Annotated in this window: 37 protein-coding genes, 1 rRNA gene and 1 other annotated feature; of the genes, 37 read left to right on the forward strand and 1 reads right to left on the reverse strand. The window is 43.7% G+C overall.

Annotated elements, in window-relative coordinates; genetic code table 11:
* Nucleotides 1–5: 5 nt before the first annotated feature.
* The 33 genes from rrf (at nt 6) to pbp4 (ending at nt 38,356) form a co-directional block, all read left to right on the forward strand.
* A 5S ribosomal RNA gene (rrf, locus tag HPK16_RS15010) occupies nt 6–121 on the forward strand.
* Nucleotides 122–266: 145 nt separating this feature from the next.
* Nucleotides 267–725 carry a CtsR family transcriptional regulator gene (locus HPK16_RS15015; RefSeq protein ID WP_036094421.1) on the forward strand — a complete coding sequence of 153 codons (459 nt, stop codon included), beginning with the start codon at nt 267–269 and terminating at the stop codon, nt 723–725.
* A gap of 10 nt (nt 726–735) precedes the next feature.
* Nucleotides 736–1,245, forward strand: a complete 510-nt coding sequence (locus HPK16_RS15020; protein ID WP_181677728.1) for a UvrB/UvrC motif-containing protein — start codon at nt 736–738, stop codon at nt 1,243–1,245.
* On the forward strand, nt 1,235–2,263 hold the full coding sequence (locus tag HPK16_RS15025; RefSeq protein WP_181677729.1) for a protein arginine kinase: 1,029 nt from the start codon (nt 1,235–1,237) through the stop codon (nt 2,261–2,263). The genes HPK16_RS15020 and HPK16_RS15025 overlap by 11 nt, the downstream gene beginning before the upstream one ends.
* A 27-nt stretch (nt 2,264–2,290) precedes the next feature.
* A complete protein-coding gene (locus tag HPK16_RS15030; RefSeq protein WP_181677730.1) occupies nt 2,291–4,810 on the forward strand; it encodes an ATP-dependent Clp protease ATP-binding subunit in 2,520 nt (839 codons plus the stop codon).
* A 307-nt stretch (nt 4,811–5,117) separates the two neighbouring features.
* Nucleotides 5,118–6,122 carry an aldo/keto reductase gene (locus tag HPK16_RS15035; protein WP_181677731.1) on the forward strand — a complete coding sequence of 335 codons (1,005 nt, stop codon included), beginning with the start codon at nt 5,118–5,120 and terminating at the stop codon, nt 6,120–6,122.
* Between the two features lie 109 nt (nt 6,123–6,231).
* On the forward strand, nt 6,232–8,832 hold the full coding sequence (gene ppsA / locus HPK16_RS15040; RefSeq protein WP_181677732.1) for a phosphoenolpyruvate synthase: 2,601 nt from the start codon (nt 6,232–6,234) through the stop codon (nt 8,830–8,832).
* Between the two features lie 145 nt (nt 8,833–8,977).
* Nucleotides 8,978–10,351: a DNA repair protein RadA gene (radA, locus tag HPK16_RS15045; protein ID WP_181677733.1), complete on the forward strand. Its 1,374-nt coding sequence runs from the start codon at nt 8,978–8,980 to the stop codon at nt 10,349–10,351.
* A gap of 120 nt (nt 10,352–10,471) precedes the next feature.
* Nucleotides 10,472–11,545 (forward strand): PIN/TRAM domain-containing protein, encoded by a 1,074-nt coding sequence (locus HPK16_RS15050; protein WP_181677734.1) that lies wholly within the window; start codon nt 10,472–10,474, stop codon nt 11,543–11,545.
* A gap of 24 nt (nt 11,546–11,569) precedes the next feature.
* Nucleotides 11,570–12,265, forward strand: a complete 696-nt coding sequence (ispD, locus tag HPK16_RS15055) for a 2-C-methyl-D-erythritol 4-phosphate cytidylyltransferase (RefSeq protein ID WP_181677735.1) — start codon at nt 11,570–11,572, stop codon at nt 12,263–12,265.
* On the forward strand, nt 12,262–12,735 hold the full coding sequence (gene ispF, locus HPK16_RS15060) for a 2-C-methyl-D-erythritol 2,4-cyclodiphosphate synthase (protein WP_036060199.1): 474 nt from the start codon (nt 12,262–12,264) through the stop codon (nt 12,733–12,735). The genes ispD and ispF overlap by 4 nt, the downstream gene beginning before the upstream one ends.
* A gap of 13 nt (nt 12,736–12,748) precedes the next feature.
* Nucleotides 12,749–14,221 carry a glutamate--tRNA ligase gene (gene gltX, locus HPK16_RS15065; RefSeq protein WP_181677736.1) on the forward strand — a complete coding sequence of 491 codons (1,473 nt, stop codon included), beginning with the start codon at nt 12,749–12,751 and terminating at the stop codon, nt 14,219–14,221.
* Nucleotides 14,222–14,339: 118 nt separating this feature from the next.
* A complete protein-coding gene (locus HPK16_RS15070; RefSeq protein WP_343064821.1) occupies nt 14,340–14,822 on the forward strand; it encodes a GNAT family N-acetyltransferase in 483 nt (160 codons plus the stop codon).
* 118 nt (nt 14,823–14,940) lie between these two features.
* Entirely contained in the window at nt 14,941–16,065 is a 1,125-nt protein-coding gene (locus HPK16_RS15075; protein ID WP_181677737.1) for a Fic family protein, read from the forward strand.
* A gap of 568 nt (nt 16,066–16,633) precedes the next feature.
* Nucleotides 16,634–17,266, forward strand: coding sequence for a serine O-acetyltransferase (gene cysE / locus HPK16_RS15080; RefSeq protein WP_181677738.1), 633 nt, complete (start codon nt 16,634–16,636; stop codon nt 17,264–17,266).
* Nucleotides 17,263–18,681 carry a cysteine--tRNA ligase gene (gene cysS, locus HPK16_RS15085; protein WP_181677739.1) on the forward strand — a complete coding sequence of 473 codons (1,419 nt, stop codon included), beginning with the start codon at nt 17,263–17,265 and terminating at the stop codon, nt 18,679–18,681. The genes cysE and cysS overlap by 4 nt, the downstream gene beginning before the upstream one ends.
* Nucleotides 18,682–18,684: 3 nt before the next feature.
* A complete protein-coding gene (locus HPK16_RS15090) occupies nt 18,685–19,083 on the forward strand; it encodes a Mini-ribonuclease 3 (RefSeq protein ID WP_181677740.1) in 399 nt (132 codons plus the stop codon).
* 15 nt (nt 19,084–19,098) lie between these two features.
* On the forward strand, nt 19,099–19,848 hold the full coding sequence (gene rlmB, locus HPK16_RS15095; RefSeq protein ID WP_181677741.1) for a 23S rRNA (guanosine(2251)-2'-O)-methyltransferase RlmB: 750 nt from the start codon (nt 19,099–19,101) through the stop codon (nt 19,846–19,848).
* A gap of 2 nt (nt 19,849–19,850) precedes the next feature.
* Nucleotides 19,851–20,363 carry an NYN domain-containing protein gene (locus HPK16_RS15100; protein WP_181677742.1) on the forward strand — a complete coding sequence of 171 codons (513 nt, stop codon included), beginning with the start codon at nt 19,851–19,853 and terminating at the stop codon, nt 20,361–20,363.
* A gap of 86 nt (nt 20,364–20,449) precedes the next feature.
* On the forward strand, nt 20,450–21,070 hold the full coding sequence (locus HPK16_RS15105) for an RNA polymerase factor sigma-70 (protein ID WP_255309571.1): 621 nt from the start codon (nt 20,450–20,452) through the stop codon (nt 21,068–21,070).
* A gap of 155 nt (nt 21,071–21,225) precedes the next feature.
* A complete protein-coding gene (rpmG, locus tag HPK16_RS15110; protein WP_077912489.1) occupies nt 21,226–21,375 on the forward strand; it encodes a 50S ribosomal protein L33 in 150 nt (49 codons plus the stop codon).
* 20 nt (nt 21,376–21,395) lie between these two features.
* Nucleotides 21,396–21,575, forward strand: coding sequence for a preprotein translocase subunit SecE (secE, locus tag HPK16_RS15115; protein ID WP_036071365.1), 180 nt, complete (start codon nt 21,396–21,398; stop codon nt 21,573–21,575).
* A gap of 235 nt (nt 21,576–21,810) precedes the next feature.
* On the forward strand, nt 21,811–22,344 hold the full coding sequence (nusG, locus tag HPK16_RS15120) for a transcription termination/antitermination protein NusG (RefSeq protein ID WP_036094394.1): 534 nt from the start codon (nt 21,811–21,813) through the stop codon (nt 22,342–22,344).
* A gap of 174 nt (nt 22,345–22,518) precedes the next feature.
* A complete protein-coding gene (locus tag HPK16_RS15125; protein ID WP_181677743.1) occupies nt 22,519–23,007 on the forward strand; it encodes an Imm63 family immunity protein in 489 nt (162 codons plus the stop codon).
* Nucleotides 23,008–23,145: 138 nt separating this feature from the next.
* The gene (gene rplK, locus HPK16_RS15130; RefSeq protein WP_036060221.1) at nt 23,146–23,571 is read left to right on the forward strand and encodes a 50S ribosomal protein L11; all 426 of its coding nucleotides are present in this window, start codon (nt 23,146–23,148) and stop codon (nt 23,569–23,571) included.
* A 175-nt stretch (nt 23,572–23,746) separates the two neighbouring features.
* Nucleotides 23,747–24,436 (forward strand): 50S ribosomal protein L1, encoded by a 690-nt coding sequence (rplA, locus tag HPK16_RS15135; protein WP_181677744.1) that lies wholly within the window; start codon nt 23,747–23,749, stop codon nt 24,434–24,436.
* A 61-nt stretch (nt 24,437–24,497) separates the two neighbouring features.
* Nucleotides 24,498–24,642 (forward strand) — a sequence feature (ribosomal protein L10 leader region).
* A gap of 48 nt (nt 24,643–24,690) precedes the next feature.
* Complete coding sequence (gene rplJ, locus HPK16_RS15140; protein ID WP_181677745.1) at nt 24,691–25,191, forward strand: 50S ribosomal protein L10; 501 nt, start codon at nt 24,691–24,693, stop codon at nt 25,189–25,191.
* Nucleotides 25,192–25,270: 79 nt separating this feature from the next.
* Nucleotides 25,271–25,639 (forward strand): 50S ribosomal protein L7/L12, encoded by a 369-nt coding sequence (gene rplL, locus HPK16_RS15145; protein WP_036088149.1) that lies wholly within the window; start codon nt 25,271–25,273, stop codon nt 25,637–25,639.
* Between the two features lie 315 nt (nt 25,640–25,954).
* Nucleotides 25,955–26,563 carry a class I SAM-dependent methyltransferase gene (locus HPK16_RS15150; protein WP_181677746.1) on the forward strand — a complete coding sequence of 203 codons (609 nt, stop codon included), beginning with the start codon at nt 25,955–25,957 and terminating at the stop codon, nt 26,561–26,563.
* Nucleotides 26,564–26,829: 266 nt separating this feature from the next.
* Nucleotides 26,830–30,387, forward strand: coding sequence for a DNA-directed RNA polymerase subunit beta (gene rpoB / locus HPK16_RS15155; protein ID WP_036094384.1), 3,558 nt, complete (start codon nt 26,830–26,832; stop codon nt 30,385–30,387).
* Nucleotides 30,388–30,690: 303 nt separating this feature from the next.
* Nucleotides 30,691–34,308 carry a DNA-directed RNA polymerase subunit beta' gene (gene rpoC / locus HPK16_RS15160; protein ID WP_281368053.1) on the forward strand — a complete coding sequence of 1,206 codons (3,618 nt, stop codon included), beginning with the start codon at nt 30,691–30,693 and terminating at the stop codon, nt 34,306–34,308.
* A 970-nt stretch (nt 34,309–35,278) separates the two neighbouring features.
* Complete coding sequence (locus HPK16_RS15165) at nt 35,279–36,265, forward strand: aromatic acid exporter family protein (protein ID WP_181677747.1); 987 nt, start codon at nt 35,279–35,281, stop codon at nt 36,263–36,265.
* 60 nt (nt 36,266–36,325) lie between these two features.
* Nucleotides 36,326–38,356, forward strand: a complete 2,031-nt coding sequence (gene pbp4 / locus HPK16_RS15170; RefSeq protein WP_343064822.1) for a penicillin-binding protein PBP4(5) — start codon at nt 36,326–36,328, stop codon at nt 38,354–38,356.
* Between the two features lie 53 nt (nt 38,357–38,409).
* Here pbp4 and HPK16_RS15175 read toward each other — a convergent pair whose 3' ends face one another.
* The gene (locus HPK16_RS15175; RefSeq protein ID WP_181677748.1) at nt 38,410–39,108 is read right to left on the reverse strand and encodes a cyclic nucleotide-binding domain-containing protein; all 699 of its coding nucleotides are present in this window, start codon (nt 39,106–39,108) and stop codon (nt 38,410–38,412) included.
* 382 nt (nt 39,109–39,490) lie between these two features.
* Here HPK16_RS15175 and HPK16_RS15180 point away from each other — a divergent pair, with 382 nt between their 5' ends.
* The 4 genes from HPK16_RS15180 to HPK16_RS15195 form a co-directional block, all read left to right on the forward strand.
* Nucleotides 39,491–40,156, forward strand: a complete 666-nt coding sequence (locus HPK16_RS15180) for a Crp/Fnr family transcriptional regulator (protein WP_181677749.1) — start codon at nt 39,491–39,493, stop codon at nt 40,154–40,156.
* A gap of 170 nt (nt 40,157–40,326) precedes the next feature.
* Complete coding sequence (locus tag HPK16_RS15185) at nt 40,327–40,989, forward strand: Crp/Fnr family transcriptional regulator (protein WP_181677750.1); 663 nt, start codon at nt 40,327–40,329, stop codon at nt 40,987–40,989.
* A gap of 100 nt (nt 40,990–41,089) precedes the next feature.
* Nucleotides 41,090–45,910, forward strand: coding sequence for an immunoglobulin-like domain-containing protein (locus HPK16_RS15190; protein ID WP_181677751.1), 4,821 nt, complete (start codon nt 41,090–41,092; stop codon nt 45,908–45,910).
* A gap of 120 nt (nt 45,911–46,030) precedes the next feature.
* Nucleotides 46,031–46,427: PIN domain-containing protein (locus tag HPK16_RS15195; RefSeq protein WP_181677752.1), on the forward strand; the 397-nt coding region annotated here is incomplete at its 3' end.

Here is a 46,427-nt window from a genome sequence, read left to right on the forward strand (position 1 = left end):
CATTGTCTGGTGGTTACGGCGAAGAGGTCACACCCGTTCCCATCCCGAACACGGAAGTTAAGCTTTTCAGCGCCGATGGTAGTAGGGGGCTTCCCCCTGTGAGAGTAGGTCGTCGCCGGGCAATGTACATATTTTAAAACACTAAACGAGATGATGTTTGGTGTTTTATTTTTTTAAGAGCTAATTCTTTGCAATTGGGCTCTTTTTTTTAGTATAATTAAAGTCAAAAATAGTCAAAGTCAGTGTAGTGAAAGGAGTGCATCCTTATGAAGAATATATCGGATATTATTGAGGCTTATTTGAAGCAGGTTCTGGAGGCTAGTGAGGCTGTTGAGATTAAGCGAAGCGAGATGGCGGATCAGTTTCAGTGTGTGCCGTCCCAGATTAATTATGTGATTAATACGCGCTTTACGATGGAACGTGGATACTTGGTTGAGAGTAAGCGTGGCGGTGGCGGCTATATTAGGATTATTAAGGTCAAGATGAATGATAAATTGCAGTTGTTGGATGCCATTATTGTGATGGTGCATGAGAAGAAGGTGTCGCAGAATTTTGCGGAAGATGTTTTGCTCAGATTGCTTGAGGAAGAGGTCGTTTCGAAACGGGAGGCGCGCTTGATGCTGGCGGCGATGGATCGGAATGTGATTGCCTTGCCTTTACCTGAGCGTGATATTATTCGAAGTCGGATGCTTGAGGCGATGCTTGAGGCGTTGAAATACGAGTAGGAGGCGTTTTATGATTTGTCAGAGTTGCGGTGAAAATGAGGCGAATATTGAAATTAGGCATGAGTTTAATGGCCAGACTTTCTCGGTATTTTTGTGTAAGGGGTGTGCGGAGGCGCAGAGTATGGCTTATATGGAGGAACAGGTTGCTGAGAATAGTGTGGACTTTTTGAGTTTGTTGCAGAGGACGCCGGAAAAAGATGTGGAGATGCTGGAGTGTGAGTATTGTGGGATGTCTTTGCAGGCGGTGATGGATTCATCTAAATTGGGTTGTGAGCATTGTTATGATAAGTTTGCTGATAATGTGATGCAGATGGTGGAGCGGGCTCAGAATGGAAATAAGGGGCACGTTGGAAAGGTTCCGCTGGCTGAGAAGGAAGTTTTGGCGGTGGAGGAGCAGTTGCGAGTATTGCAGGACCGGATTGTGCTTTTGGTGGCTGAGGAGGCTTTTGAGGAGGCGGCGGTTGTTCGGGATCAGATTAGGGCTTTGAAAGAGGATGGAGCTGGTTTGGATGAGGAATGAGAATTTGTTTGAACCTGTGCTTAGTTCTTGGTTGATGAAGGATGGGCCGGAGAGTGATGTTGTGATTAGTTCGCGGGTGAGATTGGCTCGGAACTTTAAGGACTGGAACTTTTCTGGTGCGGGATTGGAGTTGCTAGAGCGGGTTCATGAGGTGTTTGGTGATGATGAGTTTCCGCTTCTTGAGATGGGGGATTTGTCGTTATTGCAACGCGGGATGTTGGTGGAACGGCACTTGATTAGTCCTGAGATGATGCGCCGGCATGAGTTTGGTGCGGTGATGATTAGCGGGGATGAAAAGGCGAGTGTGATGTTTAATGAGGAGGATCATATTCGGATTCAATGTTTGGCGCCGGGCTTGCAGTTGGAGCAGGTGTTAGATGAGGCTTTTAAGTTGGATGATGCGTTTGAGAGGAAGATGCCGTATGCTTTTGATAAGCGGTTGGGGTATTTGACGACGTGTGTGACGAATGTTGGGACGGGTCTTAGGGCTTCTGTGATGGTACATTTGCCGGGATTGGTTGCAACAAAACAGTTACAAAAAACGATAGAAGCGATTAGAAGGTACGGTTTTGTGGTAAGAGGAATGTATGGGGAGGGAAGTCGGCCTGCGAGCAATATTTTTCAAATCTCAAATCAGGTGACATTGGGGAAGACGGAGCTTGAGATTGTGCAGGATTTGTCGGATGTGATGGAGCAGGTAATTATGCAGGAGCGGGTTTGCCGAACCAAATTGAAACAAAAATTCCATATTGTGATGGAGGACAGAATTTTCAGAGCGTATGGGATGTTGAAACATAGTCGGATATTGGCGCAGAAAGAGGCTGCGGACGCTATTTCTGATTTGCGGCTGGGTGTGCAGATGGGATATGTTGAGCATATACCTAGTCAAAAGGTCAATGAACTGATATTATTTTCGCAACCAGCTTTTTTACGAAAGTTTGCGCAGCGGGATATGAATGAATTGGAAGAAAAAGTGATTCGGGCTGCGGCTATCCGAGAAATTTTGGATACATACTAGCTACGAAAATTGGAGGAGGAAACTACCATGATGTTTGGGAGATTTACACAGAGAGCTCAAAAGGTATTGGCTTTGTCACAGGAAGAGGCTATGAGATTGAAGCATAGCAATTTGGGAACGGAACATATTTTGTTGGGATTGGTTCGTGAGGGTGAGGGTATCGCTGCGAAGGCGTTATATGAGCTTGGAATTAGTTCGGACAAGGTGCAAAAGGAAGTAGAGACTTTGATCGGTGAGGGTGAAACTGCTGTTCAAACGATTCAATATACGCCACGTGCGAAAAAAGTAATTGAGTTATCGATGGATGAGGCGCGTAAGCTTGGCCATACGTATGTTGGGACGGAGCATATCTTGCTTGGCCTGATTCGTGAGGGTGAGGGAATTGCGGCTCGTGTGCTTGGAAATCTTGGTGTGAGCTTGAATAAGGCGCGTCAGCAGGTATTACAATTGCTTGGTGGCGGGGACGGGGCGGCTTCTGGTCGTTCGACGAATACACAAGCGACGCCGACTTTGGATAGCTTGGCGAGGGACTTGACGGTGATTGCGCGGGAAGAGAATTTGGACCCTGTGATTGGGCGTTCGAAGGAGATTCAACGTGTGATTGAGGTGCTTAGTCGCCGGACGAAGAATAATCCGGTTTTGATTGGGGAGCCTGGTGTTGGTAAAACGGCGATTGCGGAAGGTTTGGCGCAACAAATTGTGCATAATGAGGTGCCGGAAACGTTGCGTGGAAAACGTGTGATGACGCTCGATATGGGGACGGTTGTTGCTGGAACGAAATACCGTGGTGAATTTGAGGATCGCTTGAAAAAAGTGATGGATGAGATTCGCCAAGCTGGGAATGTTATTTTGTTTATTGATGAATTGCATACATTGATTGGTGCTGGTGGCGCGGAAGGTGCGATTGACGCGTCTAACATTTTGAAACCTTCGCTTGCTCGTGGTGAGTTGCAATGTATTGGTGCGACAACGCTTGATGAGTACCGGAAGTATATTGAAAAGGATGCTGCGCTTGAAAGACGTTTCCAACCGATTCGTGTGGAGGAGCCAACTGTGGATGAGTCGATTCAAATTTTGCGTGGGCTTCGGGATCGTTATGAGGCGCATCACCGGGTTGCGATTACGGATGCTGCGGTTGAGGCTGCGGTTAGATTGTCGGATCGGTATATTTCGGATCGGTTCTTGCCGGATAAAGCGATTGACGTGATTGATGAGGCGGGTTCGAAGGTACGTTTGAAGGCTTATACGACGCCTGCAAATGTGAAGGAAATGGAATCGAACTTGGCGGAATTGAAGAAAGAGAAGGATGCGGCGGTTCAAGGTCAAGAGTTTGAGAAGGCGGCTTCATTGCGTGATAAGGAACAGCGCTTAAGACGTGAGTTGACGGAGAAGAAGAAGGACTGGCATGCGAAACAAGGTCAGGATAATAGTGAAGTGACGGAAGAGATTGTTGCTGAGGTTGTGGCGAGTTGGACGGGGATTCCGGTTACGAAACTGGGTGAGACCGAGACGGATAAATTGCTGAATATGGAGTCGCTTCTTCATAAGCGTGTGATTGGACAAGAGGAAGCTGTTAAGGCGGTTTCTCTGGCTGTAAGACGTGCGCGTGCGGGACTTAAGGATCCGAAGCGTCCGATTGGCTCGTTTATCTTCTTGGGACCTACTGGTGTTGGTAAAACGGAATTGGCGCGTGCGGTTGCTGAATCGATGTTTGGTGACGAGGAAGCGATGATTCGGATTGACATGTCTGAGTATATGGAGAAATTCTCGACGGCGCGTCTTGTGGGGGCTCCTCCAGGCTATGTTGGTTATGAAGAGGGCGGCCAGTTGACGGAGAAAATTCGCCAAAAACCTTATTCGGTTTTACTTTTAGATGAGATTGAAAAAGCGCATCCGGATGTGTTTAATATGTTGCTGCAAGTGCTAGATGACGGGCGTTTGACGGATTCTAAAGGTCGCGTTGTTGATTTCCGAAATACGGTTATTATTATGACGTCGAATATCGGTGCGCAAGAGTTGAAGGATGATAAATCGGTTGGCTTCAACGTTTCTGATATGACGAAGGATCATAAGGCGATGCAACACCGGATGCTTCAAGAGTTGAAAAAGGCGTTCCGTCCTGAGTTTATTAACCGGATTGATGAATCGATTGTTTTCCATTCGCTAAATGAGAAGGAATTGAAAGAAATCGTGACGTTGCTTACGGAACAGTTGACGAAGCGTCTTGGCGAACGTAATATACATGTGACTTTGACGGAGAGTGCGAAGGCTAAAATTGCGAAGGATGGTTATGATCCGGAGTATGGTGCGCGTCCGCTGAAACGGGCGATCCAGAAAAATGTGGAGGATCGTTTGTCGGAAGAGTTGTTGCGTGGAACGGTTAAGGTTGGCGATACGGTCGTTATTGGGACTAAAGCTGGCGAATTAACGGTTACGGTGAAGGAGAAGAAGAAAGCTCCTGCAGCTAAGAAGAAAACGACGACAACGAAGGAAAAAACGAAGGCGAAACCTAAAGCGAAGACGGCTAAGCCTGCTAAATCGGAGTAATTGAAATTTTGAAAAGTGATTAGAATATAACTTGAAGTAAGGTGAAATCTTTTGATTATCCTATGGTTAGGCTGAGAATTTTGCTTTACGCAAATCGAGCGAAAGCGTTTGTATTCAGAAAGCTTGGTGGAAGCCGGAAGCGGAGTGTACGATTGTACATGAGAACCGGAAGTCCGCCAAGCTTTTTGAATGCGAGCGCTTGTCGCCGGTTTATTCGGGGTATGCTCTAGTCTTTTTGCTTGTGTTGGAGTGGGGTTTAAGGTTTATACTGAATGGTATGATATAACTTTTTAGGAGGAGAGTATAGATGGAATATATGAAATTTGGGAATACGGGTATGGATGTTTCGCGGATTTGTTTGGGTGCGATGGGATTTGGAAATCCGGAAAAATGGGTGCATAAGTGGGTTTTAGATGATGAGGGTAGTCGTCCAGTAATTAAGAAAGCGCTTGATTTAGGGATTAATTTTTTTGATACGGCGAATATTTATTCTTTGGGCGAGAGTGAGCGGGTTCTTGGAAAGGCTTTGAAGGATTATGCGAAGCGGGATGATATTGTGCTGGCAACGAAGGTTCACGGGGATATGCGTCCTGGGCAACCAAATAGTGGTGGGCTTTCGCGCAAGGCGATTTTGACGGAGATTGATCATAGTTTGGAGCGGTTGGGGACGGATTATGTGGATTTGTATATTATTCATCGTTGGGATTATGATACGCCGATTGAGGAGACGATGGAGGCGCTGCATGATGTGGTGAAGTCTGGGAAGGTGCGGTATATTGGGGCGAGTGCGATGTATGCGTGGCAATTCCAGAAGGCGCAGCGTGTGGCGGAGCGTAATGGTTGGACGAAATTCGTTTCGATGCAGAATCATTATAATATGATTTATCGGGAGGAGGAGCGTGAGATGGTGCCGTTTTGTCGGGATGAAAAAATTGCATTGACGCCGTATAGTCCGCTTGCTTCTGGTCGTTTGACGCGTGATTGGTCGGAAACGAGTCTGCGTTCGGAGACGGATCAGGTGCAACATTCAAAATATGATGGCATGATGGAGGCGGATCGCGTGATTGTGGAGCGGTTGGCGGAGGTTGCGGTGAATCATGGTGTGACGCGTGATAAGATTGCGCTTGCTTGGTTGTTGAATAAGGATCAAGTGGTGTCGCCGATTATTGGGGCGCAGAAGGAGAGTCATTTGGAGAGTGCGGTTGCAGCGCTTGATGTGGAGTTGACGCTTGCTGAGATGCGTTATTTGGAAGAATTGTATGTACCGCATCCTGTAGTTGGGCTGATTCCAGACCCGAAAAGTGTTTTGTAATCTTTCCTTAATTTAATTATAGCATGAAAAAAAGTAATAATATAGACTGTTTATTCCTAAAAATTACTGCTAGAATGAAGCGTATAGTAATGGCGAGGAGAGATGTGTGATGGGTGATTTGGTTCTCGGTTTTCAGGAGATAGAGGATACGCAGCTATTTTTGGTTGGTGGAAAAGGGTTGAATCTGAGTAAGTTAGCAAAAATGGAAGGGATACGTGTGCCGAAGGGTTTTTGTGTGACGACGGTGGGATATCAACGGGTTATCGAGCAGAATGATGGGTATCAGGCTTTGCTTAAGCGGCTGGATTTTTTAGGCGTGGAGGATCGGGACCAGGTTACTGAGATCAGTGAGCAGATTCGGGAGTTAATTATGGGGTTGGAGATTCCTTGTGATTTGGTGCAGGCTGTGACGGATTACATTTCTAAATTTGGTGCGGAACATGCGTATGCGGTTCGTTCTAGTGCGACGGCGGAGGATTTGCCTTCTGCTTCTTTTGCGGGACAGCAGGATACGTATTTGAATGTTGTTGGTGTGGACGCGATTTTGCGACATATTAGTAGGTGTTGGGCGTCTTTATTTACGGAGCGTGCGGTGATTTATCGGATGCAAAATGGGTTTGATCATCGTCAGGTTTATTTGTCGGTGGTTGTTCAAAGAATGGTTTTTCCTGAGGCTTCGGGGATTTTGTTTACGGCGGATCCGATTACGTCTAACCGAAAAGTGCTTTCTATTGATGCGAGTTTTGGCTTGGGTGAGGCGCTTGTTTCTGGGTTGGTGTCGGCGGATTCTTATCGGGTGCGAGATGGTGAAGTTGTTGAGAAGGTGATCGCGACGAAGAAACTGGCGATTTATGGGCTGGAGTCTGGCGGGACCAAAACGCAGGGAGTTGATGTGGCGCAGCAACGGATGCAGACGTTGACGGAGGCGCAAATTTTGGAATTGGCGCGGATTGGACGGCTGGTTGAGGCTTATTTTGGACGGCCGCAGGATATAGAGTGGTGTTTGGTCGATGGCGCATTTTATATTGTGCAGAGTCGTGCGATTACGACGCTTTATCCGATTCCAGAGGCGGGAGATCAGGGGAATCATGTGTACATGTCTGTTGGGCATCAGCAAATGATGACGGATGCGATGAAGCCGCTGGGTTCGGATTTTTATTTGATGACGACGCCGGCGCCGATGCGTGTTGCTGGTGGGCGACTGTTTGTTGATATTTCGGGGATGTTGGGGACTTCGGCTGGGCGCGATAATTTAGTGAATAATTTGGGTCAGTCGGATCCTTTGATGAAAGATGCATTTGAGACGATTATAGCGCGTGATTTTATTGAGGCTGTGCCGGGCGATGAGCGTGCGCCTAGTGTGGATGCTACGCCTTCTGATGTGTTTGAGGCGCGGGTTGAAAATGACCCGGAGATTCCTGCGGCGTTGATGCGGGATAGCCAGACCTCGATTGCGGAGTCGGCGCGTGAAATGGAGACGAAATCTGGATTGGATGTCTTTGATTTTATTGTGGCGGATTTTCAGATTTTGAAAAAGTATTTGATGGATCCGCGGAGCAGTGCGGTTTTTATGACGGCGATGGATGCTTCGGCTTGGCTGAATGAAAAAATGGAAGCGTGGCTAGGTGAGAAGAATGTTGCGGATATGATTTCTCAGTCGGTGCCGAACAATATTACTTCGGAAATGGGATTGGAATTGTTGGATGTTGCGGACCTGATTCGGCCTTATCCGGAGATTATTGCGTATTTGCGAGATGTGACGGAGGATGATTTTTTGTCTGAGTTGGGTCGGTTTGATGGCGGGAAAGAAGCTGTGGCAGGGATTCAGGATTATCTTCGCAAGTATGGGATGCGTTGTGCGGGTGAGATTGATGTGACGAAAGTGCGTTGGATGGAGAAACCGGCGACTTTGATTCCGATGATTTTGAGTAATATTAAGAATTTCGAGGCTGGCGCGAGTGCGGAGAAGTTTGAGCAAGGTCGACGCGAGGCTTTGGGGAAAGAGCAGGAAGTTTTAGAGCGGTTGCGGTCTTTGGTTGATGGTGATCGGAAGGCGGATGAAACGGAGCGTGTGATTGGGCTGATTCGGAATTTTATCGGTTACCGCGAGTATCCGAAATATGCGATGATTAATCGTTACTTTATTTATAAGCAGGGGTTGATGCGCGAGGCACAGAAGTTAGTGGAATTGGGCGTTCTTCGGGAAAAAGAGGATGCGTTTTATCTGCATTTTGAGGAGTTTCGTGATGTGGTTGCGACGGGGAACGTGGATTATCAGGTTATTGAGGAGCGGAAGGATGCGCATGCGTTGTATGAAAAATTGACGCCGCCGCGGATTATTACGTCGGATGGGGAGATTATTTCGGGTAGTTATACGCGTGAGGATATTCCGGATGAGGCGATTGTTGGCTTGCCTGTTTCAGCGGGAACAGTTGAGGGGCGCGCGCGGGTTATTTTGGATATGGCGGATGCGGATTTGGAGGCTGGCGATATTTTGGTGACGGCTTTCACGGATCCGAGTTGGACGCCGCTTTTTGTATCGATAAAGGGCTTGGTGACGGAAGTTGGCGGAGTGATGACGCATGGTGCGGTGATTGCGCGTGAGTATGGATTGCCGGCGGTTGTTGGTGTGGAAGGGGCTACGAAGCTGATTCGAGATGGGCAACGGATTCGTGTTCATGGAACGGAAGGTTATATAGAAATTTTGTGAAAATTGGAGGGCGTGATTGCCTTCTTTTTTTGCGTGAAAAAGGGAGAATCAGGCTTGAAAACGGAATTTTGATGTTGGGTGATTTTTGTGGTGGGAAGTGTGGTAAAATAGGGACAGATATGAAAATTGGAAGGTGATTTTTAGCATGGCGAAAGCGAAGCGTAGTGTGAAATTTATGTGTCAGGAATGTGGATATGAGTCGCCGAAATGGATGGGGAAATGCCCGAATTGTGGGGCGTGGAATCAGATGGTGGAGATGCTTGAGCCGACGAAAAAGGGGCGGTCATCGTTTACGCATACGGATGAAGCGGCTGCGGCTGTGCCGATTACGAAAATTACGAGCGATAATGAGCCGCGTTTTTTGACGCAGATGCCGGAGCTTAATCGGGTACTTGGCGGCGGGGTTGTGCAGGGCTCGATGGTGCTTGTCGGTGGAGATCCGGGAATCGGGAAATCGACGTTGTTGTTGCAGGTTTCGGCGCAACTGACGACGACGGGGAAACGGGTGCTTTATATTTCTGGTGAGGAATCGGTGAAACAGACGAAGTTGCGGGCGGAACGGTTGCTTGTGACGGGGGACAATTTGTATGTGTATGCGGAGACGAACTTGGAGGCGATTCAGCAGACGATTCAGCATGTGAAGCCGGATTTCGTGATTATTGATTCGATTCAGACGGTGTATCATCCGGATGTGACGAGTGCGGCGGGAAGTGTGTCACAGGTTCGGGAATGTACGGCGGAGTTGATGCGGATCGCGAAGGGCGGCAATATCGCGGTATTTATCGTGGGGCATGTGACGAAGGAAGGCGCGATTGCTGGGCCTCGGATGCTCGAACATATGGTGGATACGGTGCTTTATTTTGAAGGGGAGCGCCATCATGCGTACCGAATTTTGCGGGCTGTGAAGAACCGGTTTGGATCAACGAATGAGATCGGGATTTTTGAAATGCGCGATATTGGGTTAGTGGAAGTCGCGAATCCGTCGGAGGTTTTCTTGGAGGAACGGCTGGACGGGGCTTCGGGCTCGACGGTGGTTGTTTCAATGGAAGGAACGCGGCCGATTTTGGTGGAGATTCAGGCTTTGATTTCGCCAACGATGTTCGGGAATGCGAAACGGATGGCGACGGGTATGGATCACAATAAGGTGTCGCTGATTATGGCGGTGCTTGAGAAGCGGGTCGGATTGTTGTTGCAGAATCAGGATGCTTATTTGAAGGCGGCTGGTGGTGTGAAACTGGATGAGCCGGCGATTGATTTGGCGGTCGCGGTGAGTATTGCGTCGAGTTATAATGATAAACCTACGAAAAGTACGGACTGTTTTATCGGTGAGATTGGTTTGACTGGTGAAATTAGACGGGTTTCGCGGATTGAACAGCGTGTGCAAGAGGCTGCGAAATTGGGCTTTAAACGAATTTTCATTCCGGCGAATAATCAAGGGGAGTGGAAGATTCCGAAAGATGTTAGTATTATTGGGGTGACGACGCTTGGTGATGCGCTGAGTAAGGCGTTGCCGAAGTGATTTTGATGTGGGGCTGTTATTTATTTGAAACAGCCCCGTTTTAATTGCGGTATGGGCTTTTAATAGTGTAGAATGAAGAGGTATGAACATAATTAAAAAGATGGGAAAGGAGGAGAGATAATGCTGAAATGGGTAATTAGAATTTGTTTTATGATTATTGGCGGTACGATTGGCGTGATTAGTTTGCCTGAACTTTGGGAAGCTGTTGGTGTAGCTGATATTTTTGTCATTAATAATCCTTATACAGACGCTTTGGTTGGTGCACTTATATTTTATCTTATTACTTTTTGGGCGGTGAAGTATGTTGTTGCTGCTCTGAACTGGTTGGAAAACGGGCTTACGAGCACTTCTAACACAGTGATTATTTATGGCGGTCTGGGGCTTATGATTGGTTTGGTGCTTGCTTTTTTTGCGGGAAATGCATTAACGCAGACAAAAATTCCACTTTTGAATTCGGTTGTGCCGATAATTCTGACGCTGGTGCTTGGTTATTTGGGCTTCCGTGTTGGGATTAGTAGGCGTGCGGATTGGGGCAACTTTTTTGCGAATCGTGGTGTGAAGAAGAAGACTCCTGAAGAAGTGAAGGATGAGGCTACGGCGGCGCGTGAGTATAAGATTTTGGATACGAGTGTGATTATCGATGGTCGGATTGCGGATATTTTGGCAACGGGTTTCCTTGATGGTACGATTGTGATTCCGTTGTTTGTTTTGGCGGAGTTGCAGCATATTGCGGATTCGTCGGATACCTTGAAGCGGACGCGTGGTCGTCGTGGTTTGGATATTTTGAACCGACTGCAAAAAGAGGAATCAATCAAGGTCGAGATGTATGAGGGTGATTTTGAGGAGATTTCGGAAGTCGATAGCAAGCTTGTGAAACTGGCAAAAGTGATGCAAGGAAAAGTCGTGACGAATGATTATAATCTGAATAAGGTTTGTGAGTTTCAGAATGTCGCGGTTTTAAATATTAATGACTTGGCGAATGCGGTGAAACCTGTCGTGTTGCCGGGTGAAAAGATGACGGTTCTCGTTGTGAAGGATGGTAAGGAGCACAATCAAGGTGTGGCTTATTTGGACGATGGCACGATGATTGTTGTTGAGGATGGTCGCAAGTTTATTAATGATACGATTCAGGTGGAGGTAACGAGTGTGTTGCAGACTTCTGCTGGTCGGATGATTTTTGCAAAACCGGCTTAATTTGGACTTTAGGAGTAATGCTTGATGGAATATGAATTGATTCTTTTGGCCGCGGGTCAGGGGAAACGGATGGAATTGGGACGGAATAAAATGTGGCTGGAACTTTCGGGGCATGTTTTGTTTTTGCATACGATTCGGACGTTTTTAGAGGATGATGCTTGTTGTCGGATTGTGGTTGTGGTCAAGGAAGATGAGTTTGCGTATGTGCAGGCGATGATTGATGAGCTTCATGTGGAAAAGGAGATTTTGATTGTGATGGGAGGCTCGGAGCGACAGTATAGTGTGGCGAAGGGGCTCGCGGAATGTGGTCAAATGGCGGACGTTGTGTTGGTGCATGACGGGGCGCGGCCTTTTGTGGATCAGGCGATGATTGACCGGTTGTTGGCGGATGTCATGTTGCACGGCGCGACGATTTGTGGGATGCCTGTGAAGGATACGATGAAACGGGTGCGCAATGGCATGGTGGAAGAGACGATTGATCGCTCGGTGTTGTGGCAAGTGCAGACACCGCAGGCTTTTCGGACGGAGATTTTGAAGCGGGCACACAAAGTTGCGCACGAGGCGGATTTTCTTGGGACGGATGAGGCGAGTCTTGTGGAACGGCTTGGTGTGACGGTTCATATGGTCGAGGGCAGTTACAATAATATCAAGGTGACGACGCCTGAGGATGTTGCTTTTGCGGAAGCGATTTTGCAGGAGAAATGGAGGAATCGGGTATGATTCGAGTGGGGCAAGGCTATGATGTGCACCAGTTAGTGGAAGGCCGCAAGTTGATTATTGGCGGGATTGAGATTCCGTATGAGAAAGGTTTGCTTGGGCACAGTGACGCGGACGTGTTGTTGCATACGGTGACGGACGCGGTGATTGGTGCTGTCGGTAAACGTGATATTGGTCATTTTTTCCCGGATACGGATATGGCTTATAAGGATGCGGATTCGGCGGAATTGTTGCGTGTTGTTTGGGCGGAGATTGAGGCGGATGGCTATAAGTTGGGCAATATTGATTGTACGATTATAGCGGAGAAGCCGAAGATGGCGCCTTATGTGGATGCGATGAAAGTTCGGATTGCGGAGCTTTTGCACGCGACACCAGAACAGGTGAATGTGAAGGCGACGACATCGGAAAAATTAGGATTTACAGGTCGTGGCGAGGGTATTGCAAGCCTTGCTGTTGTACTTTTAGAAAAATAAAGGAGTGGTAAATATGAGTGGAGCTAAAAAAGTGCGTGTTCGTTATGCGCCAAGTCCGACGGGGCATTTGCATATTGGGAATGCGCGTACGGCGTTATTTAATTATTTGTTTGCAAGACATAATGATGGGGATTTCGTGATTCGCATTGAGGATACGGATTTAAAAAGAAACATCGAGAACGGGGAGTCGAGCCAGCTTGAGAATTTGGCGTGGCTTGGTATGGACTGGGATGAAGGCGTGGATAAGGGTGGTAAGTATGGTCCGTATCGCCAAAGTGAACGTCAAGATTTATACAACCCGCTGATTGAGCAAATTGTGGCGGAAGGCAAGGCGTATAAGTGTTATTGTACGGCTGAGGAGCTGGAAGCGGAGCGCGAGGAGCAAAAAGCGAACAGCATGATGCCTCGTTATAGCGGGAAATGTCGTCATTTAACGAATGAACAGCGCGCGGAGAAAGAGGCGCAAGGTCTTGAGCCAAGTATTCGTTATGCGGTACAACCGGGCAAGACGTATACATTTAATGATATGGTAAAAGGCGATGTATCGTTTGAATCAGACGGTATTGGTGACTTTGTTATCGTGAAAAAAGACGGAATTCCGACGTATAATTTTGCAGTAGCGATTGATGATTATTTGATGGAAATGACGCATGTGTTGCGTGGTGACGATCATATTTCGAATACGCCGAAGCAGTTGATGATTTATGAAGCGTTTGGTTGGGAGCCGCCTGTATTTGGACATATGACGCTGATTGTGAATGAAAGCAAGCGTAAGTTGAGTAAGCGTGATGAGTCGATTATTCAGTTTATTGAGCAGTATAAAGATTTAGGCTATTTACCAGATGCGTTGTTTAACTTTGTGGCGATGCTTGGTTGGTCACCGGAGGGCGAAGAGGAGATTTTCTCGAAAGACGAGTTTATCAAAATTTTCGATCCGAAGCGGTTGTCGAAATCGCCGGCGTTGTTTGATACGCATAAGTTGACGTGGGTGAATAACCAATATGTGAAGAAATTAGATTTGGATCAAGTGGTGAATTTGAGTTTACCGCATTTAGTGAAGGCGGGCGTTGTTTCGGCTACGGCTGACGCGGATGAGCTGGCTTGGGTTCGTAAGCTTGTGGCGCTTTATCACGAGCAAATGAGTTATGGCGCGGAAATCGTGGAACTTTCGGCGATGTTCTTTACGGATGACGTGACGTTTGACGCGGAAGAGAAGGAAGTTCTTGCAGGAGAACAGGTTCCTGAGGTTCTAGCGGCGTTTAAGGAAGAGATGGCGACAATTGAGCCGTTTGCTGCGGATGAAGTGAAGGCCGCGATTAAACGTGTGCAAAAAGCGACAGGCGCGAAAGGTAAGGGTTTGTTTATGCCAATTCGTATTGCTGTTACTGGCGAGATGCACGGTCCGGAATTACCGCAATCAATTGAAGTTTTAGGACGCGAAAAAGTCGTGAACCGTTTAGAAAATCGTTTGAAGGAAGCTAAATAGTATTTTTGAGAGAGGCTTATCCATTTTTGTGGGTAGGTCTTTTTTCGATGAATTGGTTGGGAATGTTGTATAATAGGAATATTCAGAAGGATAGAAAATCAGCGTTGGGGGTAGGAAGGTGACGGAGAAGGTATTGCAGTTTAGGTATGCGGTGGAGGAAGATGTGCCGCTTGTTTTGGCGTTTATTAGGGAATTGGCGGAATATGAGGAGATGCTGGATCAGGTAGTGGCTACGGAAGAGTTGCTGCGGGAATGGCTTTTTGAAAAGGCGAAGGCAGAGGTTATTATTGGGGAATATGATGGGGAAGCGGTTGGGTTTACGCTGTTTTTCCACAATTTTTCGACATTTCTTGGACGAGCAGGGATTTACTTGGAGGACTTGTATGTGCGGCCGACTGTGCGTGGCAAGGGATTTGGGAAGGCGTTTTTGAAGCGGTTGGCGGAGATTGCGGTGGAGCGTGGGTGTGGCCGTTTGGAATGGTGGTGCCTGGATTGGAATCAGTCGAGCATTGATTTTTACATGGCGATGGGCGCGGAGCCAATGGAGGACTGGACGGTGTATCGGATTGCTGGGGATACGCTTGCGGATTTGGCTCGGTGAATAATGAAAGGCGAGCTTAAATAGAGAGATTTTTTATAACGCAATTTTTCGGTAAAATTGCGTTATTTATGTTGGTGTTATATAATTGCTTTGTAGGTTAATGTGAGGGGCGAGTGGCGTGGTTTTAAAAGGATTGTCGCTATTACCAGTGAAAGTTACTAAAAGTGAAGCCTTGAAAATATTTGAGTTATTGAGTGTTGTGAATAATAAAATAGGTAAAATAGATAGCGATATAAAGAATTCTGTCGTTAATAAGTCATTGATTCAATCATTGTCATTGAAGGAATCTGTTCAATCTACTAGAATTGAGGGAACGCAGGTTACGTTTACTGAAATGGTGGAGGAAATGAATGATAAAAATCCACGTTGGGAAATTATTGAGGTGGATAATTATAAACAAGCGCTTCGTGAAGGGGCAGAGCAGATACGAAATGGATATCCTATTAGTACGCGATTATTGAAGGATTTACATACGATTTTGATGCTGGGGGCTCGTGGTTCTGAGCAATCGCGTGGTGAATATCGTAAAATCCAAAATTTTATTGGCCCTTCGACGAAAATAGAGGATGCTGTATATTTACCGATTGGTGCGAATGAGATTGGGGATTACATGGCTAACTTAGAGCATTTTATTAACGGGGAACATCATTTTTCTTATGATAAGCGTTTGGATGAGGATATGTATTTATTCGATGAAATGGCACCGCCGCTAGTTAAAACGGCAATTGTGCACGCGCAATTTGAATCGATACATCCATTTTTAGATGGGAATGGTCGGCTTGGGAGAATATTAATTATGCTTAGTATGTTAAATGAGAACCTTACGACAGAGCCCATTTTTTTGGTGAGTGAAGAGCTTGAAAAGGAAAAAGCGAGATATTACGATATGCTCAATGAGGTTAGTGGAGATACTCCATACTGGTATAATTGGTTGATGTTTTTCTTGCAGGCTTGTAATCGAATGGCGGAGAGTTTGATTGTGAAAATTAAGGATTCGAAAGAACTTGCTATTCGGGGCTTGGCTTTATGTGAAACGAATTCGGAGCGGAAAGTTTGGTTAGGCACTTTTTCAGATCCATTTACAACCGTGAAAAAGAGTGCTGAGGCTAATTGGATTTCGCCGAATACGGCTCGAACTGCGCTGAATAGCTTGGCGGCGAAAGGGTTGCTGTATAGCGATAATCAGACGAAGCGCAATAAGCGGTATCGGAATTATGATTTAATGCGGATTTTGGATAATTGAGGCTGTTAGCTGAGTTAGAACCGGTAGAGAGGAAAGCTATTTTTAAAAGTAATTTTTGATGACGGTGGGCGTGCTTGTGTGGTATAATGGCTCTTAATAAGTTAAAATGTTGATGAGAAGAAGTAGGAAATATGGCGGCTTAATAGAGAGAGCTACGAAGGCTGGAAGTGGCTTAGCGCGCGTATTCTGAAATGCATCTCTGAATCTTTGTGGGAAAATTGCAGTATCACAAAGCGGTGACTAACCGTTATTTAGATGAGATAGGTTTAGAGTATAAATTCTTAATGTGAAACATGAGTGGCACGCCCGACTTCTTTAAAAGGAAGGGAGCGCCGGCTGGTGTTTTCACGCGAATCGAGCGAAAGCGTTTGAAGTCAGTCTACTTTTTGAAAGCCGGAAGCGCAGCGTAGAAGCACCGGAAGTTCGAAAAGTTGGCTGAATGCGAACGCTTGCCGCCGATTACTAAGAATGGACCGCTAAACCTGATCCAGAGTGGAACCACGCGAGGCGTCTCTGTAGAGGGGTCTTTTTTTGCGTTTTAATTCGGAGTAGATAAGGGGGGATTACAATGGCTAGTCGCATGAAAGAGGATATGAGGTCGGTGTTGGAGAATGATCCGGCGGCGCGTGGGTATGTGGATGCGTTTTTGAATTATCCGGGGTTGCACGCGATTTGGTGGCACCGGTTTGCGAACTTTTTTTACAGGCACGGGATGGTTGTTTTTTCGAAGTGGTTGTCGCAGGTTGCACGTTTTTTGACGAATGTGGAGATTCATCCAGGGGCAACGATTGGACGGCGCTTATTTATCGATCATGGGGCTGGGATTGTAATCGGTGAAACGGCGGAGATTGGTGATGATGTGGTACTTTTCCATGGGGTGACGCTCGGTGGAACGGGGAAACATAAGGGTAAACGCCATCCTACGGTGAAAAATGGGGCGCTGATTTCGGCGGGTGCGAAAATTCTTGGGCCAATCACGATTTGTGAGAATGCTAAAGTTGGTGCTGGTGCGGTGGTTATCAAGGATGTACCGCTGGGCGCAACGGTTGTTGGTGTTCCTGCAAAAGTGGTGCGCTTGAATGGACGTGTGACGCAGCATACGGAGCCGCAAGTTGCGGAGCTCAAGCGCAGGCTTTCTGAAATAGAAGTGGAATTGGAAAAATTGAAAAATAATACACAAAAAGGAGAAGATGAACAATGACTTTGCAAATTTTTAATACATTGTCTCGTGAGAAGGAGGCATTCACTCCACTGGAAGATGGGAAGGTCAAGATGTATGTTTGTGGGCCGACTGTTTATAATTATATTCATATTGGTAATGCGCGGCCGATTATTGTGTTTGATACGGTGCGTCGTTATTTGACGTATCGCGGTTTTGATGTAAATTTTGTGTCGAATTTTACGGATGTGGATGATAAGTTGATTCGCGCGGCGCATGAGTTGGAGCTTACGGTGCCTGAGGTTGCGGAGCGTTTTATCGGGGCTTATTTTGAGGATGTGCATCAGTTGAATGTCCGGGATGCGAATGTGCACCCGCGAGTGACGCAGGATATGGATGATATTATTGCGTTTATTGATGCGCTGATTGAGAAGGATTATGCGTATGAATCGGCGGGCGATGTGTATTTCCGTACGAAGCGGTTTAAGGAGTATGGCAAATTGTCGCAGCAACCTTTGGATGAATTGCAGCATGGGATTCGTGTGGAGGCGAATGATCGCAAGGAGGAGCAGCTTGATTTTACGTTGTGGAAGGCGGCTAAACCGGGCGAGATTTCGTGGGAAAGTCCTTGGGGAGCGGGGCGTCCAGGCTGGCATATTGAATGTTCGGCGATGGCTCGTAAATATCTTGGGGACACGATTGATATTCATGCGGGCGGGCAAGATTTGATTTTCCCACATCATGAGGATGAGATTGCGCAGTCGGAGGCGCTTACGGGCAAGCCGTTTGCGAACTATTGGATGCATAATGGTTATATGAATATTGATGGGGAAAAAATGTCGAAGTCGCTGGGGAATTTTATTACGTTGCATGAGGTTCTAGAAAAGCATAATGCGAATGTAGTGCGGTTTTTCATGTTGTCTGTGCATTATCGCCGACCGATTTCTTATAGTGAGGCGTTGCTTTTGGATGCCGAAAATGGATTGGATCGGTTGCGGACGGCGTATCAAAATGTGGATCATCGGATTCAGGTGGCGGAAGAGGATTATGCTGGGACGCCGGAAGAGGATGATTGGCTGGAGCAATTGACGGAGTTGATGCATCAGTTCGAGGACGAGATGGATGATGATTTTAATACGGCGAACGCAATATCGGTCTTTTTCGAATTGGCAAAACGGGCGAATATTTATTTGACGAATGAGCGGATTTCGATTACGGTTTTGCGTGAGTTTTTAGGGATGATGACGTTGTTCGCGGATGTGCTTGGGTTTAAGTTAGATGTGGACGCGGCGGATCATAGTTTGACGGACGAAGAGGTTGAAGATTTGATTGAGGAGCGAATTCAGGCGCGTAATGAGCGTGATTTTGCGAGATCGGATGAGATTCGTGATATGTTGAAGGATAAGCAGATTATTTTGGAAGATACGGCTCAAGGTACGCGCTGGAAAAGGGGTTAATGGATGGCGATTGTGAAGGATTATAAACAGCTAAATGGTCTGGCGCTTGCTTATATGGGTGACTCGGTGTACGAACGTCATATTCGTGAGTTGCTGCTGGCGGAGGGTAAAACCAAGCCGAATCAGCTGCACAAAACGGCGACGCAATATGTTTCGGCGAAAGCGCAGGCTTATATTTTGCAGGCGATGTATGCGGATGGCTTTTTGACGGAGGAAGAGGACCGGATTGCCAAGCGCGGCCGGAATGCGAAGTCTCATAGTGTGCCAAAAAATACGGATTTACAGACATATAGTTTGTCATCGGCTTTTGAAGCGGTGATTGGTTATTTATATTTGGGTGGCGAATCGGAGCGCTTGAACGAGTGGTTGGATTTGGCGACAGAAATTATTAAAGCAAAATAAGGAGGCAATGGCAAAATGGAGCAAGATCAAGAGTGGATTGCTGGGCGAAATCCAGTGAGTGAAGTATTGAAATCAGAACGTGATATCCATAAAATTCTCATCGCGGAAGGTTCGCAAAAGGGAAGTATGCAACAGATTATTGGCGCGGCGAAGGAACGCAAAATTCAAGTGCAAATCGTGCCGAAATCGAAAATCGATAAATTAGTGGAGGGTTCGCATCAAGGTGTAGCGGCACAAGTGGCGGCATATCAGTATGCGGAATTAGATGATCTTTTTGCGAAGGCGGAAGGTCGCGCGGAAATGCCATTTTTCATGATTTTAGATGAATTGGAGGATCCGCATAACCTGGGATCTATTATGCGTACGGCGGATGCGGTTGGGGCGCACGGAATTATTATCCCGAAACGACGTGCGGTTGGCCTGACACAAACGGTTGCGAAGGCTTCGACGGGTGCAATCGAGCATATTCCGGTAGTGCGTGTGACGAATATTACCCGTACAATGGAAGAGTTGCAGAAGCGCGGTTTGTGGATTTTTGGTACGGATGCGAGTGGAAGTAGTGATTACCGGACGATGGACGCGAATATGCCGCTTGCTTTAGTGATTGGTAGTGAGGGCTTTGGAATGAGCCGGCTTGTTCGCGAGAAATGTGACTTTCTTGTCCATTTACCAATGCGTGGTGCGGTAACTTCGCTAAATGCATCGGTCGCGGCGAGCGTATTGATGTACGAGATTTATCGCAAACGTCTACCGCTTGGTGAATAAAGATGAATCGCGTTTTGCTAGTGGATGGGTACAATGTTATTGGGGCATGGCCTGAACTAGCGCGTTTGAAAGCTGGAGATTTAGAGTCAGCGCGCAATCAACTGGTGGAGTGGATGGCGGAATACCAGAGTTACACTGGCTACCGAGTGGTTGTTGTGTTTGACGCTCAATACGTCCGTGCCAAAGAGCGCAAATATAAGAAAAATAAAGTCGAAATCGTGTTTACAAAAGAGGATGAGACTGCGGACGAATACATTGAACAAAAATCAATCGAGTATAAAAATGTCAAAACGCAAGTCATGGTTGCGACGAGTGATTATACGGAACAATGGGCGATTTTTGGGCAAGGTGCGTTACGAATTTCGGCGCGTGAATTAGTTTTTGAAATTAAGGAAATGGCCCATCAAGTTACCCGCAAAGTGAAGCAAATCCAAGAAAATCAGCCTAAAACAGGTCTAAATATCGATTTTGAGACAATTCAGGCCTTGGAAAAGCTGCGAAGAGGCCGAAAATAGTCATTGACGAGCGCCCGTAAAGCCTTGTATAATGGGATTTACAAGGAAGTACGAAGCGTGACAAAGGAGGCTTTCTGATAGTTCCATTGAAAACAAATGACAGTAAACAAGCAGAGATGAAAATGTTGCAGCTTGCGAGATCGGGCGATACAGAGGCAATTGAACATTTTTTTAAGGCATATCAGTCTATCATTTATTGGAAAGCCACACAGTATTTTTTGCAAGGGGCAGAGCGTGACGACCTGATTCAGGAGGGTATGATTGGTCTGTTCAAAGCGATTCGGGATTATAAAGAAGATCGGGAAGCTTCATTTCGTTCGTTTGCAGAGATTTGCATCAATCGGCAAATTTTATCGGCAGTGAAGCGTTCAATGCGTCAGAAGAATTATGCGCTCAATAGCTCGGTGTCCATTGATACACCAGTAGAAGACGGTGATGCTATTGACTGGACACTGCTGGATGTTATTTCAGAAAAAGAAGCCATGACTCCAGAAGATTTCCTGATTCAGAATGAGAATTTAGCAGGCGTTGCGCAAAAACTGGAAGAAGTAACAAGCGAGTTCGAGCGCGAAGTCCTTTATCAATATTTAGAAGGAAAAAGCTATCAAGAAATGGCCGCGCACTTCAATAAAAAAGAAAAAGCGATTGATAATGCGATTCAGCGGGTAAAGAAAAAGATGATGAAGCAAGTGGATGAGTCATTGTGATTCTGTGGAGAGGTTAATCACCAAATCAGGATGATGTAGACACTTTTTCTGTCTTGACTCGAATCAGCATTTAATGGTATATTATTATAGATGTAAAGTGTTGAATGGAGAGTTCGGCGCTAAAAGCATAGAAATAAGCGGAGTTGATTGTGATTATGAAAAAGAAAACATCACTTGCCTGTTCAGAGTGTGGATCACGAAACTATTCCATTGGTGTCGGCGGTACAGCGCGAACAGAACGGTTAGAAGTGAAGAAATTTTGCAGACACTGTAATAAGCATACACTTCATCGCGAAACAAAATAGTGGGTTTGGAGGGGTATAAGATGTCAGCAGTTTCAAGGTTTTTCCGTAATGTAAAGTCTGAAATGAGCAAGGTTACATGGCCAACTGGTAAAGAGTTAAGAACGTATACGATCACTGTAATCATTGCTGTAGCTTGTATGGCTGTGTTCTTCATGGTTGTGGACTTTTTAATCGAGATGCTTATTCAGTTTATGCTATAATACTAGGCTTTTTTAACAAAGAATGCTATAATACAATTATTGAGATAGAACCCGAGACGTTTTTCGGGTTTTTTATTTTGCGGCGAGGAGCACATATAAGGGGAAATCGGCGGCAAGCGTTCGCACGATTTGTGTACAGCGAAGTTTACGACTTGTACAAAAACCTAAGAAACCTAGCTTGATTAAATATCAAAGAGGAGGATGACCCCAATTTGGTGGTGGTCAAATGAGACAAATGGATAAAAGTTGGTATGTTGTACACACCTATTCTGGCTATGAAAATAAAGTCAAAGCGAACCTTGAGAAACGTGTAGAATCAATGGGGATGTCGGATAAAATTTTCCGCGTTATGGTTCCTGAAGAAGAAGAAACAGAAGTAAAGAATGGTAAAACAAAAACATTGAAGCGTAAAGTTTTTCCAGGTTACGTGTTAGTTGAAATTATTATGACGGATGACTCTTGGTATGTGGTCCGTAACACGCCGGGGGTAACTGGTTTCGTTGGTTCAGCAGGGGCTGGCTCAAAACCGACAGCCCTACTTCCAGAAGAAGCAGATCGGATTCTGAAGAGCATGGGCATGAACGAACGACGTCAAGAAGCGGACTTCGAGCTTGGCGAAACAGTGATGGTCAAAGAAGGGCCGTTTGCTGAATTCTCCGGTAAAGTAGAAGAAATCGACAACGATAAAGCAAAAGCGAAAGTTATGGTTAACATGTTCGGACGCGAAACACCGGTTGAAGTTGATTTCGACCAAATCGAAAGACTGTAAAACAAATGAGTTTCAGTCTAACTGCTGCCATTGTTTCAGCGCTCATCGTAGTCATCGGAATTATCGCGCTATTTCTTTGCGGCTCCATCATATGGCGCGCATTAAAAAAATAATCAAGAAAGACTTGGATCAAACGCGTCCAGGTCTTTCTTCGTCTAAGGGAGGTTTTCGCGAATGTCGGACGATGAGGAATACGCCAAGTCGATTTACTTGCAACTAAAAAGCATTGCATCGCTTTATGACATTGATTTTCACCTCTACTTCAAAAGTTCAGGCGAATTTGGAGAGCTTTGCATGGATTGGAATGACGTGGATGGCTATCTTTTATACGGCGACGAACGTGGTGAAAGGCTTAGTCTGTTTAAAACACGGGATTTCGACGCCTTCAAATATGAAGTTTTTCTCCACCTAGCTTTCCGAATGGGCTTAGAGTATGAATTAAAACACCGCGACCTCAGTTACATCCGCCAAAACGACGATGATTTACAAGGTGACACGAGAAAAGTAGCGTTTGAAGAAACGATAAGGCTTCTAGCGACGATGGACGACGATTGGGCAGCAAAAGCCGCGGTGCATTACACGGAATATCTCAATATGTGGCGCACCGAAAAAAACGTTACGTATGATTTTGAGACCGGAACATTTATCGCGAAGAAGTTTTAAAAGAAGAGAACTAAAAAAATCTTGCAATCCCTCGCGCTTAGTGTTATTCTATATGAGGTACAATTTGTACTTTTTAACGTGGGAGGGGAAATGATTAACCCCATTAAACCACATCACGGACTTAAGGAGGTGTGTCTCGTGGCTAAAAAAGTAATCAAAGAGGTAAAATTGCAAATTCCAGCAGGTAAAGCTAATCCAGCTCCACCAGTTGGTCCAGCACTAGGTCAAGCGGGTGTTAACATTATGGGATTCTGTAAGGAATTCAATGCGCGCACAAGCGATCAAGCTGGTCTAATTATTCCTGTTGTGATTTCTGTGTATGAAGATCGTTCTTTCACATTCATCACTAAAACTCCGCCAGCAGCAGTCTTGCTTAAAAAAGCAGCTAAAGTTGAAAAAGGATCAGGTGAACCGAACCGTAATAAAGTTGCGGTTGTGAAACGTGCTCAAGTACAAGAAATCGCTGAACTAAAAATGCCAGATCTAAACGCAGCAAGTGTTGAATCTGCAATGCGTATGGTTGAAGGTACTGCGCGCAGCATGGGTATTACGATCGAAGACTAATACCAATCATGTATTACGCGTATCAGGAATAAGAAAAAGAACAACTGAACGAAGCGGGTCGAACCGTTTATCATATTAGAGTAATACGTTCATCTTTTCTTATTTCAAATCAGATTTCGGTCTGATTTACGTGGGAGGAAATTCCGATATAACCACAGAATAGGAGGAAAAAAGAATGGCTAAGAAAGGTAAAAAGTATCAAGATGCTGTAAAGCTTATCGATACTGAGAAAGCTTATTCCGTTGAAGAAGCTGTCGAACTTGCTCAAAAAGCAGACTTCGCTAAATTCGATGCAACTGTTGAAGTAGCATTTCGTTTAGGCGTTGACCCTAAAAAAGCAGATCAACAAATCCGCGGCGCTGTTGTACTTCCGAATGGAACAGGTAAAACACAACGCGTATTAGTATTTGCGAAAGGCGAAAAAGCAAAAGAAGCTGAGGCTGCTGGCGCTGATTTCGTTGGAGAAGGCGATTACGTAACTAAAATTAACCAAGGTTGGTTTGATTTTGACGTTATCGTAGCAACACCTGATATGATGGGTGAAGTTGGTAAATTAGGCCGTGTCTTAGGACCAAAAGGTTTAATGCCAAACCCTAAAACAGGAACAGTAACAATGGACGTAACAAAAGCCGTGAACGAAATCAAAGCTGGTAAAGTAGAATACCGCGTTGACAAGTCTGGTAATGTCCACACTGCGATTGGTAAAGTATCATTTGATGCTGCCAAGCTTGTTGAGAACTTCCGTACTATTAACGATGTTCTTCAAAAAGCGAAACCTGCTGCGGCTAAAGGAGTATATGTAAAAAACGTAACCGTTACAACTACATTTGGTCCTGGTGTCAAAGTAGATCCATCTTCATTCTAAGTTTTTCTTAGAAATGAACTTGACGGCGTTGTGCTATTTTGGTAGAATAACAAAGTCGAAACAAAACAGAATATCCTAACCGTAGACAGCAGGCGCGTCTTGTACGCTTAAATTCGCCCGCCGAGGATTTTGTAAAGTTAGTTCCATTGTGAAGCTGACTTGTGAACCCCTCACGTCTACGGTGTGAGGGGTTTCTTATATGCTTTGAGTCGTTTTACGGCTTAAAACAATCATGATGGAGGTGGAAAACAAAGATGAGTACAATTTTAGAATTGAAACAAGGTGCTGTTAATGAAATCACTACGAAATTCAAAGACAGTGCTTCTACAGTAATCGTTGACTATCGCGGTTTAACAGTTGCTGAAATCACCGAATTACGTAAACAATTACGTGAAGCTGGTATTGATTTTAAAGTATACAAGAACTCGTTAATGCGTCGTGCTGCTGAAGCTGCTGGCTTGGAAGGCTTGAACGAAGTATTGACAGGTCCTAGCGCTATCGCTTTCAGTAATGAAGACGTTGTTGCTCCTGCTAAAATCATTAATGAATTTGCAGAGAAACATGAAGCGTTAGAAATTAAAGCTGGTGTCATCGAAGGTAAAGTATCTTCTGTTGAAGATGTTAAAGCTCTTGCTTCTCTACCATCACGCGAAGGCTTACTTTCTATGCTGCTTAGCGTACTTCAAGCTCCAGTTCGTAACTTGGCACTTGCAACAAAAGCTGTTGCAACCCAAAAAGAAGAACAAGGCGCTTAATTTTCAACCCGGTGAATTTTCACCAACAACCAAATCGGCATAGACCGAAAAAATTATATTATAATGGAGGAATTTCAAAATGGCTTTAAACATTGAAGAAATCATTGCTTCCGTAAAAGAAGCAACTGTACTAGAATTAAATGACTTAGTAAAAGCAATCGAAGAAGAATTTGGCGTAACTGCTGCTGCTCCTGTAGCTGCTGGTGCTGCTGCTGGTGGCGCTGCTGCTGAAGAGCAAACTGAATTCACAGTAGAACTAGCTTCTGCTGGAGATCAAAAAATCAAAGTTATCAAAGTGGTTCGTGAAATCACTGGTCTTGGCTTGAAAGAAGCTAAAGAAGTTGTAGATAACGCTCCTAAAGCTCTTAAAGAAGGCGTTACTAAAGAAGAAGCAGACGAAATCGTTGCTAAACTTGAAGAAGTTGGCGCTAACGTAGCTGTTAAATAAGAAAAGTTGAACGTGCCATCAGCTTCGAAAAAATTTGTTAGGGGGCGCAGATAAATCCTTCTCTTGTATTTATTGGAGGTCCCGAAAATTTCGAGAAGCTGGCACGCGAAACTAGACAGAACGAAAAGTTGAACGTGCCCGTCAGCCTCGACAGAATTTGTTAGAGACCGCAGATAAATCCCTCTTTTGGATTTTTTGGAGGTCACGAAAATTCCGAGAGGCTGGCACGCGAAACTAGACACGAAGAGCACCAAACTAGCCTTACGCTGATTTGGTACTCTTCGTTTTTTTATTACATAGAAAGGTGGCGAAAATATGAGCAACAAACACTATTACACGAAAAATAGCGACCTCGATCATAACCGCAAAACTTGGAATTTCGAACTGCGTGGGAACACGATTAAGTTTATCAGTGATGCAGGTGTATTCTCTAAAACAACAGTTGATTTCGGATCGCGACTTTTGATTGAGAGTTTTGAAGCAAACAATCCATCCGGTAAAATGCTCGATGTTGGTTGCGGATATGGACCGATTGGCCTTGCTTTTGCGAAAAGTTATCCTGAGGCACAGGTAGATATGATTGATGTGAACGATCGCGCGTTGGAACTATCAGCAGAGAATGCGGCAAATAATGGCTTGACGAATGTGCGTGTTTTTGAAAGTTCGGTGTATGACGGCGTGACGGATGCGGACTATACGGACATTATTAGTAATCCGCCAATTCGTGCAGGTAAAAAAATAGTTCATGAAATTCTGACTGGGAGCTTCGAGCGATTGAAAACTGGTGGAAGCTTATGGATTGTGATTCAGAAAAAACAAGGCGGACCTTCTGCTGCTGCGAAAATGGAAGAGGTTTTCGGAAATGTGGAAGTGGTTGCAAAGGATAAAGGTTACTTTATTTATCAGAGTATGAAAGAAGCATAGAAAAGATGGAGTCCTAATCGTTGACTCCGTCTGTTCGCTATGCTATTATAGTAAGATGCCAAAAGAATCGATATCACCATATTTAGCGGTGCGTACGCGAGGAATTGCAGTTTTAGCCTGTTTGGTTCACATAGCAAGAAAATAGTGGTTTTCTTTGAGGAACCCGCTTTCTTTTTGTCTTTTTTAGGTATTTTTGCCAAGTTCCATTGTACTATTTTTGCTGCAATGTGCTTAATAAATTTAGTTTATTTGAGAGGGTGAATGAGTTGTCAGGTCAACTAGTTCAGTACGGAAGACATCGCCAACGTAGAAGTTTCGCTCGTATTAGTGAAGTGTTGGAGTTACCAAACTTAATCGAGATTCAATCGAAGTCCTACCAATGGTTTTTGGATGAGGGATTACGTGAAATGTTCCGCGATATTTCTCCAATTGAGGATTTTGCTGGGAATTTGTCACTAGAATTTATCGACTACAATTTGGGAGATCCGAAATATTCAGTAGAAGAGTCGAAAAACCGCGATGCTAATTATGCAGCACCATTGCGCGTGAAGTTACGTCTTATTAATAAAGAGACGGGTGAAGTGAAAGACCAAGAAGTATTTATGGGTGATTTCCCGCTTATGACCGAGATGGGGACGTTTGTTATCAATGGCGCCGAGCGTGTTATTGTATCGCAATTAGTGCGTTCTCCAGGTGTTTATTTTAACGGAAAACTCGACAAAAACGGTAAAAAAGGTTTTGGTTCTACTGTCATCCCTAACCGTGGGGCATGGCTTGAGTATGAAACAGACGCGAAAGATGTTGTTCATGTAAGAATCGACCGGACGCGTAAATTACCAGTTACTGTTCTTTTACGTGCGCTTGGATTTGGTTCCGATAGCGAAATCTTGGAGTTAATCGGGGAGAATGACTACTTACGCAACACACTTGAGAAAGATAATACCGATAATGCGGACAAAGCATTGCTTGAAATTTATGAGCGCTTGCGTCCTGGTGAACCACCAACAGTTGAAAATGCGAAGAGCTTGCTAGTATCGCGCTTTTTCGATCCAAAACGTTATGATTTAGCGAATGTTGGTCGTTACAAAATCAACAAAAAAGTGCATCTGAAAAACCGTTTATTTAATCAAACACTGGCAGAAACGTTAGTTGATCCAGAAACTGGTGAAATTATCGCGTCTAAAGGTGAGATTTTAGATCGTCGTAAATTGGATTCTATTATTGAGAATCTTGAAAATGGCGTCGGATTCCGGACACTCCGTCCAACTGATGGCGTGATGGAGGACAGCGTTGTTGTTCAATCTATCAAAATTTACGCACCAAACAGTGAAGAAGAAAAAATTATCAATGTCATTGGTAATGCTTATATTGATGCGAGCGTGAAACATATTACGCCGGCTGATATTATTTCTTCTATCAGTTATTTCTTCAACCTACTTCACGGAGTAGGCGACACGGACGATATTGACCATCTTGGTAACCGTCGTTTGCGTTCAGTTGGAGAACTTTTACAAAATCAATTCCGTATCGGTTTGTCCCGTATGGAGCGTGTTGTTCGTGAGCGTATGTCGATTCAAGACATGAGCACTGTAACACCGCAACAATTGATTAATATTCGTCCAGTTGTGGCATCCATTAAAGAATTCTTTGGTAGCTCGCAGTTATCACAGTTTATGGATCAAACGAACCCGCTTGCCGAATTGACGCATAAACGTCGTCTTTCAGCGCTTGGGCCTGGTGGTTTGACGCGTGAACGTGCTGGATATGAAGTGCGTGATGTGCATTATTCCCACTACGGTCGTATGTGTCCGATTGAAACGCCTGAGGGACCGAATATTGGACTAATTAACTCCTTGTCTTCCTTTGCAAAAGTGAACAAGTTTGGCTTTATCGAAACACCATATCGTCGCGTTGATCCTGAAACGAACCGCGTTACAGATAAGATTGATTATCTGACTGCGGATGAAGAGGATAACTATGTAGTGGCTCAAGCGAACTCGAAATTAGACGAGCTTGGTACTTTTACAGAAGAAGAAGTTATGGCACGTTTCCGTTCTGCCAATTTAGCTGTTGAAAAAGAACGTATCGATTACATGGACGTATCGCCAAAACAAGTTGTTTCGGTTGCGACGGCATGTATTCCGTTCCTTGAAAATGATGACTCCAACCGTGCGCTAATGGGAGCCAACATGCAACGTCAAGCGGTTCCACTTTTAAATCCTGAAGCGCCAATCATTGGAACAGGTATGGAACACGTTTCTGCCCGTGACTCTGGTGCTGCTGTTGTATGTAAGCATGATGGGCTTGTGGAACACGTGGAAGCCAAAGAAATCTGGGTTCGCCGTATTTCCGAAGTGGATGGCAAAGAAGTTAGCGGCGGTATTGATAAATATACACTGCGCAAATTTGTTCGTTCGAATCATGGTACGTGTTATAACCAATCGCCAAACGTTGCAGAAGGGGATCGCGTAACAAAAGGCGAAATCCTGGGTAACGGTCCTTCGATGGACTCAGGTGAGCTTGCTCTAGGTCGTAATGTTCTTGTAGCATTCATGACTTGGGACGGTTATAACTATGAGGATGCGATTATCATGAGTGAACGTCTTGTAAAAGATGATGTTTACACGTCGATTCATATTGAAGAATTTGAATCAGAAGCTCGTGATACGAAACTTGGACCTGAGGAAATGACTCGCGATATTCCAAACGTTGGGGAAGACGCATTGCGCGATCTTGACGAACGTGGTGTTATCCGTGTCGGAGCAGAAGTAAAAGACGGCGACTTGCTCGTTGGTAAAGTAACGCCAAAAGGTGTAACGGAACTAACAGCAGAAGAACGTTTACTACACGCAATCTTCGGTGAAAAAGCCCGTGAAGTTCGCGATACATCTCTACGCGTACCACATGGCGGCGACGGCATTGTCCTTGACGTGAAAATCTTTACACGTGAAGCTGGCGATGAGTTACCACCAGGTGTTAACCAACTTGTTCGTGTTTATATCGTTCAAAAACGTAAAATTCACGAAGGCGATAAAATGGCCGGACGTCACGGAAATAAAGGGGTTATCTCTCGTATTTTACCAGAAGAAGATATGCCATTTATGCCAGACGGAACGCCAGTTGACATCATGCTTAACCCACTAGGTGTACCATCACGGATGAACATCGGACAAGTACTTGAGCTTCATTTAGGTATGGCTGCTCGTTACCTCGGCATTCACATCGCGACACCAGTATTTGATGGCGCGAACGATGACGACGTATGGAGCACAGTTGCTGAATCAGGTATGGCACCAGATGCGAAAACAACGCTTTATGATGGACGCACAGGTGAACCTTTTGATAACCGTATTTCTGTCGGTATTATGTACATGATTAAACTTGCCCACATGGTTGATGATAAATTGCATGCTCGTTCAACTGGACCTTACTCACTAGTAACGCAACAACCACTAGGCGGTAAAGCACAGTTCGGTGGACAACGTTTTGGAGAGATGGAAGTATGGGCACTAGAAGCATACGGTGCTGCTTACACGCTTCAAGAAATCCTAACGATCAAATCCGATGACGTGGTAGGCCGTGTGAAAACATACGAAGCCATCGTTAAAGGAGAAAGCATCCCAGAACCAGGCGTACCAGAATCCTTCAAGGTACTAATTAAAGAGCTTCAAAGTCTAGGAATGGACGTTAAAATCCTCTCCGCCGACAAAGAAGAAATCGAATTACGCGACCTAGAAGACGAAGAATTCGGCGCCCAAAACGACGCTTTCAACATCGTCTCCGAACCAGTAAAACCAGCAGGTATCATAGATTCGAATCAATAATATATAAGCCAAGCGCATTTAATTTTCTAGAGAGCTGAATGCGCGAAGCTAAAATAGAACATGAATAACAAAAACGTTAGACGGATAGAAGACGCCAAACCAATTTTTAGAATGGGTAAGACGTATATACTGCTTTAATCAAATCGAGCGAAAGCGGTTGTATTCAGCTATTGTTGTGGAAGCCGGAAGTTGAGCATACTTGCGTATGTGAAAACCGGAAGTCCGCAAGAATAGCTGAATGCGAGCGCTTGTCGCCGATTTACATGAGATAGGCTATCCGCCATAACTTTAGGAGGTAGACCATTGGTATTAGATGTGAAAAATTTTGAGTATATGAAAATAGGTCTTGCGTCTCCAGATAAAATTCGTTCATGGTCACACGGAGAAGTTAAAAAACCAGAAACAATCAACTATCGTACGCTGAAACCTGAGCGCGATGGTTTGTTCTGTGAAAGAATCTTCGGACCAATGAAAGACTGGGAATGTTCTTGTGGGAAATACAAACGTGTTCGCTATAAAGGTGTAGTTTGTGACCGTTGTGGCGTTGAAGTTACGAAGTCCAAAGTTCGTCGTGAACGTATGGGACACATTGAACTTGCTGCACCAGTAACACATATTTGGTACTTTAAAGGTATTCCAAGCCGTATGGGACTTGCGCTTGATATGTCACCGCGTGCTTTAGAGGAAGTTATCTATTTTGCTTCGTATGTTGTAACAGAACCAGGCGATACCCCGCTTGAAAAGAAACAATTGCTTTCTGAAAAAGAGTACCGCGTTTACCGTGAGAAATATAGCCAATCGTTCCAAGCTGGGATGGGCGCCGAAGCAATTAAAAAACTTCTTGCAGACATTCAACTTGAAAAAGAAGTAAATGGTTTGAAAGAAGAATTGAAATCGGCACAAGGGCAACGTAGAACCCGTGCGATTCGTCGCCTAGAAGTTCTAGAAGCGTTCCGTCATTCGGGCAATGATCCAAGTTGGATGGTTCTTGACGTGCTTCCAGTTATCCCGCCAGAAATCCGTCCAATGGTTCAATTGGAAGGTGGACGTTTTGCGACAAGTGATTTGAATGACCTTTATCGCCGTGTTATCAACCGGAATAACCGTCTGAAACGCTTGCTTGATTTAGGTGCGCCTAATATCATCGTACAAAATGAAAAACGGATGCTCCAAGAAGCAGTGGATGCTTTGATTGATAATGGTCGTCGTGGCCGTCCGGTAACAGGACCAGGTAACCGTCCACTGAAATCACTGTCTCACATGCTTAAAGGTAAACAAGGTCGTTTCCGTCAAAACTTACTAGGTAAACGTGTCGATTATTCTGGTCGTTCCGTTATCGTAGTCGGTCCGAACCTTAAAATGTACCAATGTGGACTTCCAAAAGAAATGGCACTCGAACTATTCAAGCCTTTCGTTATGAAAGAATTGGTTGGTCGTGGTCTTGCGCATAATATTAAGAGTGCAAAACGCAAAATCGAACGTTCTTCACCTGAAATTTGGGATGTATTAGAAGAAGTTATTCGTGAGCATCCAGTACTTCTTAACCGCGCACCTACTTTGCATAGACTAGGTATCCAAGCTTTCGAACCAACACTTGTTGAAGGCCGTGCGATTCGTCTGCATCCGCTAGTATGTACAGCTTATAACGCCGATTTTGATGGTGACCAAATGGCTGTCCATGTTCCACTATCCGCAGAAGCACAAGCAGAAGCACGTATTTTGATGCTCGCTGCCCAAAACATTTTGAATCCGAAAGATGGTAAACCGGTTGTAACGCCTTCTCAAGATATGGTATTAGGTAACTACTACTTGACGCTTGAACGTGAAGGTACAGTTGGGGAAGGTACAGTCTTTACTGATATTAACGAAGCACAATTGGCATACCAAAACGGTTATGTTCATTTGCATTCGCGTATCGCCGTTGTTGCAGGATCGATTGACAACGAAAGATTTACCGACGAACAACGCAAACAACTATTAATTACGACTGTTGGTAAACTGATTTTCAATACAATTTTACCGACGACATTCCCATATATCAACGAACCGACAGACTACAATCTGGAAGTTGAAACGCCTAAGAAATATTTCGTGGATACGAACACAGATGTGAAGAAATTCATCCAAGAACAAGAAATCGTTGACCCATTCAAGAAAAAAATCCTAGGAAACATCATCGCGGAAGTCTTCAAAAAGTTCCATATCACAGAAACTTCTCGCATGCTCGATCGCATGAAAGATCTAGGTTTCAAAATCTCTACAAAAGCCGGTATGACAGTTGGTATCGCCGACATCTTGACGCTTGAAGAAAAGCATGACATTCTTGAAGAAGCGCATGATAAAGTAGAGAAAATTACGAAAACATTCCGTCGTGGTTTGATTACCGATGACGAAAGATACGAACGTGTTATTGCTGTCTGGAATGAAGCGAAAGACGTTATCCAAGGCAAACTGATCTTGAGTTTGGATCGCTTAAACCCGATCTTCATGATGCAAGATTCAGGAGCTCGTGGTAACATCTCCAACTTTACACAGCTTGCAGGTATGCGTGGTCTGATGGCCGATCCATCTGGACGTATCGTAGAACTTCCAATCACATCGAACTTCCGTGAGGGACTAACTGTCTTGGAATACTTTATCTCAACTCATGGTGCGCGTAAAGGTCTTACCGATACAGCCCTTAAAACAGCCGATTCAGGTTACCTTACTCGTCGTTTGGTTGACGTGGCGCAAGATGTTATCATTCGTGAATACGATTGTGGCACGGACCGCGGTCTTGAAATTGAAGCTATCCGCGAGGGTACTGAAATTATCGAGCCTTTGGAAGAACGTTTGGAAGGTCGTTATGCTCGTAAATCGATCAGACACCCAGAAACAGGCGAAGTTATCGTTGCTGAAAATGACTTGATTACAGAGGCTAAATCTCGTCTTGTTATCGAAGCTGGTATTGAAAAAGTAACTATCCGTTCTGCGTTCACATGTAACACACGACATGGTGTATGTAAGAAATGTTACGGTAAAAACTTGGCAACAGGAACAGAAGTCGAAGTCGGAGAAGCCGTTGGTATTATCGCTGCGCAATCTATCGGGGAACCAGGTACACAGCTTACAATGCGTACGTTCCATACAGGTGGGGTAGCCGGAGACGATATCACGCAAGGTCTTCCACGTATCCAAGAGATTTTTGAAGCACGTAATCCTAAAGGTCAAGCGATTATTACCGAAGTGGAAGGTGAAGTTGTTTCTATTGAAGAAGCACGCGATCGCCAACAAGAAATCGTAATACAAGGTAAAGATGAAGACCGTCGTAGCTACAGTATTCCTTATACTGCCCGCCTTCGTGTCAAAATCGGAGACATTGTTGACCGTGGGGAAGCCCTAACAGAAGGTTCGATCGATCCGAAAGCATTGATTCGCGTTCGTGACGTTCTTTCCGTACAAGAATATCTACTTGCTGAGGTACAAAAAGTTTACCGGATGCAAGGGGTTGAAATCGGCGATAAACACGTTGAAGTTATGGTTCGTCAAATGTTACGTAAAATCCGCGTAATGGACACTGGTGATACAAACATCTTGCCAGGAACATTAATGGATGTACACACATTTACCGAGTCTAACCGTGACGCACTACTTGCCGGCAAACAACCAGCAACTGGACGCCCAGTATTGCTAGGTATTACAAAAGCATCCCTAGAAACAGATTCCTTCCTGTCCGCAGCATCCTTCCAAGAAACAACACGCGTTCTTACAGATGCAGCAATCAAAGGTAAAACCGATGAATTGCTCGGCTTGAAAGAAAATGTTATCCTAGGTAAACTGATCCCAGCCGGTACCGGTATCCACCATTACCGCAAACTGAAATCATCCGTACTAGGAAAAGAACAAGAAGTTGCAGATTTGGAAGAAACGAAGCATATTTAATTAGATGCTGAACGCGCCCGTTCAGCCCTGACAGAGCTTGGAGCCGCCGCAATAAAAGTCCTCCTTTGACTTTTGTGGAGGGGGTGAAAGCTCCGAAGGGTTGGCGCGAGAAGCTTGATAAACCTAGATGTTGAGCGTGCCCGTCAGGACTGAAAAAGTTTGGAGCCGCCGCAGTGAAAATCCGCTTTTGATTTTTGCGTAGGGGGAGAAAACTTCGAAGACCTGGCACGCGAAGCTCGATTGAAACCTAGATGTTGAGCGTGCCCGCTAGGACTGAAAGAACTTGGAGCCGCCGCAGTGAAAATCCGCTTTTGATTTTTGCGTAGGGGGTGAAAGTTCCGAAGGCCTGGCACGCGAAACTCGATTGAAACCTAGATGTTGAGCGTGCCCGCTAGGACTGAAAGAACTTGGAGCCGCCACAATAAAAGTCCTCTTTTGACTTTTGTGGAGGGGGTGAAAGTTCCGAAGACCTGGCACGCGAAACTTGATTGAAACCTAGATGTTGAGCGTGCCCGTCAGGACTGAAAGAACTTGGAGCCGCCGCAGTGAAAATCCGCTTTTGATTTTTGCGGAGGGGGTGAAAGTTCCGAAGGCCTGGCACGCGAAACTTGATTGAAACCTAGATGCTAAGCGTGCCCGCTAGGGCTGAAAAAGTTTGGAGCCGCCACAATAAAAGTCCTCTTTTGACTTTTGTGGAGGGGGTGAAAGTTCCAAAGGCCTGGCACGCGAAACTTGATTGAGAATACTGAGAGTCACCTCCGAATCATTTTTTCGAAGGTGACTTTTTCATTATCAAAAACTAGAGTGAGAAATCGTAAATTACTCTGAACTTTGATATTCAAAAAAATACATACAAGTAGAACACAAGAAGCTACTCCTAAATATCATTTTGGATAGCTACACCAATACTTTTTAATTTACATCACATAGTGTAAAATAGAGAACGACAGGAAAAAAGAGGTGAAAAACTTTGAAAATTGGATTGCGTACAGTGAAAACAGCTGTCGGCGCGACGCTTGCGATACTCATCGCCGAATGGTGGGGTCTCGAATATGCCGTTTCAGCAGGTTTAATCACGGTTCTCAGCATTCAAAACACGAAAAAAGGCTCGATACAACTCGCGATGCAGCGCGTATATTCGACGGTAATCGCGCTAACAATCTCAGCCATATTTTTCATGTTACTAGGCTTCAACGCGATTGCATTCGGCTTTTATCTACTAGTATTCATCCCAATCGCGGTCCGGCTCAAAGTAACGGACGGCATTGTAGTCAGCTCGGTACTCGTGACGCATATTCTGGTGGAGCAGTCGCTCTCGCTATTCTGGTTTACAAACGAGATGCTACTCATGGCAGTCGGCGCGGGAATCGGGATTTTACTGAACTTATACATGCCGAAAATGGACACAGAAATGAAGCAGCAACGCCAAAAAATTGAGTCGGTGATGCGCCAAATTTTCTTCTGTTTCGCGCAGGATTTGAAACGTGAGCCGGTTTATTTGGATGAGAAGAAGCTGATTAAGCAGTTGGCGGAGTACTTGACGGAGGCCAATGACCAGTCGCGGCGTCATTTTGATAACCAGTTATTTGCGGATTCGCGGTATTATATTAAATATATCGATATGCGGACGGTGCAGCTACGCGTGATTAGGCAGATGAATTTGTCGGTGCGCCAGATTGGAATTTTGACGGATCATGCGGGAAAGATGGCGAGTTTGGTTGAAAAAACGGCTTTATCGCTATCAGAGGCGAACCCGGCGGAGGATTTGATTGCGGATGTGAATGTGATGCTGGCTGATTTTCGCAAAAGTGAGTTGCCAAAGACGCGGGAGGAATTTGAAGGGCGGGCGTTGCTTTTCCAGTTTCTCAATGATTTGCGTTATTTGTTAGAATTGAAACGCGATTTCACGAAGCAATTTGAAAAAGGTAAAGAATTAGTAAAGATTAGTGCTGGTTGAGGCATCCTTTGCTATAATAAAGAGGCAGTGAAAACGTGAAACAAAACTGGAGGGAACAAGGTGCGTAGACAAAAGAAGAGTAATAAGAAATGGATTTGGATTAGTCTCATCGTTGTTTTAGTTCTTGCTATTGGAGGGGGCGCGGTTTACTATTTTATGTATAGTAGCGCGAAGCATGAGAAAATGGCCAACGAGGCGGCGGAGAATTTCACGACGAATATTAAGAATCAGAAATTCACGAAGCTCTCGGATGATGTAACGAAGGAATCGCTTAAGACGAGTGGTTTCACGGCCAAGGAAATGGAAGCGAAATATGATACGGTCTATACTGGCATCGATGCGCGTGATATCAAGGTTTCTGACTTGAAAGTGACGCCGAATGATGGGGATAATAACTATAAATTGGCGTATAGTCTGGAAATGACGACGACGCTTGGTAAGATGGATAAGCAGAAATATACGGCGACGATTTCAAGTGAGGATGATGCTTGGAAAGTGGATTGGCAGCCGAATTTAATTTTTCCAGGAATGGTGAAATCGGATAAGGTTCGCTTGACGACGGATGAAGCGAAACGTGGCCAAATTCAGGACGTGAACGGCAAGGGGCTTGCGATTAATAAAAACGTGAGTGAGGCTGGGATTGTTCCGAATGATCTGGGCGAGGGCGCGGCGAAGACGACGAATTTGGCGGCAATTAGTAAAGAATTCGATATTCCAGTCGCTGATTTGGAGAAGAAATTGTCGCAAAGTTGGGTGCATCCGGATACGTTTGTGCCGATTAAAGTGCTGACGACAGGTTCGCCGGTGCAGATGACGGGTGTTAGTTATGCGACAATTGAAACGCGTTACTACCCGCTAAGTCAGGCTGCGGCGCATTTGATTGGCTATGTTGGTGAAGTGAGCGCGGAAGATATCGAGAAAAATAAACTGCTAAACGCGGGCGACTTGATCGGAAAAGCCGGTTTAGAGCGTTATTATGATAAAGCGTTGCGCGGCGTGAACGGCGGTCGTATACTGATTGTGAACGATGAAACGAAAGAGGAAACTGTTCTGCAGCAAAATGTGAAGAAGGACGGCGACACGATTAAACTTACGATCGATAGCCAAGTGCAGCAAGATGCTTTCAATGCGCTGAAAGGTGAAGTAGGTTCCGTGACGGTTATCAATCCGACAAATGGGAATCTAACGGCGCTAGTCAGCTCACCATCGTACGATACGAACCAAATGGTGGCAGGAATTTCGAGTGAAGATTACAAGAAATACACCGACGATAAAAAACTTCCGTTCCTCGCTCGATACGCGACACGCTACGCACCAGGTTCCACTTTTAAAACAATTACGGCGGCAGTTGGGCTTGAAAATGGAACGACAAAACCAGATAAAGTACGCGAAATCTCCGGTTTACAATGGCAAAAAGATAAATCATGGGGCAAGTATTTCGTGACGCGCGTCCATGATATTCCGAAAGTGAACATGGTTGATGCACTTGTGAACTCCGATAATATTTATTTTGCACAAGAAGGCTTAGCAATGGGCGCAACGAAATTCCAAGATGGCCTGAAAAAATTCGATTTCGGTGAGGAATTTGATTTACCGTTCAATATGGAACCAGCGCAAGTTTCTAACGACGGCATCAAATCAGACATTTTGCTAGCGGATACGGCATATGGACAAGGCGAATTACTGATGTCGCCAATCCAGCAAGCTGTTGCCTACACACCATTCGCGAATAACGGCAAGATGGTTTATCCGAAATTGACAGCAATAGAAGAGACGAAAGCTGCAAAAGATTCGATGAGTGCGGCGACGGCGAACACGGTTAAATCTGCGCTCGTGCAGGCAGTTTCCAAACCAGAAGGAACCGTGCACAAACTCCAAATCGCAGGGCATAATATTGCTGGGAAAACAGGAACCGCGGAACTGAAGCAAAAACAAGGTGAAAGTGGTCTTGAGAATGGATTCTTACTCGCGTTTGATAGCGATAAACCGGATTATCTCGTGCTAGCTATGATCGATGGTGTGAACGGCCGCGGTGGTAGTGGACTCGTGATTGATAAGATGAAACCAGTGATTGAATCGTTTTATAAATAGAAAAAAGCCTGAGAAGTCAATTTGATTTCTCAGGCTTTTTTGCGTTGCATAATCTAAGATCTAGCTAGTCCTTCGACTTCTAGGATACCATCCAACCACGCGACGTCCGTTATAATCCAAGGTTTTTTGGAAGAAAGCAAGATCCCCTTATCTCTTAGTTCCCCCAAAACTGTTGATGTATAGCCTTTAGATGTTCCAGAAAATTCTGCTAATAAATCATATGTCAGAAATGAAGGAAGCTCTATCTGATTTTCTGCTATACGAATTCCTACCTCAGAACATCTTTGCAAAGAAAAGTATATACGGTGTTCCGCGGATAAATAATATTTTTTGGTCATGATGTAAAGATAATAGCCTAGTTGAATGGCGTAGTCTAAGACAATGAAGTTTCTCGGATCTTCCAAAAGAAGCAATTTCCGCAAATACTCTACATCAATCTTCCACCATATTAAATCATTTAAGGCTGTTAGTTCCCCGTGTACTATAAATTGATCTTTAAAAAATGGTAACGAGACAAACCTACCTTGAGGAATAACAAAGAACAGACCTGGTCCAGACTGGCCGATATAATTATACTTAACGAATCCAGCTTCAAGCAGGTAGCAATCTTTTCTATTCTTATCCAATACAACCTTAGTACCTTTCTTTACACGATGCTGCGTGCAATATTTGTTGAAATTCGGGTCTTTCTTCAGAACTCTCATGATGGTGGAAAAAGAAGCCAGTGATGTAAGTTCGTCTTTTTCATACATGTTAATCAATCCCTTCGTCAATTTTTAGCCACAAAGAATTATGAAATCTTGTGACAAGTTCACCATACCTCCAAAAACGTAATATGTATACATAAAATAGCTAGGTCACGATATATTTTTAGCAAATTATAGAGTTAGATGCCTATATTTTTGTGAAATTGATTTTTTAAATTGTTCACGAATTATTCAAGAACACTAATGAGAGCGTGGACAAAAATGAGTGCGGAGCTTAAATTCGGAAATAATAGTTCAGTAACGAAATAAAATTCAATTTTGATTTCAGTAAATGCACAATCATGCAAAATCACTAAATCATGAATCGTTATATACTATTGTTATTCCAAGAGCGAATGAACAACGATATAAACAAAGGAGTGGATGCATGATGGTTAATTCTTCTATTGAGAATCAGTGTACTAGTTTTCAAGAAAGTCAGTTTAAGCAGTATTTACTGGAGGACGAAACATACCCGCTAGACTACGAAATAATAAATTTTGAAGCACAAGAAGAAATCAGCATAGAAAATGAGCCAACCACTTATGTGTATATCGTTGCATCGGGTGTCGTTATGGAACGGCAAGACAACCGAGTCATAAACTTCTTGGGAGAAAACGAGTTTATCGGACTTGGAGGAATTATAGATCGAGTAGCTTCTACAACTACCTTTATCGCATTAACACAAGTGCAGCTCTACAAAATCAGTGCACAAGATATTTCAGTGAAATTAGGTATAAATAGTTACGGAATGGGAATTTTGGCAGACGTATTGAATCAGCGAATCTCTAGACTAACAGAACGACTTACTACTTCCAAAACTAATCATGAGAATGTGCTCGATACTATTGTGAAATTAGTTGCTATGTATGGTGAACAAGATAGCAATCAGATACAAGTGAAGAGCTATTTTACACCAAAAATGATTGCCAGCTATCTTCAAATCAGTTATACATCTGTGTTGGCTGTCTATGAAAAATATCGAAAAGAAGGAATTTTACATGATGAAGGAAACGATATAATCATTAACATGAGTAATATTACGCCTAGATAAGCAGAAGAAATGGCGTTCACAAAATGTTCGCAAAAAGAAGGTAGAGGAATAGCCGAATTTACGAATGTATAAAATTTTACGATGCATTAATCATGGTAAGATACTTTTATCGGGAAAAGGTAGCTATTAGTAAGCACTACTTAAAAAACGATGAGCAAGGAGAAGTGTGTATGCCTTATTTAGACCTATTTGACAAAGCTGTCATTGACGAACATTTCAGCAGTAACCACTTACTCGGTTTACTGCAAGATAATCATGACTATGAAATTGAATGCGAAAAAGTAGAATTAGCAAGGCACGAAGTATTATTTCAGGAAAACCAAATACATGATTATATGTACATCATCGAATCAGGTATTTTTGGAGCATGGAGAGGTAGTCATATTATACATTTTATTGGTAAAGATGGTTTTATTGGAATAGATAGTATATTAGGAAATGAACCAGCTACACTGACGTTAATTTCTTTAACAAAATCCAGTTTGTGGCGCTTTGCAAAAGAAGATGTGATGCGCAAGTTAATGTATATGCAAGAAGGTTTATTTTTTCTCTATAACAATATGAAGGTTACTAATGAATATTTAATCAATAGAAGCATATTACAAGTGACGGATGCGAAAGAAAGAATAAAGATATTCATGACACAACTAGGAAAACTGTATGGAGAAGAAACACCAACTCAATTCATATTACCGAAAATATTTACTAAAAAAATAATTTCGAACTATCTAAATCTTACTTCTACAACTGTGTACTACATTTGTAAAGAGCTAATCAAAGAAGGTTTTTTAGAACCGATGTCGTATCAGCTAATTGTAAATAAAGTCGATTAAGAATACTAAGTTTTAAGGAGGTGTTTATCATGTGAACGAGTCTAAGTTCTATGGTAGGCAAGTGCTTTAAAAAAAAAGTTAAGAAGGAGAAATTATAAATATGAAATTTGAACAAAAAGGACCAATCAATGTCCTATCTATGCAAACATTAAAAAAAGCTACAAAAACATTATTAGTAGCTACAGTAGTCGCGAGTCAAGTATTTACAGTATTACCAACAGGATCATTTGCAGCGGAAAGTACGAATACTGGAACGACAGAAGCGCCGAGTGCAGATTCAGTAGCACAAAAAATCGCACCTGTAAAAACAGTTATGGCTCTAAAAAGTGGGGTTACAGAATCAAGAACACAAGTATCTACATTCGCTGCATTTAAAGCAGCAGCAGAGTCGGGCACATATAACGTTATTGAACTAACTGGTGATTTCCAATTCACAAGTAATGTAACAATCAATAGTAACATGCGTATTGAAGGTAATGGACATACGGTGAGTGTTGCTTCTTATCAAATCTTGATGAAATCAACTTCAATTATCGACCTTCAAGATACAGTATTAACAAATGCAGGGTCATTAGCTATATTTGCAGGATACGATGGTTATGCGACACCTACTCTAAATATTTTAGACAACGTACAAGTACGTGGTTTTGTAATGGGTGGATCTGGTAATCTATCGATGTCTGTTGATGGTTCAAATAACCGTTTCATCAGCGCTCAAAGTAAAGCAATCGATGTTAATAAATTAGAAATTAAGAATGGTGCTAGAATTGAGCAACTAGAAGCATTAAGTACAGCGATTACTATCCGTAGCACAGGGTCAGCGAGCATTGGCGATAACGCTTATGTCAACATGACCTCTAACAATGGCTATGCTTTTGATGCATGGTACAGCTCACTAGTTGTAGGAACAAATGCAGTAATTAAATCATCTTCTAAATACGGCACATTGCGCGCTTCCTCTCTAGTAATTAAAGATGGTGCAGATGTTACATTATCATCAGGTGATTCAGGTTATGGGATATATACAACTGGGAGTATTACAATTGGCAATAACGTGAAATTGAATGCTACTGGTACTGGAACAGCAGTGTATGCATATAATACTGGCGCTGCAATAAATGTAGGTAAAAATGCAGATATTAACATTACAAGTGATAACGGTCATGGTTTTTATACAAATGGAAAAATCACTTTTGGTGATGGATCTTCGCTTCATCTGAAAACACAGTATACAGCTATTTACGCTTTAGGTTCAGGTGGTGTTCAATTTGGTACGGTATCAGCTACACCAAAACCAATTTCAGACCAAGTAACAATTGATCTTAATTCATCAATCGAATATGGTATCTATTCATACGGACCAGCAATATTTGGTGATAATACGAAGCTTACAGTGAAATCATACTATGCTACCATCTATGCGGCTGGCTCGTCTCTTATCGATATTGGAGCGCACACAGACGCAGTATTAAGTTCTTCTTCTGATCGTAGTATCGTTGCAGGTGGACTTAAAATTGGTGACGGATCAAATGTTGATGTCAAGGCATATAGCAATGGTATTGAAATGACAGATCTAAATGGTGATGGCTTAACAACAGGTTCAAATGTTTCACTAAAGGTAAACTCATCTGTAAGAAGTGGGATTATAACTTATAAAACTGCAACATTTGGAGATAATAATACGCTAGAATTCGTCGGATTGGGAAATTCAGGTATTGCGACTTACTACGGATCAGCTGTAAACGTAGGTAAGAACTCTAGCATTTATCTAAATGGTCAGTACGGTGCATACCAAGAAGGTACCTCAGCGGCATTCAATGTTGGACAAGGAACAAGCACAAAAATTGACGCATCTCAAGCAGGTATCCTTACAGCTGGTGGCGCTACTTTTGCAGAAGATACAAAAACGAATATCCGCGCAGCATCAGGATATAGTAACTACCCAGCAATTAAAGCAAACAGCACAGTAACTTTTAATCAAAATTCAATGATTTATGCAGAGACTTTATCAAACACTTCGACATCAGTATTTGATTTAAGTGGTTCACCAAGCTCAAAACTAGTTTTAAATAGTCCTAAATTTATCGATTTCCGTCAAAATAACAAGACTGCGAGCGGTCATATTGTTAGAGGTTACGGTAATGACAGCGAAGCATATCGTTCACGCGTTGAAATGAATAACATGGCTAAAGTGTATGCTTGGAATCAAGATGCAGACTGGTCTAAAACAGCTTCTGGAGAATGGTCCGATGTAGACAATGCTAAAATTCCATTAACATACCAAGCAGGGACTAAATATGTAAGCTATTACGGCGGTGTAGCAACTGGTCAAAACATCGATGGCTTCCAAATTTTTGACTACTCACGCGTATCAACAGAGGGCTCAAGCAGCATTGATCGCCCAGTAGTATCACCAATTTATGAAGGTGCTAAAACAGTTTCAGGAACAGGTGTTGTAGGCGATGATATCGTTGTAACATTCCCAGACGGTAAAACAGCAAAAGCAACGGTTGATGCGGATGGTAAATGGACAGCAAATGTGCCAGCAGGAACTAATTTAGTGAAAGATCAAAGCGTTCAAACATACCAAACAAACGGTGTGAATGACAGCGTGAAAGTAACAACGAAAGTAATAGCAGACACCACCGTCCCAGCAACACCAACAGTATCTCCTATTAAAGCAGGCGACACAACAATTAATGGTGAAGCAGTTCCAGGAAACACAGTAACAGTAAAACTTCCTGATGGAACAACAGCAACAGGTGTAGCAGACGCAGATGGTAAATTTGCGATTACAATTCCAGCTCAAAAAGCAGATGCAGTTATTGATGTAACACAAGCAGGGAAAAATGGTCTTCCAAGTGAAGCAAAATCTGTCATAGTAAAATCTAACGAAAAACCAGTTATTACTGCAAGCGACAAGACGCTTAAAATTGGTGACACATTTAATCCTCTAACAGGCGTAACAGCAACTGACAAAGAAGATGGCAATTTAACATCAGGCATCACAGTTGTAACAAACACTGTAGATACAACAAAAGCAGGAACATACACTGTTAAATACAGCGTAACAGATGCAGATAATAACACAACGACTAAAACAATCACAGTTACAGTCAACACAAATGAAAAACCAGTTATCACAGCGACTAATAAAACAATCAATGTAGGTGACACATTCTCTCCGTTGGCAGACGTAACAGCGACTGACAAAGAAGATGGTGATTTAACTTCAAGCATAACAGTTGTAACGAATACTGTGGATACAACAAAAGCAGGAACATACTCTGTTAAGTACAGCGTAACAGATGCAGACAACAATACAACAACAAAAACAATCACAGTTACAGTGGTTTCCGTAACAGCAGGAAAAGTCGTAGTCACTGCGCCATATTATGTAGGGTATGATACGACTGTTAAAGCAACCGTTTCTGGCGATGCAACGAAAGTATATCTACAAGTTGGCGACACAAAATATACAACGGTTCCAGTAAGTGGAAACTTCACGTATTACGCGAAAGACAAAATCACAACAACAACACAAGACGCGTACATCGTTGCTCTAGACTCAGCAGGTAAAGAATTATCACGTGCCAAAGTAACGTTGAAAGATGGCCAGTTATTAGTAGGAACTGTAACACCAAAAGAATTCATTGTTAGTGCAGATAGCTATGTGACAGGAACATATACAGGTTCTGTTACAAAAGTGGCGATTTCAGTCAACGGAACAGTATATCCAGCCGTTGCGGTAACTGGATCAGGCGCTCTACAATATTACGCAAAAGACAAGATTACAAGCAAAACAGACGTAGTTAAAATGATTGGTTACAACTCAGAAGGCACTATCATTGATACAAAAGACGTATCTGTTGCTGGACCAGAAAGCTTGGTTGGCGCAATCACGATTAACCCAAGTAACTTCGCTATTTCTACCGATTCCTATGTCAAAGGTACATTCACAGGTAATGTGAAAACTGTTGCCCTTGTTGTTAATGGTGTAGAATCTGCAAAAGTAGGCGTGGTTGATGGTACAACATGGCAGTATTACGCAAAAGGTAAAATTTTGGCCCCAACAGATGTTGTTTCTGTCAAAGCATACAACGCTGCAGGTACATTGGTAGATACGAAAACATTGACAGTAACACAAAATCCAGCAGGGGCAAGCACAATCGTACCAGCCACTTTCAAACTTAAAACAGATACAAATGTTAAAGGTACTTTCACTGGAAGCGTGAAATATGTAGCGCTCAAGGTTGGCGATACTGTTTATAGTAAAGTAGCCGTGGTAGATGGCACTAACTGGCAGTACTATGCAAAAGATAAGATTACAGATACTACAACAGCCGTTTCCGTTATCGGTTATGACAGCACAGGAACACAAATTGCAACTGCACCAGTAACGATCACACCTGAAGGTTCATCTACAATAACAGCAGGCACATACTTGTTAGGTGCTAATAATGTGACAGGAACCTATACAGGAGCTGTGAAATATGTTGCTATTAAAATCAATGACACAACATACAGCAAAGTCCCAGTAAATGCAGATGGAAGCTATCAATATTACATCAAAGATAAAGTAGCTAGTAAAGATGATGTTGTAACTGTTCTTGGTTATGATTCCACTGGTGCCGTTGTCGCACAAGACAACGTGACGATTGATCCAGGCGTTGCACCAACAATGAAAGCAGACGATTTCACAATCGGCACAACAAGAAATATCACAGGAACGTTTACAGGCGGCATTAAATATGTCGGCATTAAAGTAGGCGACACAACGTACAGCAAAGTCCCAGTAGCAACAGATGGCACGTACACTTACTATGCGAAAGACAAAATTACAGACGCAACAGCAAAAGTAACCGTTCTAGGCTATGACGCCGTTGGACTTGCTTTAGAAGTTGAAGTAGCAGTTAACTAAAATTTAGATACAACTCGGTGTGATGACTAAACTAGCTTTAGTCATCACACATTTTAAAAATTAACTTTGAAAAAAAGAGCAATTTCATATAAAAACAAGAAAACATAGAGGAGTAATAGGATGCTAAAAAAAGTTATATTAATCGCGATGTCAGGTGCTTGTGCCTTATCACTAGTGGCTTGTTCGGCAACACCAACTAAAGAAGAAACACCAAAAACAACACAAGAAGCAAAAACAGAGAAAGAAAAAACGTATCCAGCTAAAACAGTGAACAATATAGAGATGCAAATCAAAGGTATTGAAACAACAGAGAATGGCAAAGGCGACAAAAACATTATGCAAATAACAATGAGTTTTAAAAATGAAACAGATAGTAAATACGGTATCGGCGGCAATGACTTTATTTTCAAATCTGGTGACAAAACGTACCAAGTGAAAGCAGATGCCAACAATATCGGAACAGAAATCGCAGCTGACAAAACAGTGAGCGGAGCCATCAATTTTGAATTACCGAAAG

It is taken from the genome of Paenilisteria rustica (assembly GCF_013820765.1).
GTDB classification, from domain to species: Bacteria; Bacillota; Bacilli; order Lactobacillales; family Listeriaceae; genus Listeria_A; species Listeria_A rustica.

Coding starts and splice junctions, on each gene's coding strand:
- rplJ (WP_181677745.1), top strand. CDS start 24,691: ATGAGTACAATTTTAGAATTGAAACAAGGTGCTGTTAATGAAATCACT.
- HPK16_RS15050 (WP_181677734.1), top strand. CDS start 10,472: ATGCTGAAATGGGTAATTAGAATTTGTTTTATGATTATTGGCGGTACG.
- rplL (WP_036088149.1), top strand. CDS start 25,271: ATGGCTTTAAACATTGAAGAAATCATTGCTTCCGTAAAAGAAGCAACT.
- HPK16_RS15175 (WP_181677748.1), bottom strand. CDS start 39,108: ATGTATGAAAAAGACGAACTTACATCACTGGCTTCTTTTTCCACCATC.
- rplA (WP_181677744.1), top strand. CDS start 23,747: ATGGCTAAGAAAGGTAAAAAGTATCAAGATGCTGTAAAGCTTATCGAT.
- nusG (WP_036094394.1), top strand. CDS start 21,811: ATGGATAAAAGTTGGTATGTTGTACACACCTATTCTGGCTATGAAAAT.
- secE (WP_036071365.1), top strand. CDS start 21,396: ATGTCAGCAGTTTCAAGGTTTTTCCGTAATGTAAAGTCTGAAATGAGC.
- HPK16_RS15125 (WP_181677743.1), top strand. CDS start 22,519: ATGTCGGACGATGAGGAATACGCCAAGTCGATTTACTTGCAACTAAAA.
- rlmB (WP_181677741.1), top strand. CDS start 19,099: ATGGAGCAAGATCAAGAGTGGATTGCTGGGCGAAATCCAGTGAGTGAA.
- ispF (WP_036060199.1), top strand. CDS start 12,262: ATGATTCGAGTGGGGCAAGGCTATGATGTGCACCAGTTAGTGGAAGGC.
- HPK16_RS15150 (WP_181677746.1), top strand. CDS start 25,955: ATGAGCAACAAACACTATTACACGAAAAATAGCGACCTCGATCATAAC.
- HPK16_RS15030 (WP_181677730.1), top strand. CDS start 2,291: ATGATGTTTGGGAGATTTACACAGAGAGCTCAAAAGGTATTGGCTTTG.
- HPK16_RS15100 (WP_181677742.1), top strand. CDS start 19,851: ATGAATCGCGTTTTGCTAGTGGATGGGTACAATGTTATTGGGGCATGG.
- ppsA (WP_181677732.1), top strand. CDS start 6,232: ATGGGTGATTTGGTTCTCGGTTTTCAGGAGATAGAGGATACGCAGCTA.
- HPK16_RS15185 (WP_181677750.1), top strand. CDS start 40,327: ATGCCTTATTTAGACCTATTTGACAAAGCTGTCATTGACGAACATTTC.
- HPK16_RS15190 (WP_181677751.1), top strand. CDS start 41,090: ATGAAATTTGAACAAAAAGGACCAATCAATGTCCTATCTATGCAAACA.
- HPK16_RS15020 (WP_181677728.1), top strand. CDS start 736: ATGATTTGTCAGAGTTGCGGTGAAAATGAGGCGAATATTGAAATTAGG.
- cysE (WP_181677738.1), top strand. CDS start 16,634: ATGGCTAGTCGCATGAAAGAGGATATGAGGTCGGTGTTGGAGAATGAT.
- HPK16_RS15025 (WP_181677729.1), top strand. CDS start 1,235: ATGAGGAATGAGAATTTGTTTGAACCTGTGCTTAGTTCTTGGTTGATG.
- rpmG (WP_077912489.1), top strand. CDS start 21,226: ATGAAAAAGAAAACATCACTTGCCTGTTCAGAGTGTGGATCACGAAAC.
- cysS (WP_181677739.1), top strand. CDS start 17,263: ATGACTTTGCAAATTTTTAATACATTGTCTCGTGAGAAGGAGGCATTC.
- HPK16_RS15180 (WP_181677749.1), top strand. CDS start 39,491: ATGATGGTTAATTCTTCTATTGAGAATCAGTGTACTAGTTTTCAAGAA.
- ispD (WP_181677735.1), top strand. CDS start 11,570: ATGGAATATGAATTGATTCTTTTGGCCGCGGGTCAGGGGAAACGGATG.
- gltX (WP_181677736.1), top strand. CDS start 12,749: ATGAGTGGAGCTAAAAAAGTGCGTGTTCGTTATGCGCCAAGTCCGACG.
- radA (WP_181677733.1), top strand. CDS start 8,978: ATGGCGAAAGCGAAGCGTAGTGTGAAATTTATGTGTCAGGAATGTGGA.
- HPK16_RS15035 (WP_181677731.1), top strand. CDS start 5,118: ATGGAATATATGAAATTTGGGAATACGGGTATGGATGTTTCGCGGATT.
- HPK16_RS15015 (WP_036094421.1), top strand. CDS start 267: ATGAAGAATATATCGGATATTATTGAGGCTTATTTGAAGCAGGTTCTG.
- HPK16_RS15090 (WP_181677740.1), top strand. CDS start 18,685: ATGGCGATTGTGAAGGATTATAAACAGCTAAATGGTCTGGCGCTTGCT.